Genomic DNA, 55,800 nt, shown 5'->3' with positions numbered 1-55,800 from the left:
TTTTGCTACCTGATATATTGAAAAGCCCCGCGTTTTTTGAAGTGAACCCTTAAAGTTGGACAGCCAACGCTTAAGGGTTTCACTTTATGGGCAAGAAGAAATACAGTCTGGAATTCAAGCGAGAGGTTGCGCTCCATTATCCCAACAGTGGGGAGGGTGCCAGAAGGATCGGAAAACGTTTCGGCATTGATGCAAAATCTGGTATGGCGGCGGCTTGTACAGTCAGCAGATGGGAGCGTCTTTACCGTCAAGGCGGTATCATAGCCCTTCAAAGTAACCGAAAAGGACAGCCCCGATTGTCAGAGAAGAAAGCAAACCCCGTCAATACCATGACAGCTCTCTTCCTGAATTCAAAATCATCCAGGAAGCGCTTGAGTATCTTCGCGCGGAGAATGCCTATCTAAAAAAGCTGCAAGCCCTGATTCAGGAGCAAAAGAAATCAACGCAGCCAGTAAAGCGCAAATAATATCAGTCCTGCAAAGGCGTATAGGGAAGAGTCACTACGGATCTCCTGAAACGGGATTTTACGGCTGACAAACCGAATCAGAAAGGGGTGACAGAGGTGACTGAATTCAATGCCAGAGGTAAAAAGCGGTATCTTTCACCGATTCTTGATCTGTATAACAGAGCGATCAGGGCTGGCAATACCAGAGACGATTTATCAGGAAAAACTGCGACAGCACGATGTCACTGTATATGGGTGAAGAAGACGGATTATTTTCGGTTGCATTATTTGTAGTAGTTTAGACCTGATCTGACAGAAGCCGGTTTTGTTTGGGTATCTGTCAGATTACATCTGGATCAGATTTTTCTCCTTCCAGACATTCAATCCATCAAGAAAGGTCTGCATGGGCGTTCTGCCACAGCACATTTTTTCCCTGATGGGTTCGTTCATTATTGTAATAATGAAGCCAGTTGTCCAGATCGGATTGCAGTGAATCCAGATCGTAGTACAGTTTTTTCCGGAATGCCACCTGGTAAAACTCCTGTAAAACAGTCTTGTGAAAGCGCTCACAGATACCGTTTGTCTGGGGTGACCTGACTTTCGTTTTCGTGTGATCGATGTCATTGATTGCCAGATAAAGCTGATAATCATGGTTCTCAACGCGGCCACAGAACTCTGTTCCCCTATCCGTAAGGATGCGTAATACCGGTACATCCTGGGATGCGTGAAACGGCAGCACCCTGTCGTTGAGCAAATCTGCTGCGGTAATGGGTGTCTTGCTGGTATACAACTTACAGTGAGCAACACGGCTATAGGTATCAACATACGTTTGTTGATATATCCGGCCTACTCCTTTCAGGGTACCGACATAGAAGGTGTCCTGAGAACCCAGATAACCCGGATGGGCGGTTTCTATCTCGCCATGAACGATGTCATCCTGCTTTTTCTTCTCAAGAGCGGCAACCTGTTCTTCCGTGAGAATAATACCTTCGCTGGCTACCTTGGCTTCCAGTGCTTTCAGGCGTTTTTTGAAGTTCTCCAGGTCATGGCGCAGCCAGACAGATCGAACACCGCTGCCAGATATAAAAATGCCGAGCTTTCTCAGCTCATTACTGGTGCGGACCTGACCGTGGGCCGGGTAGTCGATGGCATATTGAACAACAGCTTTTTCTGTGGCTTCTTCTGTCCGGTTCTTGAGATTGGGAACACGTCTGCTCTGGTTTATCAGGGCATCAATACCCCCTTGTCCTACTTGCTCGTGATAGCGATAAAAGGTATCACGTGATACGCCCATGACTTTGCAGGCTTTCGATACGTTATTGAGCTCGGATGCCAGATTAAGCAGCCCGACTTTGTGTTTGATGATCGGATTGGTAGTATGTAACATGAGAGTTACCTCCTTAAGGTTTTGTTTACGGATTCGACACCCATATCAAAACCGGTAACTCTCTCCTTTGCAAGAGATAACTGTCAGATTAGATTCAAACTACTTCACATTATTCGTCAACTGTAACTCCTCGGAGTCAGCCAGTAAACCCCACCGTCAAGCGAGCTGTTGCCGACTATATCGGATGCACTGTTGATCGTTGCCCGAATACAACCTTTATACCGGTTCAGACAGTTTGATTTGCGTATTACCAGTCCTCCGGAGACCCCACCTGTTTCGGCTCCACCAGCAGTTTTTCCCCGACTTTGGCAGAACGTACCCTGACCGGTCTCCAGTCGCTGCCCAGCGCCATCGTACGGGTGATATCCGGTGCTGCCTCAAGCGTAATAGTGCCTGAAGCTTCTTTAAGCAGGAGAAAACGCAATACCCCGTCCTTTCCTGTTGCCAGTATCTGCAAGGGGGTGCCATTTAACGATATACGCACCGGGTAATCTGAAAAAATATGCATCGGGTCGCCCGATCCGGGTACGCGCGTAAAGAGCATCTCATACTCGGCCACTTTCTCCCCGGCCTGCGCAGGCCGGATAGTCACCCCTGCCGGATCATCCAGCTTCCGCTCCTTTTTACAGAGCGTGACAAACCACGAAGTAACCACATGGCGCCCCATCACCCACTGCTCCTGCCGGGCGCCTGCCAGCAGCTCCTCTGCCGTGACACGCTTTTCCCCGGCATCCTTGCGCGAGAAGCGGATCACCTCCTCAGGCACGATATTTTTCGTCCAGGTAAAAAGGACAATCTCTGTATCACGCGGAGAAACCGGCGGGAGCGAGACATCTTCCTTTTCCCGCTCAATGGCCAGGTCTACCGTGTGGTAACAGCGGTTTTCAATATAAATACGGGTATATGCCTTGCCTGAAGCGTTATCCTGGGCACGGGCTATCGGCAGTAAAAAGACCATGCAGCAACAGACGGCCAGCACACTCCGGCAAAAACAGGAAAAACGCATCATGGTGTATTCACCCGGTAAGGCATCACCTGCTTTACCGGCAGCCATTTTGAAAAATTGCCGATCGGTTTGGGCGTTTCCTTCACATCAATCTCCCGGCGCAGCGCATCAGCCACATCGGCATAGGCCGGGTCTTTGGGCTGACCGTCTTCACCGCGCCGGTATATCCCGGCCAGCATGTAAAGACAATCCACATTGCCCAGCCGCGCCCCTTCACGCAGGGCACGGATCGCGTTTTTCGGATCATACTCATACATGCGGTAAATAATCGCCAGTTCGTGCCCGGCATTGCCGTACCCCTGCCTTAATGCCTTTTCCAGCCAGGCCTTGGCCTGCTCACGCTTCGTTTGTGCTTCCGGCCCCCTTTCATAGCGATTCTGGAAATACAGATTCGTCCCCCATGCCGTCATCGCCGCCATGGAACCTTTCTCGGCACCCTCCTTTACCAGCCGCCAGGCGGTATTCATATCCCTTTTGACTCCCCAGCCGTTCTGGTAGGCTTCAGCCAGGAAAAGATACCCGTCCGGGCATCCCATCGAAGCAGCCCGCTCAAAAAGCGCCACCTGGAACTGCAGACGGGGCGAATACCCTGGCACTTTCATGAAAGTATGCCGGTACATCCGTCCCAGATAAAGTGCTGCTTTTGCATTGCCCCTGGTCAGCGCCTTTTCATACAGGCGCTCCGCCCTGAAAAAATCCGGCTCAACATCCTTTCGGGCATTTTCATAATCAATCGCTTCCTGGAAAAGCCTTTCCCCGACCGCGCCACCCGTCGGGCATTTTGCCGAGAGCACGATCGGCTGGATCGACGCCGCATGGGAATCATTACCCACAAAAGCGCTGCAGAAAAAAAACAGTCCGACCGTAATCGAGAAAAATCGCAAGGGGCCGCCCCAATGGCCTTTTCCCGTCCGTTTCAAATCAATCTGCTGCAAGTGTCTGTCCCCCATCTTCCTGTTCGTGCCGCCAAAAGCCGCATAGCCTTTCTGCCAACACGAAATTTTACACCGGAACCACCCTGTAACGGAACCGTCTCCACAGAGGAACAAACGGGTAAAAACACCGCATTTCTCATAGATGGAAAATACAAACATCCGCCCGACAAAAAGCCGCTGCATCATCCGTAACGATGACGCAGCGGCTTTGAACCGGTTTTTACAGAATAACAGACGTTAGCTGATCCGCCTCAAAAAGCGCGGCTGAAGCGTTACGCACTCCCTTTCCGATGTACTGTCCAGGTAGCGGCAGATCGCCCGCTCAAACGTATCAGCCTTGCCTGTGCCGTGCAGGTAGCGCAGCACCACCGCCTGCCGTCCGCTGGGCGTCGCCACGATCGTGCCCGGCGGGTAAAAATACGCCATGCCGTGCCGCGTCTCGTGCACCTCCTCTACTGAGCGCCTTTTTTCCAGCTCGCCTGCCAGCTTCTCTATCCGGATTTCCACCCGGGGATGTCCATCCGGCACCGCACGCTCTGCCTCGATTTTCCGAATACGCCGGTCATTTTCAAACGCCACACCCCGAAGGGCGTCGACAAGTACCCGCCCCACACTGTCCAGACTCTCGCATTTCACCATATCATCCCAGCACTCCGGATCACGGCGAAAATACTCGCGCCAGTCATTCGGGCGTTTCGGATAAAGCACATACGAAAGCGATACCCGCCCGGCAAGCGGTGTGCTCACCCCGGCCTGGCGTGCCACATTTTTCACCAGCTCGCGGTACATGCGTCCTTCACGGCTTACCGATATTTTCGGCATTTTTGCGCCTTTAGGCACAAAGCGCTTCCAGTAGCTTTCTGCCGCCACCGGCAAAGGCAGGCTCAGGACAATCATGATGCCCTCCTGATCGCAAACAGCCATTTATCCATCGCTTCCAGGCGATAAGGCACCGCTTTCTCCCTCTTTGTCTTCCTGCCGGGCTTTTCTGTTGCCGCAACAGCCCTTTTCCCTTGCATTGCTTTTCGCTGGGCCGATGAGGGCAGACTTGCCATCGGCATCCGCCGTTTTTTTGCACCAACGCCCCAGATTCTCACCAGTGCCGTTCCTTTCATGTCCCAGCCAATGACGCGCACCATGCGGGTTTCCTCCTGGAGTTCCCTCAAGCGCTTTCTTATCGTATCCGGCGAACACAGCAGCCGCTTTGCCATCGCTGCCACCGTCATCGGCGCCTCATGCAGGCAATCCATGATCAGCCGCTTCTGCTCGTCATTACTTAATCTGATACCAGCCATTTTTTCTCCCTCACCAGTCAGTTGCCCTAGGGCGTGTTAACACGCCCTAACCCGTTTTCTATCGCATTTCCCGCTGGATCTGCGGCGAGAGTGCCAGCGAAAAAAAGAGCCTGCCAATACATTCCCCCACCGCAATCCGGCAATACCCGCTGCCCGCATTAAAAAGCGTCAGCATGATCTCCCCCTTCAACGTCCCGTCCACGACCAGTGGCGCACAAACCAGCCCCTGTGCAGCCATCATGCGGGTATTGCAAACGTACCCGATGAGTCCCGGCGGCATATCACTGATCTCGACCCCGGCAGACACCATCCGGTATTGCCCTGGCGGGATAAACCCCTCATGCCGGGCAAAAAGCGCATATCCCGACCCCTCGCGCGTTTTTTCAAGCCTGCCGCTTACCCTGATCACATCCCCTCCCTTTTTCATCAGCCTCTCCTGTTTCTCCCGTTTTCAAAAACACCCGCAGACGTGCCAGATGTTCTCTTGCCTTTTCACCCCCTGACGCCGTCACCCCCGCACCAGCAATGGCCGTCCCTCTTTGCGGCACCGGCGGCAGCGTATCCGCGCATGCCTGCTTTTCCGCCACAATGCGCGTCCAGCGCGTTTTTGCCATCTGCCAGGACGCCTTTTTCAGGTCATAAAACCCGAAGGCATACGCCGACCAGAAAAGTACCGGGTCTGTCCAGACATCCTTTCCTTTTGCCCGGTGCCATGCCTGCAATTGCGCATCGCCAAAAAGCGACTCATAATCCGGTTCGGCACGGCATAACAGCAAAAACTCCGGCAATGTCGGTGGCCAGGGCTTTTTCCGGCAACCCATCAACCCCTGCCTTACCTCCCCCACCTTCAGCCCGGCAAGCGCACCGGCCCATACCGCCTTCACATGGCCCACATCCGTGTTACGCCACATATCCGCAAAACGGGCACCGTAAATCGCTGCCAGCTCGGAAAAAAGCGCCTCCACATTGGCCAATGTCGAAGACGAAACCACTGCCGGTGTCTCTTCCGCTCTCCCGGCCTCAGCCATAAAACCCATCGTCATCCACATCCTTCCTGTCACAAGCCGGGGAAGACTCAAGAACACGCGCACGTCCTTCAATCGTCAGGAAAGCCTCCCTGCCGCCATCCGCACGCCACCCCGTCAACCCTTCCATGACCCGCTTTCTCTCCATATGGGCCCCGCCCTGGCTTGCCTTTCCATGAGCAACGGCCCCATGCGCCGTTATCGACGCGGCATCCTTCGCCCAGCGCTCCACAATCCGCACGACATACGCCGGCCCGATCCGCTCATCCGGTCTTGCCCTTTTTGCTTCCTCACATGCTGCAGCCACGGTTTCCGGCGAAATACCCTGATGCGCCAGCGCCATGATCCGAGGATCACCCGGGCGCGCCTCAACCCCGGCAGCACGCATCGCCAGGGCCAGATCCTGCGCACTGAAAGCGGCAGACATATCGGCATGCCGGCTCTTCTTGTCTCCCTCCCGGTCTTTTTCAGCAACCCCGTCTATCGTTTCAACAGCCGCTTCCACAACAACATCTGCCATATCCCCAGGCACATCGCCCTGAATGTCTACCGCTGTGCGAAAAGCCCTGTTTTCCTCGGTCATAGCCATAAATGCATCTTTATTTGCATTTTTTGCAATATTTGCGCCATTAATGGCTTGCTTTTCATTCGGCATACTGCTACCATCTGCTCTAGACACTCCGTACACTTGATTTTCAGGATGACCCAAAGAACCATGTTTGCATCCGAGCACACCAGAAAACAGCCGATCTTCGCTCTCTCCGGCATCGGCAATCCGCTTTGCCATCCGTCGTTTTTCCTCCCTGGCGTGGGCAATCTGGCGATTCACTTCGGCCTGTTTTTGCGCCTTCCCGATTTCCGTTTCCGCTCGCAGGTTGACCAGCCCCTTTTTTCCTGCCAGCCAGAATTGCGATATAACCAAATCAATCGCCTTGCGCTCTGCGGCACTTTCCGCCCGCAGAAGCCGGTAAAGTGTCCGCCGGTCTTTCGGCAGCGGCTTTTGCGTGGCATAAAAGGTATCGAGCATCAGCCGGTAAGCGCCATGTTCCATCAGGCTCAAGTGCCCGGTATCGCGCTGGTAGTCTCCAATAAAATGCTTGTAGAAATTCACTCTCCCCTCCGCGCACAGATATTGCAACAGGCGGCACCATCGGCAAACTGTGTCGGAAAAGACCGGCTTTTGCGGCATACAGGACAATACCGTCGTGACCAGTTAAATGCCGTCATACGCTTTGTCCTTTCGCGATATTTGTGTAGTGCAACTAAATCCCAATCACACATGTCAGCCTCCCAAAAAGCAGCGGCACAGGCAAAAAAAGGCGAAAAAATCCCCTGCAATTCCCATTGCCACCAGAAAAAGACCCTAAACGGTCTACAATAAGGAAAAAAAATTGCGGAACCACAACAACAGGAGCGGCAAAATCGGGTTCAATAAGACATTAACCCTCGAAAAACCATTGATCAGCCTTTTTCCCCGGCATGAGAAAAGCCATGTCACACTCCCGCAAGCAACCGCGGAATTACTGTACAACAAGCCTGGCCAGATAGAGAGAAACAACCAAAAATGGTCTCAATAAAAAAATATCACTTGCACATCCCTGTAAAACAAAACATTTATGGCATAAACTCCCTTTAAAATACGTAACATAAATAAAAAACAGACCGAATATTGAATATTAGACCATTTTCGGACTTTAATCAAGTCACAAATGGTTTGTTTGATGCTCCATAATAGGATCATGTATTGCTTTATGAAGAGAAAATCTAAAGATATCGTTGCAGAGCGCCTGGACTACCTTATGAAGTCACATCCGAATCTTGGCACCCAGATGAAACTTGCCAAGAAGACCGGAATAGGACAGACCACAATTGGCAGAATACGCCGCGGCGAAGTCAATGCCACCGCAGAAAACCTGCGTGCCATTGCTACAGCATTTGATGTGCCGGTTGGTTTCTTTTTTGATGACGAACCCTATATGAGCAGCCTGGGGGAAGCAAACTGGAGTTCAGACCGTTTGCCCGGCGGTGCCTCTGCCCGTCCACCCGGCAAGGACGGACAGCTTCCACTCATCTCATGGGTCCAGGCCGGCAACTGGAATGAAACTGTCGACAACTTCCATCCGGGAGATGCCGATGAGTGGATTTATTGTCCCTTCAAACACAGCGAAAACGCCTTTGTGCTCAAGGTTGTCGGACAAAGCATGCACAACCCCGGCGGCGACCGCTCATACAATGACGGCGACTATATTGCAGTTGACCCTGAGCGTGAGCCGGTCAATGGCAGCATGGTCGTTGTCCGCATGGATGATGAGCATACCGCCACATTCAAGCAACTGCTGGTAGAACCCAATGGAGAAAAAATGCTCATGGCCTTAAATCCCGCCTGGCCCAACCGGATCATGCGGGTCGGTAACAATGCCACCATCTGTGGCGTGGTCATCGGCAAATGGACAGACGAAACCTGATATACCCTCAGCCGGGCACACCCGGCTGATCCGACAAAAAAGCCGGGAATTTCCCGGCTTTCTCTTTGCACAGTTTCCCTCAACATCAGATCAATGCAGGCTACTCCGGGCCTGGCTGATCGTCTGCCACACCACAGGCGAGGCATTGGCTATATCCAGCCTGACCGAAGGGTACTCATGGGCAAATACCCGGAAAACCTCATCGGCAAAACCACTCCCTATCCGGCTCACATCCGAAAAATCCAGCACCACTTTCTCAAAACTGTCGAGCCGATCCATCAGCCGCCTTGCCTGCTCGCGCGACACCAGCTCTTCTCCGCCAAGACTGGCAAGCTTTACCGGCACCGCCGTCGCGGAAAAAACCGGATGCGCCGGACTTTTCGCATAGCGCCCCATCACATCCGCCAGGCTTGCCGTACTGCCCATCGGGATAACCATCACCACCGTCGTTCCCTTCTGGTTCGTATCCGCTGAAAAAGTCACTGACTCCGGCACATTATTGTAAGACGAAGCCCCATTGCGCACATACTGCAGGCCATTGGCCCGGATCGCAAAAAAATCAAAAAGATGCGATACCAGAAAAACACTCTCCCCTGACTTTCCGGCGATATCCGGCGCAAGCCGCCCTTTGGCAAGCTCAAGCGCCGCCATCCGCCGATCCGGCAAATGCAGCGCTTTTTCCACCTTCGCAAAAATCCCCACCCCGTCATCCATAATACAGATCGTGAGCATCCCGCCCACCGAGCACACCAGCGCCGTTACCATCCCCCCACCGGCATGGACAAACGCATTGTCCAGCATCCGCGTAAAACCATAGTGCGCGATATTTTTTACATTGGGCGTCATGGCAAAAAACGGTCGAAAAAAAGTCTCCCAGACATCCACCACATCCACCCGCTGTATCTGGCAATATGTGCGGACAATCTCGCGCTTTTCTCCCAGCCCATAACGTGGCTGACGCAAAGAACCCGCCTGCGTAAACCAGCCTGTGTCCACCAACTGGTTCATATACTCGCGCAATACCCCTTCCGCTATGCCGAAATGACGGGAAGCCAATACAACCGGGTCCTCTTCAACGCCTGCCGCAATACTGTCGGCAAACCATGTCCTGATTCTTCCACCTTGCGCATCAAACAACACATTGCCTCCGAAATCCTCAAACCCGGCAGCCATCATGGCGGGCAGCCCAATCACCATCTGAGAAGCTTACCCCGGACACAAAAACACGCAAAGCCAAACGGCACATGGCTTTGCGCTAAATCGAAAAAACAGGAACAACCTGTCTAAAATCCCAGCGAAAACTGCTGTGGCGCTTCCCCGCTTTCCTCCGGCAGCGTTAGCGCATACAGGGGACTTTCATCCCAGATACGCCCGTCAAGCAGCCGCCCGTTGGCCTGCCTGCCGCGGCGCACCCCATCCGGTCCCCACTCGCCCCACTTTGAAAAACAAAAGGGCACCCCTGCTGCCACCGCCTGGTCGCGCACACGGGTTACCCATTGCGCTTGCGTTGGCCGCGCACCCGGCCCCGTCTCTCCCCCTACCATCACCCAGCCGATGCCCGAAAGATCCAGCTCGCCCAGGTCTTCCAGAAGCGGCTCCATATTCACCAGCCGCAAAGGCACATCCACCTGGCGCAGGCTGTCCATGCGCGGCAGACCATGCGCACGGTCCTCCACCGTCACGCCCAGCCACAGATTGGGCGGACAGGGCCGCGAGCTGAAATACACCGGCAACCGCCCAGCCCGCTTTGTCAGCACCATGTATAGATGCTGTGGCGTGGCCCGCATCACATCCATCACCTTATCCAGAAAGTCATCCGGCACATCCGCATGGAAAAGATCACTCATCGAATTGGCAAAATAAAACGTCGGCTTCCTGCGCCTTGTCGGTTGCCCCAGCCGTTTTGGATGCAGCGTCACGACAAAGCCATTGGCATACCCGGGCACCCCCTGCTTTTGCAGGCGCTCGGCAATCGGCCGGGCATAACAATTTTTGCAGGCAGGCGAAAGCTTCGTGCAGCCCGTCACCGGGTTCCACGTCATGCTACCCATTTCCTCATCTTCGCTGCTTGCCATATTCCCTTTGAACAAAGCATCCCTGTGCCTTCCGGCACCGTTTTTGCATTGTATCCCAAGCCCCAAAAAGCGGTAGCCTTCCCCCGTTTATCATCCGATCCCCCTTCACAAAAAAATCCTATGATTCAAAAAGATACCGAACTGGAGGCCCCCATGAAATACCTGAGTCCCGCCATAGCAGCCACAAAACACCTGCTCGCCGCAGCACTGGCGCTGGCCGCCCTGCTGCCGGCATGGGCAGCCCCTGTAGCTGGCGTCACGAGTGGCGACACCCTTACCGTCATCGAAGGCAGGCGTTCCGTAAAAATCCGGCTGGCCTATATCGACGCCCCCGAGCCGCGCCAGCCCTATGCCAACCATTCCCGCCGCTCCCTCTCCGAGCTGTGCGCTGGCAAAGATGCCAAATACGATGTTCTTTATACCGACCGCAAAAAACAGGCCATTGCCATCGTCCACTGCAACGGCATCAACGCCAACCGTTACCAGGTTGCCAGGGGCATGGCCTGGGTTTATGATGAGTACAACAAGGACGAAACCCTTCCCGCCCTGCAACAACAAGCCCGAAAAGCCCGTCTTGGCATCTGGCAGGCCGACATCGTCACCCCGCCCTGGGAATTCCGCCGTCTTGGCTTTACCGGGCGCATCGACGGCAAAAAAAGCTTCTCCGAATAGCCGCAAACCCTTTATTGACAACAATCATACGCAATACGCAGGATATATGCGCATTGCGCATACTTTCTATTTTTCTCCTGTGGACAAGCTGTGCATACCCTGTTGGCAGGCTATGTATGACAAAGGGATAACCCTGAATGCCTCTGTGGAAAGGCTGTGGCTAAACTGTGGGGATACTGTGGAAAACGTGGTCGTTTTTTGTGGAAAAACCGGGGAAAAACTGTGGGAAAGTGAGGCTGTCGGCGCGATGGCAGCGCGTTTATTACCCTTCGCTTGTTGGGTTCTCTGCGATGAGATTAGACCTCGCCAGAACGTCATAAGGTGGGTGGTTGACCCACAGCAACGATCTTTTTGTCCTCGCTTCGCTCGTTCTTACCCCACTGGCCCGGCAGCAAAAAGAGCGTAAAATTAGCAGGGTATCTTCTCATGCTATGGCTAATGCACAGGGTATAGATGGCTACTCTTTCTCTGCCGGAATGTGTAGCGTGTGCCCAACGCAGTGCGGCGCACGAGGTACGCACGGCAAGGGTAAGTTCTCTTTTTTTGCCAGCTTGTGTTCGTGCGCTTCGCCATAGGCTCAGCACACGCTACTATTCCTCGCTATGCCGCTTTTTCAAGGCAGCTTCGCAGACGGCTGTCTGAATGCAGCGAGTTCCGGCTGCCGCCCCTGTCACGACGAGTAGTTCCGGGTACCCCGCACAGCGGTGCAAGGGGTTGCGGCGCATTTCTTTGCTTACTTTCTTTGTGCGAGCAAAGAAAGTGAGCTGCCGCCGGTCAGCAACCGGCCTGATGAACTCAATCTCGATGGCTAATCTCATCGTAGAGAAAACAACAAGCAAAGAACAGAAAACCAAAAAACGGGACACTGTCTCCAGCATCCCGTTCCTATCGCTTTTGCGGCAGAAATAGCGCCTGCCGTCGCGCTTGCAGCCAAACCCTATGCCGGCTTGATCGCCACAAACCGCATCCGCCGGTAATCGGCAATCCACTCACCCTTCTCGTTTACCATCGTTTTCTCGGCGATCACTTTCACGGCATCCAGAAACTTGTCACGCTCACTCGGATCCCACGAATCCAGGTAATGCCGCCCGAACATCTTGATCCAGTCGCGCACATCACCCGGCAAAACCGTCGGGCGATCAAGCTGTTCCATCGACTGGATAGTGAACCCTGCCTTTTCGAGGATGGCAGAAAATTCCGAGATAGACGGGAAATACCAGGATTGCACACTTTCCATCTCGATACCGTGCTTGTCCATTACCTCACGGATGGCGGCAATAATATTGGAAATACTCCCCTTGCCGCCCAGCTCGCCCACGAAGCGACCGCCCGGCTTCAACGCCCGCTTTACCCCCTCAGCCACCCGGTTGAGATGGCGCATCCAGTGCAGCGCCGAATTGGAATACACCCCGTCAAACTCTTCGTTAAATGTCAGGTTTTCCGCATTCATCATACGCGCATCCACACCGAGCTGTGTGGCAGCCTTAACCATGGTACTGCTGATATCAATTCCGACAGCAGTACACCCCCTTTCAGTGAGCTTTTCGCAAATAGAGCCAAATCCGCAGCCGACATCCAGTATCCGCTCACCGGGCTGCGGATTCATCAACTCAAGCACCGGCATCCCGAATTCGGTTGCAAAGCGTTTCCGCATCGCCACCACATCAGGGTCCAACAGGGTTTTATACAGCATCGTCATTCCCTCCATCAACAAGAAAGGCCACGAAAAAAGCCATAAAAGACAGCGTCAGGGGCACCAGGAGAAGCCGTTATACAGAAGAATCTACTCACAAAGCAGCCCGGCCCGTGAAAAAGAGCCTGTACAGCACACAAATAAAATTTACTTTACCATTAAAAGCGCAGAAAAAACCAGCAAAAAAACATCGGGGGCGCGACATTTTGCCATTTTCGTATTTCTGTGTATCCTATAGGTTTTGAGTACCCCTCACCAGAGGGAGAACAGACAAAAAACATGCCCGAGCACCCCGAGACAAACCATACCGGACAAAAACCTCACCGATCACTCCTGGACCGCCTTGCTGCGCTCGTTTCACCCGAGCCCGAAAGCCGCTCCGAGCTCCTCAATATCCTGCACGATGCGCACTCGCGCAGGCTCATTGACGCCGAATGCCTGTCCATGATCCAGGGCGTTTTCCAGGTCAACGAACTGGCCGCCCGTGATCTCATGGTACCGCGTTCGCAGATATACACCATCGACATCACGCGCCCCATTGATGAGTGGCTGCCCGAAGTCATTGAAAGCGGACATTCCCGCTTTCCTGCCATCATGGGTGATCCCGACAATGTCGTCGGCATCATCCTCATCAAGGATATGCTGGCCTATTTCATCGAAAAAGAATTCGATCTGCAAAGCATCATCCGCCCGGTCGTCTTCATCCCCGAATCCAAACGCGCCAATGTGCTCCTGAGGGATTTCCGCGCCAACCGCAACCACATGGCTCTTGTCGTGGATGAATACGGCAGCATTGCCGGGCTGATCACCATTGAAGATATCCTTGAGGAAATCGTCGGCGAGATCGAAGACGAATACGATGACGATGATGACGAATCCGAAATCCGCATCATCAAGGGAGGGGACAACCCCGCCTGGCGCGTTTCCGCCCTGATGGAACTCTCGGACTTCAACGAAGCCACCGGCACCAGCCTGGACGAAGAAAGCGCTGACACCCTGGGAGGCTACATTGCCAATGAACTCGGTAGCCTGCCGCATACCGGCGACACCTTCGACATCAACGACCTGCACTTTCTTGTGCTCAAGGCCGATAACAGCCAGCTCCATTACCTGATGGTCGAAAAACGCACGCCGCCCTCTGCCCAAGCAGAGCAAATCAGCGCATAACATTCAATAAAATACATCAAAAACACCAAAAACGCCTTAAAACAACCAAAAACGAGCACTCCAGAAAAGCCATCCATGCGCGACCGAATCGCCCTTTTCCGCCGTCCGACAGCCGCCCTGGTCGCCGGTATCCTGATTATCCTCGCCTATGCCCCCTACGGCTTTTCCATTATCCAGATCATCAGTGTCGCCTTCCTCTTTCACCTCATCATCAATGCCACCAGCACACGGCAGGCATTTTTCATCGGCTGGGCCTATGGCACCGGATGGATGACCGCAGGCGTATACTGGCTTTACATCTCCATGCACCAGTTTGGCGGGCTCAACCAGGCCATGGCCATTACCGCCCTTTTTGCCCTGGGCCTTTTCATGGGCCTTTTGCCCGCCCTGGCCGTCACTCTCGCCATGATCATCCGCCGCCGCTTTGGCGCTTCGGATTTCCTCATGGCCCTGCTCATCCTGCCGTCGGCCCTTTCCCTGGCAGAATGGACCCGCGGCTGGCTCTTCACCGGTTTTCCCTGGGTCGTACTGGGCTATGCCCACACCGACAACGCCCTTTCCGGCTTTGCACCCGTTATCGGCGTCTACGGCATCACCCTCCTGGCCACCGTACTGGCAGGCAGCGCCCTTATCCTCTTCAACCGCAAACAGCCGCGCAGAAACACCGTCTTTCTCATTGCGCTGGCCATCATCGCCGGGGGATACGGACTCAAATTCGTCCACTGGACCACCCCCGTAGACACCCCCATCAAGGTACGCCTGCTGCAGGGAAACATCCCGCAGGAAATGAAATTCTCCCCTGACCAGGTCCGGAAAACCCTTGCGATTTACGAAGAGATGATCACGGCTTCCCCGGCAGATCTCATCGTCACCCCCGAGACAGCCATCCCGCAGTACCTTCATACCCTTTCACCCGAGTGGTACAAAAAAATTGAAAAATACGCCGTGGACAACCACACCACGCTTGCCATCGGCATCCCGCTGGCTGATTCCATGCGGCATTACACCAACAGCCTCGTCGCCGTCTCACCGGACACCGACAAGCCGCACCATATCAACTACCGCTACGACAAGCAGCATCTTGTCCCCTTTGGTGAATTCGTCCCCTTTGGCTTCAGGTGGTTCGTCAACCTCATGCAGATCCCCCTGGGCGACTTTGCCCGCGGCCCCGACGTCCAGCAGCCCTTCCGTGTCAAAAACCAGTGGGTACTGCCTAACATCTGCTACGAAGACATCTTCGGCGAAGAAATCGCCCATCAGATCCGTGCTGCCATCAAAGCGGGCAGCCCCGAACCCGGGATGATGCTCAACCTGTCCAACATCGCCTGGTTTGGCGACAGCCTGGCGCTCCCGCAGCACCTCCAGATATCCCGAATGCGCTCACTCGAAATGCAGCGCCCCATGCTACGCGCCACCAACACCGGTGTCACCGCCATCATCGACGCCAGGGGCAATGTCCAGGGACAGCTTCCTAACTACCGCTTTGCCACCCTTGAGACCGAACTCACCGGCATGAACGGCATGACCCCCTACATCCGCTTTGGCAACCACCCTGCCATCATCGCCTGCCTCATCCTGTTCTTTGGCGGCGCCACCCTCGCCCATCGGGGCCATACCACCCGGCCGGGTTACCGGAAAAACCCGCTGGCGGGGAAAAATGACTGGGAAGAGTTGCTGTAGCGCGCCAGCAACGCGTTTATTACCCTTCGCTTGTGTTGCGGCTCCTTTCGGTACCCAGCGGAAAAAGGTGTCCTTCTTTCCCGGCGTTTTCCGATCTTCTTTGCGTTCTTTTCTCCTCCCCCTCAATACTTTCTCTGGGCAGGCCTGGATTGAAATTGACGGATTTTCTCTGCGGGATATAGCGCTTTCGCAGCCTGTCTCCTTTCATTTTCTGTCAATACAAGAATAATTTGCCTTTTGGAAAAGAAATGTCCGCCAAAGTTCTTACGCCACCATGAGACACCTGCTTCTTTTTTCATCCGGATCAATTCCGCATCAAAGAAAATCCGCCGGAAGGAGCTTCCTCCCCTTTTCCCTGCCGCCTCCGATGTGTTAGGATGGATCTGACACGTTCGCATCCAGCCAGGCTCAGCCCAAACACCATGCAAACCACCGTCTACACCATCGGCCACTCCAATCACCCCATCGACCGCTTCATCTGGCTGTTGAAACAAAACGACATTGCCGTGATCGCCGACGTGCGCTCCATCCCCGCTTCCCGCCACAATCCCCAGTACAACCGTGACACCCTGCGCCGTTCACTTGGCGCTTCCGGCATCACCTACGTCCACCTGGGCGAGCAGTTCGGCGCCATGACAGACGACCCAGCACTCATGGAAAATGGCCGTGTCAGCTTTGCCAAAATAGCGGCCAGCCGCCCTTTCATTACCGGGATTTCCCGCGTGGCTGAAACCGCCAAAAAACACCGCATTGCCCTCATGTGCGCTGAAAAAGACCCCATTTCGTGTCACCGCACCATCCTCGTGGCCCGCCAGCTTGACAAGGCCGGGATTGCCATCGAGCACATCATCGAAAACGGCACCCGGGAAAGCCACACCGACGCCATGACCCGCCTGCTCAAAGCCACCAGAACACCGGAAGAAGACATGTTCCTTTCCCGCGAAGACCTGATCGACCAGGCCGCGCTTAAATGGGAAGAAAAAATGCTGGGAAGATAACCACAGACAGGCCTCCCCTGATATGCCATAGCATGCAAAAAGAAAACGAAAAGCACGCCATTTTATTGCAAAAAAAGGAATAGTCCTTCCGTTTTTTTACTCAGGCATGAAACATTTTCACAGGGAAACATTTATTTTCCGCTCCCTTTCCCTGAAAACAGCGCGAAAAAACAGAAAAAACCTTTCTCCCGATTTTTTTACAAAAAACAGCGAAATTCCCAGAAAATTCCTGAAAAACGATTTTACATTTCAATGTGATGAAAAAAGACAATTTTCCCGTAATAAAAAAGCCCCTGTTTTGAACTGCACCCCAAAAGTTGGACAAAGTCTGACGCTTTGGAGGTACCGTTCACTGTAGCGGGGCTTTTTGTCAGGCGCTTGGCCGGTATGAGAGCAGTTAATGCTACGTCTGGTTTATCCCGTTTTCATAGTGGTAATGCTCCAGCGATGCGCTGGTAAAACCACCCACAAATTTCCCGCTTTCCTGTGATGGCTGCTTCGGCGTAAAAACCCCTTACTTTACTGCCCAGGCATAGGCGGACACATCCATCGGCATCCGGGTGAGGATACCGGAAAGGCCATACTGCCTGATCCGGCTTTCCGCCTTTTCCTGCGAAGTAAAAACACCTGGGACGGTAAAAGCACTCTCACCATGAAACAGCCAGGCCCATTCACCGGGTACCGTATTGGCCTTGTCCATCACTCGCCCCACTGTTTCTTCATCACCCGCTCATCGGCGCCCAGGCGTTTGAACGCATCAATCACATCGCCATCACGCCAGCCCCTGCCCATATTGATCTCATACTGTTTGAGTTTTTTCGTCATGAACGATTTTCGATCACCCTTCGGCATGGTAAAGGGCAGCCGCTCAGCTGTTCGCAAAAGCATGAGCAGCAGTTCTTCACGCGGGTTGGCATCAAAGGCGCCATTACGGTAATTGCCGTTGAGCGCAAAATCGATCGGAGTGGACTGGAAACGATCAAGCGCATACACATCCGCATCCGCCACCAAAAGCGCCCCCACGACAGGCCCTGCTTTCGGGTTTGTCATGAGCGCAAAATGAAGCGGCGTTCGCCTGTCCGTTCCCGACGCCTCGCTGGGATCGGCACCTGCTGCCACCAGCGCCTGTATCACGCCCGGGTCCGGGTTGTAGGAAGCCGCCGTTGCCAGCGGCGGCATATCATCGTTAAGCGGGTCGCCTGCCTTCGGGTCTGCCCCGGCCGCCAACGCCTTTTCCACATCCGCCGTGCTGCCATAGGCACAAATATAGGAAAATCCTTTCAAGGGGATATCATCACTTTTCTTTCTCCGCGTCTGACGCACCTGGCGTTCGATATCCTCAATCACCACACTACCGGTCTGCCCCCATGCCGGCATGGATGCAAACAAAACCAGAAGCCCTGTTGCCAGGACACCACTCCAGCCTCTTTTCATACACGCTCCATTTTCTTCTCTCTCCTTTTTATTATAACCATACCGCGCCCGGTACAGCCGCCCAGGCTCAGTCCTCATTAAATTGTCGTGGGCGATGGGCCAACAGTGGACGAAAGCGTATCGGGCATGCGGCAAGTTCAATGTTGGCTCGGCAACGCAGGCAGGCGGGAAAAAGCAGCTTTTCAGCAGGCAGTTTAATGAAGGCTGAGCCTCGGTACAGGCAAAAAAAAGCCGCCCTTAAGGCGGCTGAAGTTTTCACTTCTAAGAGGGAGAAGGAAAACCGGTAATATCGTAAAAATCTGTGTCGTTTCAGTTGAGGGCAGGTGAAAAGATTGTCTGTGTCTGGAAAAAGTTTTGTCTTTACCGATTGTATCCGGCTGTCATGGCGACGATATATTTTCCACAAGTTAATAATTATTAACTTTAATACTACACCACTTTCCAAAATAATGCACCTTCAACCGGGGTGCTGTGCAGAATGCGGCTTCCCACGCCCTGCCCAAAAACACCGGCCCACCCGTTCCCTGCAGGCACAAACAAAAAACGGGATGCCTTGTGGGCCTCCCGCAATAAGAGAAAGGGCAGGTTTTTCGCACACCTCCCTGATCAGAATTTATATGTCGCCATCCCCATGCCGCCTGCACCTTCACGCCATCCGAAAAGCGCCTCCAGCTTGGCATTCATGCTCCAGCTTTTATTCACATCCCACATGATACCGGCTTCAACCAACCCGCTGTGCCTGGTCAGCTCATTGTCCCCGCCGCGCACACGCTCTCCGTGCAGCCGTGACGCATGTTTGTGTGGACAATGCCTCGCGCATGGCTTTTACAGCCATCTTGCCCAATGAGAAAAAGCAATCGGCTGTTTTATTCTTACGTCAGGCCGTTGCTTATTACCAGCGTCCTGGCATCCGGGTAGAGCGGGTTCTGACTGACAATGGTGCCTGCTATCAATCTTTTGCCTGGCGTGATGCCTGCGCTGAACTTGGTATCAAGCACAGGCGAACCAGACCTTATAGGCCGCAGACCAATGGAAAGGCAGAGCGCTTTATCCGCACTGCCATGAATGAATGGGCGTATGCCAGGGTGTATACTCATTCTCATGAGAGAACGGCTGCCCTGGCTTTGTGGATCAACTGGTATAACAGCATCCGATCTCTCTCAGCTCTCGGAAGAATCTCTCCAGCTAAATGGCTATCCGTAAATGGGAATAACGTATTGGAACTTAACAGCTAGTCGGCATACAGGCCATATACGCTTACACGCCCCTCTTTTCGAAAAAAATGACTCCCCAGATACCCCTTACCCGCCTCGAAATATCTCCCCTCTTTAATTGACCACAAAAAGCGCCTCCCCAGGATGAGCTATCCTCTTCGTTAACCCTTTATCCATACAGGCTCTACCATGATAAAACATCTCCATAACCTCTTTGAGCACAACACCTGGCAGCATTTTCTTGTCTCCGGCTTCATTGCCCTTGCCCTCTTCGTCACCCTCTTCGGCGTACGGACCTTCATTTCCCGGCGGCTGGCAAAAATCGCCGAGCATACCGCCACCAAATGGGATGATGTGCTGGTCGATGTCTTTTCCTCTACCAGGACAGACATGCTGATCCTCCTGTCCGTTCTGGGCGGTATCCAGACACTGGAAATGAGCGCCGTGCTCAGGATGATCACTACCCGGCTTTTACTCGTCACCCTTATCGTCCAGTGCGGTATGTGGGCAAACCGCTTCATTCGCGACGTCATCCTCATGCATATAGAAAGGGACAGCCGCAAGGGGCAGGTCCGCACCAACTACAACATCATCAACTATGCCCTGCGGCTTGTCATGTGGTCGCTTGTTGTGCTGCTTGTCCTGTCCAACATGGGTGTCAATGTCACCACGCTCATCGCCAGCCTCGGTATTGGCGGTGTGGCTGTTGCGCTCGCCGTGCAGAATATCCTGGGCGACCTTTTCGCCTCGCTTTCCATCATGCTTGACAAGCCCTTTGAAGTGGGTGACACCCTCACTGTAGGCGACCTCACCGGCACGGTAAAAAACATTGGCTTAAAGACCACGCGGCTGACCAGCATCACCGGCGAGGAGCTTGTCTTTGCCAACAGCGACCTGCTGAAAAGCCGCATTCACAACTACAAGAAAATGCAGGAGCGGCGCATCGTTTACATCGTCGGAATCGATGCCAATACCCCCATGAAAAAACTCCCGCGCGTAAACGAGATCGTCCGTGAGATATTTGACGGCATCGGCAACGCCCGCCTTGACCGCGTGCATTTCTCCAATATCGGCCAGTACACCTTTGACTACGAGATCGCTTACTACGTGAAAAATGCCGACTACAACCTTTACATGGATGTGCAGCAAGCCTTGAATCTCGGCCTCGTCAAAAAACTCGGTGAAGCCGGTATCGGCCTGCCCTTTCCGACCCAGACCCTCCAGATACGGGGCTTGGGCAAAGAACTACTCAACGCCACGCAGCACCCCGAAGCGCCTGACCCGGACACGCCGGGCAATGACAAATCCCGGTAGGTTCACTGGAAAAAGAGAGGGGAATCATGGCAGTGCGATTTGAAGCCACGTCATCAGCACACTATGCCGGGATATCACTGGATGCCCTGCCCTATGATTAAACCGGCAGCGATTATAATACGCCACGCGCTTTTCTGAACATGAAAAAAAGGATCAGGCTACCGAAAAGCACGCCGCCGAAAATATCCACCGGATGATGCTTGCCAAGCCACAGCCGGGCAAAACCCACCAGTGTGATGACAATAGGCATGGCAATATGGAGCCAGCGCTTGCGGAAGAAAAAAACCAGTGGCAGCGCCAGCGCGACAATCTGAGCGGTATAAGCCGACGGAAATGACCCGAAATGATAGGTAAAACTGAGCGGCGCGGCAGGCAGGGGAATACCCGGCCGGGGAATACCGCACAATCCCTTTACCAGCGAGACCAGCAAAAGGACCCCCACCAGCCCGACAAAAAAGCGGAAAAAGAACACCTGCTTGCAGCGGTCCTTTGCGGCGATGGCCTGGACAAGCACCCCCAGGTACACCACAAAAATCACGTTATCGGCATAATCCGAAACAACATCCAGCGTCGCGGTCAGGAGAGGATACTGGCTGCGCATACCTGCAAAAAGGTGCCGGGGCGCTTCCCCGTAAAAGCCGCTGGCAAAACCGACACACGCCATCAAGAGACAAAGGGGCGCCACCAGCCGCAGCCATGTCGAAAAGCGGTAATCGCGAATGGCCATCCGCCTGAAAAACCGCTTGCGATCCTCACTGTCAGAAAAAAAGAATGCGCTTTCCCTAGAATAACTCATACTTTCCCCGGCATCAGCCTGCTGGCCCCGCACTGAAAAAACAAAGCGGCCATTTTACTATGGATGGCCTTTTATGGCCTCCTGAAAAACGACATCTCATTTTCGGCTTTTCATTTTGCCGCCCCGGGGCTAACATACCTGATACGACAAAGAGGAAACGCGGGATGAAACGCCCCCTTATCGAAACCGAACGCCTCATCATGCGCCAGTGGCATGACAGACAAGCGGCAGGATTTTGACCATCCCAACGTCCCTGCCGACACCCCCCATCGCCGCTACTGCGTCTATGCCATCACACGAAAAGCATGGGAAACCTGCGATTCACACAGCGGATGAACTTTACGGCACATTGTCTGTCCATTCATCCGGACAACGAAGGCGCACGCCATGATCCATCAACGAAGAAGAAAATGTCCGGGCTCTGCCCTCATTGAATTGCTGTAAGCGAAAAGCGGATATTTCGTGTCTGTCAAGGCGCAGGGGCAGAATTGGACGAAAGCGTATTGGACATACGATAAGGATCAATTATGGATCGGCAACGCCGACAGGCGGGAAAAAGCCGCTTTGCAGCAGGCAATTTAAGGGGGGGTAAAGCCTAACTAATTCGGAGGAACACCCATGCAGACAATCAGCCAAGGCTGCCTGACTCATCTCGCGCATGAGAGAAAGATTTACTCTGCGCGCGTCATTGATGATGAAGATGGTTTTCACCTGATGGTAAGGATCGGAACGGAGGAGCGCATCCTGCTCTCTGAACACGAAGCCATCAGGCACTTTCCCACCCTGAAAGACGCCACGGAGTACCTGCACCATCTCGGCATCCCCTACACCATAGCCCCCCGGAAAAGACGGGCATCGCCACCGGGCAATGCCGACCTCACCCATGACGCCTACGTACAGTCCTTTATCAGCGCCGCACGGCACGACAGCCGGGCGCCGGTAGCCAACAGCGATGTCATGGAAGCGGCACGCCAGATCATCAACAGCAGAAAGCGGGTGCAGCATGCGTGAAATCCGGTGGCTTGAACCTGCGCGAGAATCCTTTCTCGACATGGTCGAAAAACTCGCGGAAACCGATATACCAGAAGCCGGCTTCCTCCTGGAAAGCACAGCAGAAAACCTTTCCGGCCTGTTGGGTGAAGCGTATACCTTCCCCTCTTCAGAGGTAGACCCGACGCTTAGGGAAATCGCCGTCAAACCCTATTGCCACCTGCTGTATGACGCGACTGACATGCTGGTTGTCATCGTAGCCGCCCTGCCTTCCCGGCAATGGTGGGAGATGGGGGATTTTTTGCATTAAGGGGTGAGGGAGCCGTGGTGACGCGACGGCATGGCGCGTCACCACGGCCCCCTCTCACTCCTGGTAACACCCCGAAGACGCCACCTGCGTGTTGTCAATGACAATCACCTGCCCCTCCTGCCCCGTCACTTCCCGGATCTTGTCATACACTTTCGCCGCAATGCGGCTTGATGACAGGTGCGTGCTGCAAACAAAGTAGCTGTCCTGGACAAATTTCGGCCTGAAGCGCATCTCGCAAAAAAGCCTGATTTCCGGGTACAGCCACATATCAGCCGTGTCATACAGTGTGTATGACACGTAAAATGTCTTTTTTCCCTTTCTGTCGGCCTCTTGCCTCATCCGGTCCTGCCCTGTTTATGCGCTGCCATCAGGATTATCATACTCCTTCCTGAAAGCTCCCTGCACAAAAAAACAGGTTATTCCCGGCCTTTATCAAGCCATGGAGAAAGGGGTTATGGTGTTTTCGGCCCTTTTCCACCGTCAGCAGCAGCCGGAGCCGTGGCAACCACCCGCACAGCATCTGCAGAACACCCCTGGGTGCCGTCGATGACGACCACCTGACCCTCATACCCGGTTTCATCGGCCATCGTCTTGTACAGTTCTTTCGCTATCTGGCTGGCAGGCAGAAAAGTGGTACAAACGAAATAGGTATCATGCAGATATTTGGCATCAAAGCGCTTTTCGCAAAATTGCCTGATACCACTGTGCTGGGACATATCTTGAGACTCATACAGCGTGTACGAGACGTAAAAGATCCTTTTGTTTTTGATATTTGCCTGTGTTTTCATATCGTTATATTTTTATGTACTGCTTGTGAGGTTAATGATAATCCCTTTTGTAAAGCCCTGCCCGCTTGTGCCAAAAAAGCAGAAATAGCGCGGTTCTGGCGCTGTTTCTCCTCTTTATCCCGCCCACTTTCTGTGCAAGAATCCAGACTTGCCCCACTATTTCCCAACACCATGCTCCGCCGCCTTTTTCGCCTGATGCTGCCGCTCTTCCTTTGCTGCCTTGCCGCGGGTAAAGCCTGTGCGGATGACTTTACCGATGGCGAGGCATATTTCCTCGCCAAACAGTATGGCGAATCCATTGCCCCCTTCACGCGCTCGGCTGACGGCGGCAATGCCCGCGCCCAGACACTGCTGGGCTATATCTATTACACGGGAGAATATGTCCCGAAAGACCATGCCAAAGCCGTGCACTGGCTCACAAAGGCCGCTATGCAGGAAAACACCTTTGCCGAGGGGATGCTCGGCACCTGCTATTTTTACGGGCACGGGGTAAAGCAGGATTACTCCCTTGCCCTTACCTGGCTTCACAAGGCCGCTGCCAAAAATTTTCCCGCTGCCCAGACCTTCCTGGGCAGCATGTACAAAACCGGCAACGGCGTACCGCAGGACAATACCCGCGCCATGTTCTGGTACGGACGCGCCGCCATGAACGACGACCCGCTGGCCTGCTTTGAGCTGGCCCGCCTGTACGAAGAAGGCAAAGGCGTGGCCATCAACCCCCGCCGCGCCCGCGAATGGTATGAAAAAGGCGCAATACTTGGCAATGAAAAAGCCCAAAACAGGCTGGCAGAAATCAGCGCCCAAGCTGCCCACCCCGTAAAACCCGCAAAGGAAAAACCATGAAATACTTCGTTGTGGATGCGTTTGCCGACAGCGTATTACCGGCAACCCGGCAGGCGTCTGCCGTGCTGTATCTCGAAGGGCACATCCACGTGCCGCAGTAGCAATTAACATTCTAAATCATCATCACCCTGCCGGCCATGACATAAGCGAGCAGCATCGAGATATTAAAGACAATCAGGCACAGCCAGATATAACGCCGTATCCTGAGTGAGGAATGATCCGGGTTTCTTTTCTCGAAGAAAATGAAAGACAGGGCCAGCACGATCATCGACCCCACACAGATATACAGTGCATCCTTTATCGCTTCAATGGGAGGCGGCAGGATGAAGATCAGGACAAACTGCATTATCACGAGGCCGATCGTCAGCTTGGTCAAGTTGGGCGTGGTCAGATACCTTTCCCCGATATAGTGCGCTTCTTCCACTTCCTTTACCGCACCGTCTTCCAGGTGTGAAAGCCCCTCCTGGGCAATCTCGTCCACCGAAAACTCCTCATCGGGAAAGGCATCATCCAGGGTATAGATCGTTGTCGTGAATTGCGATTGCTCCAGAGAAGCAGGCGCCTCATCGACCATCTCCTGCACTTCCCCGCTCTCCAGCCAGTTGCGGATATCACCAAAGGCCGCCCGGGATCTGCCCTGCATAAAACCAAAACCGGCAGGACGGTAATGCCGTGTATCCAGCACCAGTTCGTCATGCGCCCCGGAAAAAAAACCCAGCTCCCGGAAAAACGCCATGGGCATATCACCAGTAAAAATCACCGGATCCGGTGTGCCGGGTTCAGAGATCATGATCTCCTCGCCGTTTTTCGCAAGCATTTCCACCACGGCACCCGACCCGGATGCGGGCTTTTTGAAAATCACGCTGGAAAGCGGGATTGACGGTAGCATAGATACCATTTCTTTCGGGCTGATATGTCTCATCGTTTCTTGGGCAGGATGGTTTTTGACGCGCGTACAGCTTTAAGTATACTCTTGAAAGAGTCCTTCCCCTCATTTGCCACCCTGTTTATTTCCCTCTTTTTTCCGCTTTTCTTTTCAGCGGCTGTGCCACCACCCCTGCCCCTGTCTCTGCATGGGAGGTGCCGCAAAACGGCCTGCTCAACGAATACGCCAATCCCGAACTCTCCCGCTTTTATCCTGAGCCTCCAGCGGTATCACCCGAAACAGCAAGACGTATCCGCACGGATGCCGAAGCCGGCGATACCGATGCGCAGGTACAACTGGGTATGCTGTACCTGACGGGCCGCGCTGTTCAAAAAAACCCTGACACGGCCTGCACTGGTTTGAAAAAGCGGCGAAAGCCGGGGATGAAAATGCCCTGATGGCGCTTTTGAGCGCGGGCGAGAGCGAACAGGATCTCATCGCGCTCGGCAAATGGCTGGGCGTCATCGTCCTGCGCTCACGCGACCCCATGGTCGTCTACCGGTCAAGAGGCCTGCTGTTATACGCCGCCAACAGCCGGAGCTGGGATGATTACCAGAAAATCCTGATGGAAGCGGAAAAATGGCATAAGGCCAACCCGCTCCCGAAGAAAAAGCCCAACCCGGCTTTCGAGCAATGAGGGTTGAGCCTGATCAGGCAAAAAAAGGAGTCAAACTGCTGCCGCGATCGTAAAATAATAAAAAACATGATATCCCTTGCCGGATATCCCTGAAAAACCCGATTACCCTGAACCTGTTTTCTCCTATGCGAAAGCCACATGCCCTGACTGCGATCCTCTTTGCGCTTGCCCTTTGCGGCACAGGCGCTTTCGCCCATGCAGAAGATTATGAAGAAGGCCAGGCGCATTACCAGAAGGGTGAATACAAGGACGCCTTCCAGGCGTTCATGCGCGGCGCCAACAAGGGAGATGCCAAATCCCAGTACAACCTGGGCATCGCCTACTCGACCGGCGAAGGGGTGAAAAAAAACGAGAAAACGGCTTTTGAATGGTACCGCAAAGCTGCTGAACAAGGACTCATGTACGCCCAGTACACCTTGGCAACCTGCTATGAAGAGGGCCTGGGTACCAGACCCGACTATACCCAGGCCGGCTCCTGGTATATGAAAGCCGCCATACAGGGCCATCCCATGGCGCAGTACAACGTGGGCATCCTCTTTGAAGAGGGTAAAGGCGACATCCAGGATTTTGCGGCAGCCGCCTCCTGGTATGAAAAAGCCGCCGAACAGGGACTGGCTGTCGCCCAGTACCGCCTTGCCAGCCTGTATTCCCGTGGACTGGGTGTGAAAGCCGACAATACCAAAGCCGTGATGTGGTACACCAAAGCGGCAAAGCAGGGTGACATGCAAGCCCAGGCCACACTGGGCAAAGCCTACATGTCAGGCCATACCGTGCTGCGCGATTATGTCAAAGCCTATGAATGGAGTATCAAGGCAGCCGATCAGGGTGACTTTGAAAGCCAGATGGCCGTCGGCTTTGCCCTGAGAAACGGCCTGGGTGTGCAGAAAAATCCGGGAAGGGCGCTTCAGTGGTATCTCAAGGCCGCAACCCATGACTCACCCGAGGTCTGGTACATCCTGGGCAGCATGTACGAATTCGGCGAATCTGTATCGGCTGACCCGGCTACCGCCTTTTCCTGGTACGAAAAAGCCGCCGAGCGAGGGCATCCCAACGCCCAGTTTTCCCTGGGCATGCTGTATGAAATGGGCCGCGGCGTTGCGCCCAGCCGGGAAAAAGCGCGTTACTGGTTTGCCCGTGCCGCCCAGCAGGGCCTGCGTGAAGCCCAGCAACTGCTCGAACTCACCTCCCGTAACAAGAGCGAGGCTGACAGCCGGACAAACCCGAAAAAACCCTGACGAACGGCAAACCCCTTCCTGTTTTTCCTGGTCGCTTCCTGATCCCATCGCCAAAGCGCACCTGACGCGCTACAATAAAACCCAGGCTCAGCCTGGGCCGTCCGGTTGACAATACAAGGGGTTACGCCATGTCCAGCACATCTCAAGACAAACATTTTGCCGTCAGTGTTGCCGAGCATCCGGCACTGGAACTCATCGGCATGAAAATCCGTACCACCATGCAGACCTGCCAGGAAGACTGTCCGAAGATGTGGCATGACACATTCGCCCCCTGGATACATCGGCTTTATCCGGAAAGCAACTGCCCGTCATGGGGAGCATCCACCGCTTATGATGCCGCCACCGGCAGCTTTGATTACTGGACCCTGCTTAAGGCGCCACAAGGCCAGCCCATCCCGAAAGAACTCAAAAACTTCACCCTCCCGGCTGGCCTTTATGCGCAATGCGTGCTCACATCCGTTGCGGAAATCCATACGGCATACCACTACCTGTATTCGCGCTGGCTGCCGTCCCAGACCACCTATGTCGGCCTGGAAGATGGTGTCTGCTTTGAATATGGCCCGCCGGATTTCTGCCAGACCGGCCGCATGAACATCTGCATCCCTGTTGCCAGGCGCTGACACCCTTTTACCCGGTCCGCATCAGACACAAAAGGCACGGAATACCGTGCCTTTTCAGACTGCTGACAAACCCCATTTTTTTCGAAGTGGGGTTTTTTCATTGGCGCATTATCGGGAGATCAAAACAAAATTAAAATAGCAATCACATTTTCCATTAAGCCCCCTTGGCCGAAATATCCCAATGACAAGGCCGAATCTTCCCGGGAAATGGCGCAAAAAAGCAAGGCTTGCTGCCTCAAGCAGGCGTGCCATCTTCTTCATGTTCTGACACGCTGCCGCTAAAAGCGCCTGCCCCTTCACTTTCGATAAACCACGGTAACGCGCATAACGGTGACCGTGCAACTCTTTCGCATCCGCAAAACTGCGCTCTACCGTTTCCTGTCGCCGACGGTAAATCGCCTTGCCCTTTGCCGTCAGGCGATTGTCATGAACCTGTTCCTTGAAGCCCTGCCAAATATGCCGGGTGATCAGTTTTATCTGGTTGCGGCTCTGGGTACACTGCATAAGAAAGGCGCAGTCCGTACATTGCCCTTGTTGAGAGGCATATTCCCGGTACCCTGAACGGTTGGTCGTACGGTAAGGTAAAAGCTTTCCATTGGGACAGAGATAACAGTCTCCTTGAGGGTCATAGCTGTACTGCCGCTTGTAAAAGTAGCCCGCCTTGTGATTCGGACGACGGTAACCGATAACGCCGTATATGCCTCGCTCTATGAGTCCCTTGGCTATGTGTGGTGTGTCATAACCTGCATCCAAGCCTACGGCCTGTATCTCAAATCCAAAACGTGACTGCATCCTGTCAAGACGCTTCAGGTAAGGAACACTGTCATGGACATTTCCCGGCGTCACATGGGTGTCTGTGATCAGGGCGTACTTGCCGTCAACGGTGCGGTGGTCCAGGTAGTAAAAACCTTTGGGCTTGCCATCACGAACAAGGTAGCCAGCATCAGGGTCTGCCGGGCTGACTTTGATTTCTTTTTGTGAGGGCGGTTCGTCGTCTCTGTCTGAAAGGGGATTTTTGCCATGGGAATAACGGTCGGCTTCTATGGCGCTGTTGAGTTCTGCAAGGTAGGCAACGGGCTTTTGCTCAACAAGGTGACGTTCGTGACGGTTCTTGTTGGCCGAGGCTTTGAGGTGTGTGCTGTCACTGTAAAAAACGCGACCGCCTATTAATCCATGACGGATGCACTGCTCAACAATCTCGTCAAAAATGACTTGTTCTATGTCTGTGCCAGCAAAGCGACGACGGCGGTTCTGGGAAAGGGTGCTGGCGTCTGGAACACGGTCTGTCAGGCGTAAGCCTAAAAACCAGCGGTAGGCTACGTTAACCTGAATCTCACGCTCTATCTGGCGCTCTGATCTTATCCCGAATAGGTACCCAATGAAGAGCATCTTGAATAAAACTACGGGATCAAGGGCGGGCCTGCCATTGTCCGCACTGTAAAGATGGGCGGTGTGCTCTCTGATAAAGTCAAAATGGATGTGGCGGTCTATCAGTCTTAATAGATGGTCTTTGGGAACCAGTTCTTCAAGGGTGACCATCTCCAATTCGTGTTGCTGCGGTGTCGGTGTCTTTAGCATCAGAGCCTGCCTTTTATGCGGATATCTATAAGCAATTCCATGAAAGCAAAATCCCAGGCTTAACGCCAGGGACTTTGCAATACTTTGTCAGCAGTCTGAAAAGGCACGGAATACCGTGCCTTTTCTTATTGCCTTTCACCACCGGCCCCGCCAAAAACAGATATGTCTCAATGGTTTCCCTGATATTTTCCGCGTCTATAAATGATATGTCAGACTGTGTCAACAAAAAAATGTGAAAATGTGGTAAAAAAGTAACACAACAATGATATTTTCTTATAGAATAAATATATGGACAGTGGGTAAATTCCTCTACTGCCTATAAGAAGAAAATAAAAAAAAGAAAGGGAAAAGGATAGTGGTGCACCAGGCTTAAAAAAACGCCTTCCCGACATAAGGAAAGCGTGCAATAAAAAGAAAATGCCGGATGGCAGCGCAATCCTTAGGGACGGTGTCCAAAGAAGACACTGCTGGAAAAAATGTGGTGACCCTCCGGGGAAACCAATGATAAAAGGAAAAGCGCTATGTCTTTAGCCACACTACCTACCAATATCTCACTACGAATTGTGCCGCGCCCGGCAGTCAAACTGGCAGGCATCAGGATTCGCACGGACATGCAGACTGCCAGGGAGGATGTCAAACAACTCTGGCATGACGCCATGCCGGAGATCAGCAAGCTGGCCTCCGGAACAAGGGATGCACCCACTTATGGTGTTTCCTGGGTAATCGATGCCGAAACCTGCAGTTTTGACTATTGTGTCGCGGTCAAATCGGGCAGGGACAGTGTACTGCCCGAGGAGTTTGAAGAAACCATCATTCCTGCCGGCCTGTATGCCGAATGTTCGCTGCCTTCGCGTGAAGCCCTTTATCGACTCTACAATTACCTGTATTATGAATGGTTGCCCGCACAGGACGAAAGTATGGTGGTAGGGGATACGCCCTGCTATGAGGTATACCCTGATAATTACCTCAAGGGAGGTCATATGAAACTGTATATACCCATCGTCGGCGCATAATCCCCTGAGTGCACCCCACACAGACGATCGGGCACCTGGCGCAACGCGCTGTGTCAATTACAGTTTCATATCAGCCGACCGCATGATGCGGTCGGCTCCTTTTGTTCATCCAGACACCTGTGCCAATTGAGCCTGTGGCAATGGCCTAACCCGTAAAAAAAAAGACACCTCACTCATCATGGAACAGCAATACCTTGCCCTTTTAGAAGACATCCTCGATAACGGCATCAAGAAAAATGACCGCACCGGCACCGGCACCCTGTCTGTCTTTGGCCGGATGTACCGGCACGATCTCTCCAGCGGGTTTCCGCTGCTGACCACCAAGCGGCTGCATATCCGTTCCATCATTCACGAACTCCTGTGGTTTTTGCATGGCGGTACCAATGTCCAGTATCTCAACGCCAACGGCGTCACCATCTGGGATGAATGGGCAACCCCCGATGGCGAGTTGGGTCCCATTTATGGTGCCCAATGGCGTCATTGGCTTGGCCATGACGGCGAGGTCTATGATCAGGTTGACGCAGTAATCAGGAGCATCAAAAACAACCCTGACAGCCGCCGCCATATCATCAACGCCTGGAATGTGGCCCTCTTGCCCGATGAAACCAAAAGCCCCCAGCAAAACGCCCGGGAAGGAAAAATGGCACTGGCACCCTGCCATGTCATGTACCAGTTCTGGGTGGCAGATGGCAAGGTCTCGGCCATGATGACCCAGCGCTCCGGCGATATCTTCCTGGGTATTCCGTACAATGCCGCCAGCCTTGGTTTTCTGACCCACATGATTGCACACCAGACCGGACTTAAAGCCGGGGAAATCGTCCACTCCATTGGCGACCTCCATATCTACAGCAACCACCTGGAGCAGGTGCATACGCAGCTGTCCAGGGAACCGCGCCTTTTACCACAGCTCGAATTTGCCAGAAAGCCTGACAGCATCCTGGACTACACCTTCGATGATTTCATCATCAACGGCTACGATCCGCATCCGGCCATCACCGCGCCAATCGCCATATAAACCCGGCCTAAAGGTGCATTAACAAGGCGGCATTGCCGTCTTCCCCACCTTTGCAGAAATAATGCGCCATGCGCACTAATTATGTGTATGACGCATATTTCCTGTTTTCAGAAAAAATTATTTCCGGGGGGGTACGATGCGAAGAAAAGGGCCCCTTCTCCGAACGAACATGGCTTTTTTCGATAAAGCAGCCCGTTCTGACACGGTAAACCGTATCGTCATAACGCCTCTGAACTTCTTTTGTCACCGTCGTTGTGACCTTTTCGCCATGCGGCCCTCTTGTCACAATCCTTTCTTTTTCGGGGTAAGTGCGCATCCGGCTTTCAGTATGGTCGTAATGCTTTTCCACCAGCACGTAACTCGCACCGATCTTTTTCGCAAATTCCAGGATTTCATCTCGGTTAATACCATGCGAATACTCATCGGCAACCGATTCCCCCATCAGGACCATGCCATTGCCCACAAAGGTCTGCCCGTCCGCCTCATAATTTTCCGAAACCACCAGGGAAGGCTCCCTGTGCTCCTTCGCCTCAATTTCCACGCCATGATTCTGGTAATTCTGCTCATACAGCGAAATACAGCTGCAAAGCAAAAAACAAAGTCCCAGACAAGCCTATTTCCGCACCATGCTCCCTCCCCTCCTGTTCTTCATTTTCCTGCCGGGATGATCGCAGCAAACCCGTCCATCCACCAAATGCGGACAGGCGCGGCACAAAAAAAACGCGCCCTGGCAAAGGCGCGTTCGGGAAAGAGCAGATTTTCTGAGCCAACAAGCATTGGACTCAATTTCATTATAGGACTTTCCTGTTTTCAGTTGACACATTGTAATATCCTGTTACACTTTCTTCTTTCCTGTAACAACCGCACCTGTTTTACAAAAACAGGGCTTTGCCGTTTTACCGGCCACCCGAGAAACATCCCTGCATTCTCATCCTCAGAGCGTGTTAACACCGTCCTGAGCTAGCACCTGAAAGACTGAAGGCTCCGGCATTGTCCGTGAAGGCCCATAATCCGTTTTTCGTGTAAAAAACAGGATTCCTCCCGGGAAGCACAATGAAAAAATGCCCGGGAAATAGTTATAATCCATTTTTTCCAACCCATTTCAGGCGGAAGATCAATGATGAACAAGACTTCAGACGCGATACTCAATTTCAGTGACAAAACGCCCGCCGTAGACCTGCCTGTCTACAGTGGCACGATGGGACCGGACGCCATTGACATGCGCTCTCTTTACACTAAGGCAGGCAGGCTTTCCTACGATCCGGGCTTCATGGCAACCGCATCCTGCCAGTCAGCCATCTCGTACATCGATGGCGAAAAGGGCGAATTGCTTTACCGGGGCTATCCTATCGAGCAGCTTGCCGTTTCGTGCGATTACATGGACACCTGCTTTTTGCTGTTGAAAGGTGAGCTGCCAACGCCGGCAGAAAAGGCCGAATTCAACAACAACGTGGCAGACTACGCCATGGTGCATGAGCAGATGCAGTTTTTCTTCCGCGGATTCAGGCGCGACGCCCACCCGATGGCTGTTCTTGTTGCCATTGTCGGTGCGCTTTCCGCCTTTTACCACGACTCGCTTGACATCAACGACCCGATCCATCGTGAACTGGCGGCACAACGCCTGCTGGCCCACATGCCCACACTCGTTGCAATGTCATACAAGTATTCTATCGGTCAGCCCTTCATCTACCCGCGCAAGGACCTGTACTACACAGCCAACTTCATGCGCATGATGTTTGGCACACCAATCGAGGATTACAAAATCAATGACGTGCTGGTCCGCGCCCTGGACCGCATCTTCATCCTGCATGCTGACCATGAGCAGAATGCGTCCACCACAACCGTTCGCCTGGCCGGATCTTCCGGCGCCAACCCGTTTGCCTGTATCTCGGCCGGTATCGCCTGCCTGTGGGGACCGGCACACGGCGGTGCCAACGAAGCAGCGCTCTCCATGATCCGTTCGATCGGCTCCGTTGACAAGGTCGGCGAATTCGTCAAAAGCGTCAAGGACCCGGCCAACCAGGCGCGTCTCATGGGCTTTGGCCACCGCGTCTACAAAAACATCGATCCCAGGGCCACCCTCATGCGCGAAACCTGCCATGAAGTATTAAATGAACTGGGACTCAACAACGACCCGCTCTTCAAGATCGCACTGGAAATCGAGCGCGTCGCGCTTGAGGACGATTACTTTGTTTCCCGGAAACTCTACCCCAACGTGGATTTCTATTCCGGTATCGTCCAGTCGGCGCTGGGCATCCCGTCCAACATCTTCACCGGGATTTTTGCCCTGGCCCGTACTGTCGGCTGGATCGCCCAATGGAAAGAAATGATCTCCGACCCGGAACAGCGTATCGGCCGCCCCCGTCAGCTCTACGTTGGCCAACCGCGCCGCGATGTTCCGCCACGCCAGAAATAATCACGGCTTAATCCGCTAAAAAAAGGAGGCATATCGCCTCCTTTTTTCATCCGGGCAACACCGCTTGCGTTATCACAACTCCCCCTTTTTCCTGTCGAACTCCCCTTCCCGTCGCCTGTCCTATCTTCATAAATGCCTGATCCCGTATAGACAAAACCACCATGAATCAACCCCTTTCCCGACACAGCCTCAAACCCTCGGCCTGGATACCTATCCATACGCGGCCCCTCTTTTTTGAGCCGGATGAAGCGCCCCTGGACGAAATCACGGCACAGGCTGTTCTTGATTCCCTTTTATCGTCCCAAAACAGGGATGGCGGCTTTGGCAGCTTTGAAAAAGGAAAACGGTCCCGCTCCACGGCACTCAAAACCCATGCAGCGACCGAAATCATCCTGCAATCCGGTATTACCGGCAGAAAGCACACGCTGGCGGTTCACCCTGCCATTATCGGGATAACGGATTACCTCAAAAAGTACCCTCCGCTGGCAGCAGACCACCCCCAGACAACCTGGCTGGCCTCATCAAACCGTTCGCTGGCACCCTGGTGGAAAAAGACCCGGCCATACAGCTATCACCCTTTTGCCGCCCTGACCGGATTTTCCCTGGCTTTTTCACCAAGGCACCTTCCCCTTTACGAGCGAAGCCTCTACCAGGCAGGCCATCTTATCCGCTCCTTTATGGAAGCCCCGTTTTTAAGCGATGCCAACGCCATTTCCAGCATGCAGCGGCTGATTGAACACATTAATGCCAACCATATCAGCGTTTTTGACTCTCCGGTGCTCTACAACAGGAAAATCCGCCAGCAGATTGCCCTGCTGGCGACAAAAAACACAGTCGGTCAGTCCCATTGAATCAAAAAATTATCAAAAAAAAACCGGCATATGCCGGCATGATCGTCAGAAAAAAAGAGGCTTCAAGCAGACAATATGTAATTGTGCTACTGTATGAAAATGACTCAAAGTATTTTGAAAGTGTTTAAAGTGTTCTTATCGGTGCAGCCGCAGCAGCAGCATCCTCATCATCCCAGAGGAATTCACCACAGGGAAAACCGCCCTCTGATTCGAGCACCATCTCCAGCGGGCAATCTTTGATCGCTGCACTTTTTTCCGGAGCAGTCCCGTTGCTGTTCTGGTGCGTCATATTCACTCCTGAAAAATGCCCGTCCCGTGGCAAATACAATCGAAAGGAAAACTGTCATTATAAACAAAGATATCCGGAGAGAAAACACGCATGTTTTTTCCTGTCCGTCTCCTGGTAAAGGAGTAAAAGACAAAAAAGAAAGCAAGGAAACAGAAAAAGAAGTACTTGACAAGGTGCCCGGGGGAGTCGAACCCCTCAACTCCCCCCCTGAGTGGACACCTAAAACCGTATAAAGTGTCAGGTTATAAAATTATTCTATCAGAATAAGGCACTGCAACATGATAATTTTTACAGAAAAAAATTAACTGTTACCCATATGCCCATTGCTTAGAAGTATACGATATACGTAGTAGATGATACAAGCTAAAACTACGATCATCGTGACAAATAAGGAAGCGTTACGATGAGCAGAAAAAGAACCCCATACAAAAATATTTTCAGTATTCGGCTCAAGGAAGCCCGCAAACAAAAAGGCCTGTCCCAGAAAAGCCTCGGCACCAAAGCCGGCATTGACGAATTCGTTGCCAGCACCCGCATCAACCGGTACGAAAAAGGCATTCACAGTCCCGACATCATTACCGGCTGGAATATCGCCAGAGTGCTGGGCCTGCCCCTGGCCTGGTTTTTCGCTGATGATGACCGGCTGGCCCGCATGATCACGGCATTTTCCAAACTCTCTGCAAAAAACCAGAAAAAAATTCTTCAGGTGATTGAACATATGGCTGACAGAACAAAACACTGATAATCCTGTTGCCCTGAAAGCCGCAACTTCTGGAAGAAGACGATATGTCCGGTGATGATGATTGTGGCTGACTCAAGCCCTGGAGGGTGTCCGGGAAGGCTGACCCCTCAGCCTTCCCCCCTGAATGGACACCACGAAAAAAAATCCGGGCGGACGGGCTGAACAGACCATCCCGCAACATGCTTCTATAATAACAAAAACACAACCTTTTTCAACAATAAAACTCATTTCATAAATCATTTTGGAGTAATTTTTAGCCGATCATGGAGATAAAAGTGGTGGAAAGTGCCACTAAAATGAGCAAAAAATCGCATTTTTAATGCAAAACGCTTTTTATATCGGTTCTCCGGCCGATTTATGAAATGAACTGTAGCAACACACCATCCGGCATATAACGCGCCCACACACACACAAAATTTTTCGTTTTTGCCTGTATCGCCCTGACTATCTTTTTATGATCTTTTCCAGAATGTCATAAAACACACCGACTGCATGCCGTTCCCTGAAAGGCACATGCCCGCATTGCGGCAGCACATACCGCTTGAACCCGATATTATTGGCATGAAGGGGAATCGTCACCCCATCAACCGGACGCGGGTCATGTTCTCCATGAATCACAAAAAGCGGGCACCGTATCCCCTTGAGCCGCCTGAGCAATTCACCACTTTCACACATCGCCTCCGCTTCGGGCCACACCGCAAGATACATATCGCCGTTTACCGGTATATTGCCCTGCTTATCTTCCTCCGTTTTCTCCAGATCATAGTGATCGGTTTTATCCAGAAGATCACCAAGCTGCTCCATCAGCCAGTTGCGGCTTTCCGGCGGCACCCGTTCCAGCCTGAAGAGAAGTCCGTTGAAAAGCACCCACTCACCCTGCGTCATCCGCTTGCGCCGTTTTTCCATAATCTGGCTGGCATACATGGCATCCAGTGGTGCACAGCCGACCATTACCACCTGCCTGACATCATCCGGATGCGTTGCGGCATAAAGCAGTGAAAGCCACGCACCCCAGGCATGCCCGATCAGCGTCACCGGCTTTTCAGAACTTCGGGCAAGCTGTGACCTCAACTCTTCAATCAGACTGGCAATGTCCAGCCTCGATTGCATTGGCTCAATGACACCTGTGCTTTTTGAAAGCGCCATTGCCACTCTTGCCATCGAACCCTGCGCTCCCGGTCCGCCATGAATGACAGCAACACGATAGGGCGGCTTGCCGTAAGTGCGGATCACAGGAAAATCCCCTCCCTATCAGAACAAAACACAACTGGCTGAAATATTTTCATTAAATAAAATCGTCTTCCAGTTACATTTCAGCCAAACTTCCTGATCAGAGCATATGCAATTCATTTTAGACCACATTTGTCTAAAACAAAAGGCAAAACCAGCAAAAAAGCTGCAAACATGGTCTACACCAAACGATACTCCCGGCTGTTTTCCAGCAAAAGCGCCAAAGAACAGCAAACAGCTACCAGAACCCGTTATCTTTTGCGCAGGCATCAACAAACCTTTCCGCTTCCGCAAAATCCCGTCCATTGTAGCGCAAATAGGCGAAAAACAGACCCGTGCCAGCGTATCAAATGACAGATATGCAATGATCGTCAAAATTTTTCCAGCAGGAAACAGTCCTTCTCTTCACCTGTAAAAACAACTGTTTACATTTTTACATCAGACCGTTTTCGCCTAAAAATTAATCAAAGCGAAGGGCAAACATGGTCTGCCTTTGCCGATACACTATTTGTAACATCACTTATTTGTAACACGACAAGCCATAATACGAAACCTTTAAAGCATGTCTTTAACCGTTTACGATAAAGCCAAATGGCATTTCGGCGCAACACGCGCCCCCGCCGGTATCCTGCCTGAAGCAGGGGCAACACATATCGCCTTCATTCTCCGCTGGTGCATTGAAAACGACCTGTGCAGCAAGCGCCTGCTGGCACAAGCCGGCGAGGAAATCGCACGTATCCGCTCGGGAAAAGACGATTGCCGCGAGTTCCTGATGACACATCTGGATGGTGTTTTCACATCAGAAGAACTCAATGCCAAAGGCAAAGCTTTCCTGAATGCCTATTATGGCAGCGACAGCACCCGCTTTGCGAAAGAACATGGCAATTCTCTTGCTGATTATGGCCAGTTTGTCCGCAAACAGGTTGGAAAGAAAAACCACGACAACACCTATTTTCATATGGACTACAGCGAAACCAATTACCAGAAAATCAAGGCCATTTGCGACCAGCGCCACGCCGGATTTCTGTCCATGAAAGCCGCAGGCAGGAAAACACCGAAAAAAACCTGATCTTTTCTGTCTTGCAATAAAAAAGCCGCCCCTGGCTTCAGAGTAAAAACACAACGCGCGCTTCCCCCTTGCCGCCTTTCGAAAACGAAGCACCTGCCGGTATCGAAAAAACAGGCGTTATTGTTGTATCATTCATAAAATCCAACGGAAGATACAGGGAAAACGCATGCAAGCAAGCCAGATTTCATCCATCCGACTCACACAGATCCTGTCCCTTCTTATCCTGATTGCCGCTTTTGTCCTTTCAGGATCATCGCGCGCAGATGACGCCAGCGCCGCGGCAACAGATCATGTCACGGTAGAGCAGGACGACACCGCGCCCGCTGTCCGGCCGGAAAACCCGGTCAATGCGGAAGATGAAATTACCCTTGCCATCCGTCAGTACCAGCGCGGTGAATATGCCAAAGCCGCCGATGTATTCTTAAAGCCGGAGGCACAGCAGACCCCCGCCGTCAATTACTACCTTGGCAACCTGTATGCACTGGGACGGGGGCTTCCGCAGGACGATAAAAAAGCGCATGACCACTACGTCAGTGCAGCCCGTTCAGGCCATATCCCTGCCATGCACAGCCTTGGCATCGTCTATGCCAGAGGGCTGGGGGTCAAGAAAAGCTATCTTATCGCCGCAGAATGGTACCTTGAGGCAGTTAAACAGGATTATGCCCCTGCCATGCACAACCTCGGCAATCTCTACGCCGTCGGACTGGGTGTCAGGCAGGACTATGAAAAAGCCCGCGAGCTGTATGAGGCCGCAGCCGCTTCAGGCGATACCGGCTCCATGTGCAACCTGGGCAACCTGTACCGCTATGGCTATGGTGTCCCCATGAATTTTTCCACCGCAAAAAAGTGGTATGAAAAAGGCGCCGAGAAAAACGATGAGTGCTGCCTCTTAAACCTGGCCTGGTTTTATTTCCGCGGCTGGGGCACCCCTCAGGACCTGAAAAAAGCATCCGAACTCGACAAGACCGGCGCATTACAGGGCAGCCCGGTAGCCGCTTTTAACCTTGCCCGCATGTACCACTACGGCATGGGTACCGACGAAGATGCAAAAGCAGCCTGGTACTGGTACAACCAGAGCGCTGCCGGCAACTATGCGCCCGCCATGGAACAGATTGCCGACATCTTTGAACAGGGACTCCTGGGCCAGGAAACCAATGCGGAAAAAGCCGTCGAATGGAAAAAAATGGCAAAAGACGCGGCCAGAGAAGCCGCAAAACAGCATGATCCTTTCTCCGCTGCTGCCTACGGACTTGAAGACAATATGCCAGTGCTCCCCTCAGAAGACAATTCATGAGCAGGGAACTTCCCGTATTCAAATACCATCCCGACCCGCTCAAAACCGGTGCCTTCGCCAGGGACGAAGATGGTGTCACCTGCGACTGCTGTGAAAAAGACACCACCATCTGGTATGGCGAACCTTTTTATGCCATCGACGAAATCGAGGCCCTTTGCCCCGCCTGTATTGCCAGCGGTAAAGCAGCGGAAATGTTTGATGGCGAATTCCAGGATGAGTCAAGCTGTGATGACGTCGATGACGAGGCCAAAGTCGATGAACTCTGCCGCCGCACCCCGGGCTACCGAGGATGGCAGCAGGAATACTGGCTTGCCCATTGCGGGGACTTCTGCGCCTTTATCGGCTATGTCGGCTGGAAAGAAATCGAGGAAATGGGACTCGCCGCTGAAATAGAAAAGGATTGCGAGGAAAACGGCCAACAGGATATCGACCATCTGCGCGAGCATATGGAAAATGACGGCCATCTCCAGGGATACCTCTTTCGCTGCCTGACATGCGGGACACATCGTATTCATACGGATACCGACTGACAATTTGCTTTGCCTGCAGCCGTGTCTGCGATCAGATCAGTTGTTGATTGAGCTAATGTCCTTCGCGTGGGTAATTTGCTGCGATCAGATTAGACCTTGATAGAACGTCATAAAGTAGGTGGTTGACCCACGGCAACGATCTTTTTTCCCGGCAGCAAAAAGAACGCAAAAAGTGCCGCGTGGACTTCCCGTCCACCGCCATGCGGGGGATTCCCGTCTTGATCCCTCTCCTTAGTGCCGTCGCGCTTATCTCGCTCTCTTCTTTTTTGAACAGTACCGCTCCTGCTCCAGTCGTTCGAGACTAATCCGGCTTCGCCGTAACGCACTTGCCTGCTAAGAAGTCTACCGCCACAGTAGGGTATTCTCATAAGCCATTGCTGACGCACTGGGTGATGTGGATGTTCTTGTTATGCCCGAATTGTAGCGTGTACCAAACGCAGTGCAGCGCACGATGTTCTCTCGGCAAAGGCGGGTGCGGTCTTTTTGCCGGCATCCGGGTTCGTGCGCTTCGCCACAGGCTCAGCACACGCTACGACACCCGCTATACCCGCCTTTTCAAGGGCAGCTTCGCTGCCATGCTGTCTGCGCAGCAGGGGCATCTTTACACCACATGGTGGTGTCATTTCTCTTCTATAGTCCGCGATTGCACTGTAGCCGGGGCTGGGAGGAGGAACTGGAGCGGGCAGACGGCGTCTGAGCGTAGCGAGTTCCGGCTGCCGCCGGTCAGCCACCGGCCTGATGAACTCAAATTGAGAACCAATCTGATTGCAGCCAAACAACACAAACGAAGGATAAAAAACAAAACCGCGCCCTACCGTCGCAAATACAGCTACCCCTCATCCTCCTCTTCTCCTTTTTCCTCAGCACCACCCGGCTGCTCGCCAGAATCCGGCGATACCTTCTCCTCCTGCTCCCGGGTATAAGGCAATACCTGTTCATACCGCTCATAACTGAAAAAAAGCGCTTTCTCATGGTAGCTGTCAGCGCCGGCAAAAGCCGGCAGCAGGGCCGCAACGAAAAAAGTGCCTCCTCTCAGGAAAGCTCTCGTTTTACAGGCAAAAAATACCCGGCTAAAACCCGATCTTGATACTCTCTCCCTCAACAGCCACTCCTTCCGAGCGGGTAACAGCCAGCTTCTGTTCCTCGGAAAACCCCAGCGTTTCCCCATCAGCCAGCACCACCTCATTATCAATCACGTAGTAGGCCACATCCATCAGGAAATCATACAGCTCTGCCGGTTCGGCCTTCGTTTGGATCACTTCGATCTCGTCCATGCCGAAATACGTCATCCCGTAGGTATATCCGGAAAAATCATCGCCATCCGGGTAAATGCCGAAATAAATCCAGGTCGGGACAGGCAGGATATCCTCACGGATCGAATCGGACACCATGACAAAATAATCCGACGGAAAAACCGTGGGTATCTGGTAAATGCCAATCGTATTGGAAAGCTTCAACAGGGATGACGCCACCATCGAATACATCAGGCTTTGCGTCATCGGGTCACCGGCACGCATCACCGCGACAATGACATGCGCCTTATGCTGCTGCACCAGCTCCACGCCGTCTTCCCAGAACACATTATTTCTGGCATTGTCCACCGCTTCAGGAATCGGGGCGGGAATAAAACTCACCGCCACCATCATGTCTTCCCAGTCAAAGACCAGCGTATTGTCGTCATTCGGACGGGCGTCAAGCTCGATACCCCAGTCCGCTTTCATGTTGCCAAAAAAGGTTTCCCAGTCAATCACCTCATCTTTCAACAGGACAAACCCCAGCCGCATGTCAGGCTTCGTTTCATCGGCCGCCTCAGCCGCCTCCCTGTAATCCGGTATCTCTTTCATCTGTTCCCTTTCCTGTTTATCCTCTTCCCGGTGGAAAAGGCACACGTTACTCCCCGTCCTGATGCTAAAGATTATCCTCAATTCCCTCGATCACCACATCCCAGTAATCCATATTCTGCGTATAGGGCGCCATCTTTGCGGTCAAGTCCCGGTAGTTGATATCTTCCGCATGCATCGCCGCATTCAGCGCCAGCAGAATCTGCGTAAAGCCGGAAAGCGAAGCCGCAATCTCCTGCGGCTCCCAACTGCCTGTGCCATGTTCGGCCGTATAAACCGGAAACCCCCTGGCTTCCTCACGCGTATCCACAAAAACCGGATCACCGTAATCATAGCCAAATACCAGCCACTGGGCCTGCCAGTCACCTTCATCCGGGCCGGACAGGTCCAGCCCCGTCACATCCACTCCATAGCCCAGCTGCATGTCAGCCAGCCGGGTCGAATCGGCAAATTCGATCTCCAGCGCCTCGTGCATTGCCGGAATTTCATTAATGAGCCTTGTCAGGACAGGGGAAATTGACTCCATTGCTTAACCATCCGGAAAATCAGAAAAAAACCGCATAAAACCCCGGGTAATTTTCTATAGATACCACACCCTTTATAGGCGCACAAGCGAAACGCTTTTTCCTTTATGCTGTCATAAGTAAAAATTATGGCAGGCCTTGTAAAAAAGCGGCAAAATAGGCAAATCAGCAAAATAATGAGAAACGAACACGAAAGGAAATCACATGGAACACGCCGTTGAGCTGCCGGAAGATATCCAGGAGCAAATGGAAGCCCTGAGTGAGCAGGGCGAAGAAGCTTTCGACCAGGGCCGCTATGAGGAAGCGCTTGATATTTACAACCAGGCGCTGTCCATCCTGCCGGAACCCCGTGAAAACTGGGAAGCCTATGTATGGCTGAAAGCCGCCATGGGCGACGCCTGCTTCCTGATGGACCGCTTCGATGACGGGCTGGATCACTTTTACGAAGCCTATACCGCAGCAGGCCCGCAAAACATGAACCCCTTCATCGTCTATCGCCTGGGACAGATATACCGACGGCTCGATGATGAAGAAAACGCCGTCGAATTCCTCATGCGGGCCTTCCTGCTCGAAGGGGAAGACGTATTCGAGGATGAGGATGATCTCGTCTACCTTCGCAACCGGGTTGACCTTGACGACTACAGCGAGGATGGCGGTGAAGGGTACGGATACGGCGACGGCGACGGCGACGACTATGGCGGCAGGAGCAGCCGCTTTGATGACGAAGGCTTTTCCCGCGGCTACATCCCGCGCGATGACTATGAGGAATACGGAGACGACTGAAAAATCCTCTTACGGCAGCAAAGCGCAGGTAACCCCTGTACTTCACGGAAAACCTGCCTGTTTTCATCTATACCGATGACCCGGGTGAAAACGGCAATCCCGGCTGGCTGATTGCTGATGGCGTTGCCGAAAAAAACCGGACCGGATACTTCATGTATGTGAAGTGGTGTTGCCGCATCAATGAAAAGGGTATCCGCCACCTCTTTAGCAAACACACTGCCACACGCTGAAACGGCAAAAAAACCCGCCGTAAAAGCGGGTTAAAAAAGGAAGAGCAAGGCTCACACTACAAAAAAACATCAGGGGTACCACGGCAGGTTGTACGTGTTTTTCACGCGCACCGAACGCTTCAGGTAGATCGTCCAGAGCGATGCAATACCCACAGAAAAAACAATACTGACAAATCCCTGCCAGAAACCACCACCCGCATAATGCACACCCAGAATCAGTATCCCTGCCAGGATGGCTCCCAGATTCAGGATCGGCCCGGCCAGCCAGATCGCATAAATGGCAAAACGTACCGACGCTTTCTCATGCTCCCGGTACAGGCGGTATCCCGCCAGCATCGAGGTGACTGTACTGACAATAAAAAGCAGCCAGGTCATGGTCTTGTGTTGCTGCCACGACACCGAACCCGCCACATCAAAGGTCTGCTCAATATTGACAAACCCTTCATAAATCGTGATCAGTCCGGCCAGCGGTGAAAGCAGCATCAGGCTGACCACCAGAAAGGCAAGCCACCCGCCCATGCCCTTCAGTTGCGGGCTTCTTTCCCTGACTGCCTCGTACATATCGCCTATTTATCATCACTGTGTGAGTTATCAGACCCGCGCAAGACAGAAAAACTTCATGAATCGACAATTCATTTGCGACAGGTCAAAAAAGCCGTTTGCCCCCAGGGACTGACCCTAAACATATACCGGCAGCCGGTAAGTGTTTTGCACCCGCCTGGAGCGCTTGAGATACATCGTTCCGGCAATCGCCCCGAGCACGGCAAAAACCAGGTGATATATTGCCGGAGAATACGCATTGCCGGCACGTGGGTTCTTCAGAATCATCACGGCCGCAATCACCATGAAAAGGCTGAGTAACGGCCAGGCAATCCACATGGTATAAACCGCCAGATCCACCGACTCCCTTGAATGCACCCGGTAAAGCCGCCAGCCACCCCCTACCGACAGGGAGATACTCACTATTGAGAGCATCCACATGACTGTCTTGCTCTGCACCCACATCGCATATTCTGTTTTCGCATAGACTTGTTCAAATCCCGAAAGACTGGACAGGAGTGCACCCAGTGACATCAGCGGCCACATCACCACCATGCCCAGAATCAGGACAAGCAGCCAGCCGTTGACCCCTGACTTCATTCCCGCATATCGCATTGATCTTCTTTTGCTCCCCGTAAACCGGCTTCATCGTTTGCACGTCTGTGTCTCCCGCTAGGGTCAGGCCTCATTAATTTTCCGTTTGCGAAAAGCCGTTTTGGCTCAAAGGGCCAGGCGCAGCGGGCAATTTAATGAGGGCTGACCCTAAAGATAGGTCGGCAGGGCGGATAAGCCTTTGCTTTTCCTCATCTGCCGGGCAGAAAAAAAAGAAGAGAAAAAAACCACTGCGCGACATCAAGAAAGCAGGCGCACCCATAAAAAAGCCGCCTTCAAATGAAGTGAACCCCTAAAGTTGGACAGCCAACGCTTAAGGGTTTCACTTTATGGGCAAGAAGAAATACAGTCTGGAATTCAAGCGAGAGGTTGCGCTCCATTATCCCAACAGTGGGGAGGGTGCCAGAAGGACCGGAAAACGTTTCGGCATTGATGCAAAATCTGGTATGGCGGCGGCTTGTACAGTCAGCAGATGGGAGCGTCTTTACCGTCAAGGCGGTATCATAGCCCTTCAAAGTAACCGAAAAGGACGGCCCCGATTGTCAGAGAAGAAAGCAAACCCCGTCAATACCATGACAGCTCTCTTCCTGAATTCAAAACCATCCAGGAAGCGCTTGAGTATCTTCGCGCGGAGAATGCCTATCTAAAAAAGCTGCAAGTCTTGATTCAGGAGCAAAAGAAATCAACGCAGCCAGTAAAGCGCAAATAATATCAGTCCTGCAAAGGCGTATAGGGAAGAGTCACTCCGGATCTCCTGAAACGGGATTTTACGGCTGACAAACCGAATCAGAAAGGGGTGACAGAGGTGAGTCAATTCAATGTCAGAGGTAAAAAGCGGTATCTTTCACCGATTCTTGATCTGTATAACAGAGCGATCAGGGCTGGCAATACCAGAGGCGATTTATCAGGAAAAACTGCGACAGCACCATCTTGAACACAGTATGTCTCGCAAAGGAAACTGCCTGGATAATGCAGTAATGGAAAGTTTCTTTGGCATACTGAAATCTGAAGGTTGCTGCTCTTCGGATTTTACTGATATACAGCAACTGAAATCCGCAATAAATGCGTATATCCATTACTGCAACAATGAACGGATAAAACTGAATTTAAACGGCCTGAGTCCTGGGCAATACCGTACTCAGGCCATTTCAATAACCGCAGGAAATGTCCGATATTAAGCGTTCACTTCATTAAAGACGGCTTTTCTCTATTACCGTTGGCGCATTGTTTTTTTTATGCGGCGCCGCATCAGAAAGCGATGCAAAATCCAGATGCTGTGTGCGCCACTCGTCCAGCCACCGGGCTTTCACTTCCGTTATTTCAGCCAGCTCGTTTTTTATCCGCTCACCCTGACGATAAGCCAGGTATTCAAAGAGGACATAAGTACAAACAACAATCAGAAAGAGTGCCAGCATGACCGGGATAAAATGCCGAATGAAAAAACAGTCAACGTAATTCTGTTCACAAATCTTTGCATCCACTTCCAGATCATGAATATCGGTCCGCCAGAAAGTGAAAAGCGGATACAGCAGGCTTAACAGTAAAACGATAAAGAAGAGGCTGCTGTATCTCCTCAAATTAACGAGCTGATCGGCAGCGCCTGTGAATAACTCGGGCAAAAAAACCGTACAGGCAAACCACAGGACGCAAAAAACAGAAAAAACGGTCCATATCAGAAACTTGTTTTTACGGTTTTGTGCCATGTAAAAAAACTGCCCGGCTTTAACGATATGCGCATGAATGAATAAAACAACTTAACGATGTTTTTTCTGGTTTCTGTTAATTAATTCTTATACTGGTTTTAAACAGAATATGAATATCCTGCTATTACGTTTTAGATATTAATTAATCAGCCATGACACCATGTTGCGATATCTCATTTCCCCTTTTAAAATGTTTCCCCAAGGAAATGCCCGCTTTGCCGCATAATAGAACGGCAGAGCGCTGTGTAAAAGTGAAAACAAATTTTTCATAGGAGAAAAACATAAAGACGAATGACAGACAAAAGGAGATGTCATTCGTCTTTATGTGGAAAAGTGATACATGAAACGGCTGAAAAGAAACGGGAAATTACAATGTCATTCAGCAGAAAATAAATCAATGTTATTGATCTTATAAAACCGGTTTTCAGTATGAAATCAGGATATTTTTTTATTATTAATCCTGCGGAAATTAATTTATTCCAATATAAAAATAAAAACAGATTGATTATTATCAAATTAATGTTTGTTTTTATCGGGTTTTGATTTATTTTTATCACCGCTCAATTTATGCAAAAATTTGCATAAATTTCAAAAAAGCAACAAAAAGGGATTTGCCCACAGAAACTGTGGATTTGTTTGTGGATAACCGGAAGGCGTAAGTGAAAAGTCTCTGATATCTCACCAATTTCAATAAAATGATTACGAAACGGGCAATCGTACGGAAGACTTTTTGGGGTAGCAGGAAAACAGCCTAGGTTCTGCTAACAAATAACATTCAGCCATGATTTGATGGCAGCGAGAAGCACGAAATTGGCGAAATGTGAAGCTTTCTTGTCATACCTTCTTGATACCCTGCGGTTTTCCTTGATTCTGCCAATAAATCGCTCAACGATATTGCGTTGTTTGTAATGCCTTTTGCTCAAAGGCTTATGTACTCTGGCGCTCTTGCGATAGGGGATAACTGCTTTTAGTCCACCCTGATGAATCTGATCTCGCAGAGAGGCGCTATCGTATCCTTTGTCTCCAACAACGGCTTTCGCTTTACAGCTTATGGCGCTTTTGATCAGTTCAGGCGCATAGGTGTGATCACTTGCCTGCCCCGGTGACAGGCGCAGCTTCAGTAAACGCCCCATGTCATCAACAAGAATGTGCAGCTTGGTATCATGCACATGGATGCAAAATCACTCCCACTCAATCGTGGCAGGCGGTTTTCCTGAAATGTCATAGACCACGCGGTTGATGCCGCGCACTTCATTGATAATGCGATTGGAAACACGTCCCAGCAAATCATGTGGCAGATGCGCCCAGTGTGCCGTCATGAAATCCTGCGTCTGTACCGCACGCAATGCAACGACATAGTCATAGGTGCGGCCATCACCCATCACGCCAACAGACTTGACCGGCAGGAAAACGGCAAAGGCCTGGCTGGTCGCATCGTACCAGGTCATGGGAGGCACGGCGTCACCCAGCGGGTTGTCCACCAGGGTATTACGCAACTCCTCAATGAAAATAGCATCAGCCTGTCTCAAGAGATCGGCATACTCGGCCTTGATCTCACCCAGTATGCGCACGCCCAGGCCGGGGCCCGGGAAAGGATGACGGTATACCATCTCATGCGGCAACCCCAAGGCCAGGCCCAGTTCACGCACTTCATCCTTGAAAAGCTCACGCAATGGCTCAAGCAGCTTGAGATTGAGGTCTTCAGGCAGACCGCCCACATTGTGGTGGCTCTTGATGGTGTGCCCTTTTTTATCCTTCCCGGCGCTTTCAATCACATCGGGATAAATCGTACCCTGGGCCAGCCATTTGGCGTTACTGATCTTTGCCGCTTCCGCCTGGAATACTTCAACAAATTCCCGTCCGATGATCTTGCGTTTTTCCTCCGGGTCAGTCACCCCCTTCAGGTGTCCCAGAAACTGGCTGGTTGCATCAACATGAATCACGTTAACACCCAGATTTTTGGCAAACATATCCATGACCATCTTGCCTTCATCCAGACGGAGCAACCCATGATCGACAAACACGCAGGTAAGCTTGTCACCAATGGCGCGATGAATCAGTGCGGCTGCCACACTGGAGTCCACACCACCGGAAAGCCCTAGAATCACGCCTTCATCCCCGACTTGATCGCGAATGAACTGAACGGCTTCCTCAACATAGTCGGGCATATTCCAGTCTGATTTGCATCCGCAGATTTCATGGACAAAACGGCTGAGAATCACTTTTCCCTGCACGGTATGCGTCACTTCCGGATGAAACTGCACCGCGTAAAACTTCCGTTCTTCATCCGCCATCCCGGCAATCGGACAGGCATCGTTGGATGCCATCAGGGAAAAACCGGGCGGCATTTCCGCCACCTTGTCACCATGGCTCATCCAGACCTTGAGCATGCCATGGCCTTCGGCTGTGACAAAGTCATTGATCCCTTTTAAAAGGGCGGTATGGCTGCGTGCCCGGACCTCGGCATAACCAAACTCACGTACCTGGCCACTTTCCACCTTGCCGCCAAGCTGTGCGGCCATGGTCTGCATGCCATAACAGATACCCAGGACCGGTACCCCTCTTTCAAACACCGCCTGCGGTGCACGAGGCGTATCGCCTTCGGTCACGCTACTGGGGCCACCCGAGAGAATAATGCCGCGAAGCGAGCCGTCATTCCCGTATTGGCGAATCGTTTCTTCGCCGATGTCATAAGGAACGACCTCAGAAAAAACACCGACTTCGCGCACCCGGCGAGCGATCAGTTGGGTTACCTGAGAACCAAAATCAAGAATCAGGATTCGTGAATGCATACGTCAAATTCCAATAATGATGTGGCCCTGGCCGGTTGATCTTCCGGTCAGGGCCATTAAACCAGACCGGCCTGATCAGTCAGTACGGTAATTGGGCGCTTCCTTGGTGATCTGGACATCATGCACGTGCGATTCGCGCATGCCGGCAGAACTGATCTCGACAAATTCCGCTTTCTCGTGGAATTCGGAGATATTGGCACAGCCGCAATAGCCCAAAGACGCCCGCAAACCACCCATCAACTGGAAAAGGATGGCTGTAATCGGCCCTTTATAAGGAACACGACCTTCAATCCCTTCCGGAACAAATTTGTCAGACTGCTGCTCATGCTCCTGGAAATAACGGTCAGCCGAACCACCCGACATGGCGCCCAGGCTGCCCATTCCCCGATAGGATTTGTAGCTGCGGCCCTGGTAAAGAATAACTTCACCCGGCGCTTCATCCGTACCGGCAAACATGCCGCCCATCATGACAGTAGAAGCCCCTGCCGCAAGCGCCTTGGCAATATCGCCGGAGAAGCGGATACCACCATCAGCAATACAAGGGATACCGGTTCCCTTGAGTGCCTCCACTACATCAGCAATCGCCGTGATCTGCGGTACACCGACACCGGCAACAATCCGAGTCGTACAGATAGAACCCGGGCCGATACCGACCTTGACACCATCCACACCGGCTTCCACCAGCGCTGTCGCTGCCGCTGCGGTCGCAATATTACCGCCAACAATCTGTACATTCGGGTAGGTATCCCTGATCCAGCGAATACGCTGGAGAACGCCCATCGAATGACCGTGCGCCGTGTCAACCACCAGCACATCCACACCCGCCTTGACCAGGAGCTCGATACGCTCGTCATTGTCAGGACCAACACCAACAGCAGCCGCCACCAGCAACTGACCATAGCTGTCTTTGGATGCCCTTGGATAATCGGTTGATTTATGGATATCAGTTGCGGTCATCAGTCCACGCAACTCAAAATCGTCATTCATGACCAGAACACGCTCAAGACGATTGAGGCTCATGAGGCGCTTGGCCTCCTCCATCGTCGCGCCTTCTTTGACAGAGACAAGCTTTTCACGCGGGGTCATCTTGTCCTTGACCATCACATTCTGGTCTTCTTCAAAACGGGTATCACGATTGGTGATAATGCCGATCACCTTGCCGTTTTCAACGACAGGAAAACCGGAAAATCCATATTGATGAGACAGCGCGATGACATCCCTGATCCGCATGGAGGGAGGAATGGTAATCGGGTCCATAATCACACCTGACTCAAAACGCTTGACCCTTGCCACTTCCCTGGCCTGATCTGCGGGTGTCAGGTTTTTGTGAATAACACCAATACCGCCTTCCCTTGCCATGGCAATGGCAAGACGCGCCTCTGTCACTGTATCCATTGCCGCTGAAACCAAAGGGATATTCAGGGAAATTGAACGTGTCAGACGAGTTGAAAGAGAGGTATCTTTGGGGAGAATGGCTGAATAAGCCGGTACCAGGAGCACATCATCGAATGTGAGTGCCTTCTTAATTAATCGCATAGTCTTTCCTATTGGCACAAAAGCGAATTATACAGACTTTTTTTAAAAGATACAGTGAAGTGGCCGCTCCGTTCCATTATTTTTTTACGGACAAATGCCGGCCAACAGAACGTCTGGACAACATCAGCAAAACCATCTCCTGCCTCAACAATCAACCGCTTTCCCGCTCCCCTCTCTCGCCAATTATGTCTCATTAAAAATAATTTGACACAATAAAAGATTACAACTTGTTGAATTTTCATTTGTTTTGGGATAGTATGCGTCTTTCTATTTTTGACTGTGTCTTTGGAGGTGGTTTATGGCCCGTGTGTGCCAGGTGACAGGCAAGAAGCCTATGTCAGGCAATAATGTCTCTCATGCGAATAATAAGACGAAGCGTCGCTTTTTGCCCAATTTGCAAAACAGGCGTTTTTTTGTGGAATCGGAGAATCGGTGGGTTTCGCTTCGCCTCTCCAGAGCCGGCTTGAGGACGATTGATAAGCTGGGGATTGACGCGGTGCTGGCTGATATGCGCGAGCGCGGTATTAAGGTTTAACAGGAGATAGTTATGGCGAAGTCAGGCAGGGAAAAGATTAAGCTGGAGTCTACGGCTGGTACGGGGCATTTTTATACGACGACGAAGAATAAGCGTACTACCCCGGATAAGCTGGAGATTGTGAAGTTTGACCCGAAGGCAAGAAAGCATGTGCCTTATAAGGAAGCGAAGATTAAGTGATTTTTTGCTATCTGATATATTGAAAAGCCCCGCGTTTTTTGAAGTGAACCCTTAAAGTTGGACAGCCAACGCTTAAGGGTTTCACTTTATGGGCAAGAAGAAATACAGTCTGGAATTCAAGCGAGAGGTTGCGCTCCATTATTTCAACAGTGGAGAGGGTGCCAGAGAAGAAAGCAAACCCCGTCAATACCATGACAGCATCTCTTCCTGAATTCAAAACCATCCAGGAAGCGCTTGAGTATCTTCGCGCGGAGAATGCCTATCTAAAAAAGCTGCAAGCCTTGATTCAGGAACAAAAGAAATCAACGCAGCCAGTAAAGCGCAAATAATATCTGAATTAAGGCATTATTTCACCAGCACAAAGGACGATATGGTTATCGTCGCATCACACTGGCATTGCGTCAGGAAAATTGCCATCTTAATCACAAAACCGTTCGCAGGCTCATGCGCGAACAACGGCTTGCATCCACCCTCAGGCGCAAATAATATCAGTCCTGCAAAGGCGTATAGGGAAGAGTCACTCCGGATCTCCTGAAACGGGATTTTACGGCTGACAAACCGAATCAGAAAGGGGTGACAGAGGTGAGTCAATTCAATGTCAGAGGTAAAAAGCGGTATCTTTCACCGATTCTTGATCTGTATAACAGAGCGATCAGGGCTGGCAATACCAGAGGCGATTTATCAGGAAAAACTGCGACAGCACCATCTTGAACACAGTATGTCTCGCAAAGGAAACTGCCTGGATAATGCAGTAATGGAAAGTTTCTTTGGCATTCTGAAATCTGAAGGCTGCTGCTCTTCGGATTTTACTGATATACAACAACTGAAATCCGCAATAAATGCGTATATCCATTACTGCAACAATGAACGGATAAAACTGAATTTAAATGGCCTGAGTCCTGGGCAATACCGTACTCAGGCCATTTCAATAACCGCAGTCCGATATTAAGCGTTCACTTCATAAGCGCGGTTTTTTTGGTTCTGGAAAGAGTCAATGCAACGGTTCAGGTGACGAATCTCCCTTAACGCGACGGCGAAGAACATGGCTGTGCAGGACACGCTGTATCACCGGCCATCCCACACCATTGTTAAACATATATTGCGCCGCCCGTACATATCCATAGTCTGCCTGTATCCGAATGCCATGTTCGACAATATCCACTTTTTTACTGTTCTGCCGCCTGTCCATATTAAGAGGATGATTCGCTTCTGCCTTTCTTTCGAATGTATTCATATTCTCACCTGCCTCGAAGATCATGATGGCTGAAGAACAAGTGTATGCAAAATAGTGGAAAGCGTAATTGCGAAAGAACAATTTTTTTGAGCTCCGCCGCACGGATATCACATACTGATAAAAACTATTGGGTTATAAAAGAAATATGCAGGAAAACTGCATATATGTAGCAAAAAAGCAACATTTTCACGCATTTTTTTCCTGATTTTATCTGCCTGTCTTCTCTGAAAAGCAGCCGGGATGTACCATTAAGTGGCAGATGTACTTTCCCCTCAGTACTTCCACTGTGCGCGTAGCCCGAATCAATTTTCCGGATTCTTAAAGACTTGCCCTTCAGAGTATGCTGTTTAGCAGGGCAAACAAAGTGCGCCGATCACGTGATAAAACCTGCCCTGCATCCCTGTAGCTGGCACACCAGAATATTGATGATTTCCTCAATATTCTGGAAGCAGACACAATAACCATTTACTCAAGGATGTGGGAAACATGAAAAATAGCGTAGCTCAATCAGGCGGTTTTGGCATTGGAACCAAACTCTCTTTCCTTTCTTTTGTTCTGATTGCCTTGATATTCGGTGCATATTCCATCAGTTTTGCTTACTTCACATCAAAAGAGCTCAAAAAGCAGACAACCAACGAACTGGCTGATAAAAATGCCGCCATGATCAATCTGATCAAGCTCTTTAATGATGATCTGCAACGTGAGGCAGACCGCTCTCTGAAAGCCTTCAGGGGATATTTTCCCGGCCGGTTTTCTCTTGATCCGTCCACAGCTGTCACGGTAGCAGGACGTACGCCCCCCGCCCTGCGTAACGGCAGCATCATACTGAATAATGATTTTTCGATTCCCGACAGATTTACCGGGCTGACAGGCATCAGGGCAACCATATTTGCGCGCAGCGGCAATGATCTGGTTCGTATTTCCACATCACTGAAAAATGAAAAGGGGGAACGCGCCATTGGCACGCTTTTAGACACAAAACACCCTTCCTATCAGCAATTGATGAATGGCAAGCCCTTCAATGGCACAGCAGATCTTTTCGGCCGCAAGTATTTCACCCAGTATGATCCGATCAAGAATGAAGCCGGTGAAGTGATCGGCGCACTGTATATCGGCATTGATTTTACTGAGGATGTCAAAATCGTCAGGGATGAGTTAAATGAACTCAAAATTGGCGATACCGGTTATTTCTACGCCATTGATGCCAAGCCTGGTGATCATTATGGCTTCGCTCTTGTTCATCCCACAAAAGAAGGGGAAAACCTCTTAAATGCAAAGGATGCAGAAGGAAAGGAATACATCCGTGACATGCTGACAAAGCAGAATGGTGTCATGGAGTACGCATCCATCGGTGAAGACGGCAGTGGCAAAACGCAGGACCGCATCGTTGCGTATAACTATTTTCCCCAGTGGCAATGGCTGATTGTCGGCGGAACCTATATGGATGAAATTACCCGTGAAGTCACTACCATGCGCAATCTCTTCCTGGGTATTGCCCTGGCTGCACTTGTCATCCTGGGATTGATTATCTATATGTCGATCCGTTCCATGGTTTCACGCCCGCTTGCCAATGCGGTACAGGTGGCGCGGACCATTGCATCGGGTGATCTGACCAGCCGGATAGAATCAAGATCCGGCGACGAAGTCGGACAGCTCATGCAGGCAATGGGTGAAATGAATCAAAGCCTGTACCAGGCAGTCTCACAGGTCAGAAACAGCGCCAACACCATTTCTACGGGGGCTGCAGAAATCGCGGCAGGCAACCAGGATCTGTCATCGCGTACGGAAGAACAGGCCAGTTCCCTGGAAAAAACAGCGTCCACCATGGAGGAAATCACATCAACCGTCCGGCAAACCGGCAACAATGCCCGAATAGCCAATGATCTGGCATCCAACGCGGCTGATATCGCCAGAAAAGGCAGCGATGCGGCATCCCGTGTCACTGAAACCATGAATGACATTGAATCATCTGCCAGCAAAATCGTCGATATCATCAGTGTTATCGATAGTATTGCATTCCAGACCAATATCCTGGCATTGAATGCTGCTGTCGAGGCTGCACGTGCGGGAGAACAAGGACGCGGCTTTGCTGTCGTGGCATCAGAAGTCAGAAATCTGGCACAGAGAAGTGCAACAGCGGCACAGGAAATAAAAGCGCTGATCAATGACTCAACAGAGAAAGTCAAAAGCGGTTCTGAACTGGTACATCATGCAACAACGACTATTGCCGAGATCGGAAACCGTATTCTCAATGTCAGCAATCTGATGAATGAAATTGCTCTGGCAACCCAGGAGCAGGTTACCGGAATCGAGCAAATCAATACGGCTGTCACTGAAATGGACCATATGGCGCAACAAAATGCCGCGCTGGTGGAAGAAGCCACAGCAGCTGCACAAAGTATGCAGGAACAGGCTGGAAATCTGGTTCAGGTAGTTGACTACTTCCGTATCGATAACATCCCGCATGCCCTGATATCGTATACCGGCAAAACACCGGTAACCTCACATGAAACAGCAGCGCCGCATCCAGCCGCTTTCGCTTCTGATAAAAATGATGAATGGGATAAATTCTGAAAATGCGCTTTCATTTTAAACAGGAATAATGCTTAAGCAGTTTGCTGTTAACAGCCTCCTTTAAAAGGGAGGCTTTTTTTTTGAGCGTGCCTTTCCGTTTTAATGATAAATGTTATAAAAAGATATCAAGCCATCATTCAATGTCATTTTTACAATATGCCGAAATTCTTATAATCCGGCTTTATCTATTTTCCGAATATAAAATTAATCCGGCCATTGAATAAAAAACGAAAAAGACAGTTTCCTTCCCTCTCTGTAAAAGGCGCATTCTCCGGTATTTCGCATTATTTTCAAACCAAAAAATTTTTGCTCTTTTAAAAAATATTTCATCTTTTCAGACACTCCGACAGAAAATGTAAAAATGACAACAATTTCTTTTCCCTGTTATAAAACCATTATTTTTTTATAACTTGCCTTATTAATAATGAATGCCCTTCTCAAAATAATTATTGTTTTATTGCATCAGTTTGATATATATTTAAATTTAATAACTGTATTATTTGTGGGTTTTATGAAAAGACGATGAGGTTTTTAACTGAAATAATACTGTTTCATGCTTGAATCATGATGCCTTGGATCACTACTGAATCCGGCTACATGAATAGTTGAACGCATCTGATAAAACCGATACAACATATTATTCAATTTTTGTAAGGAGCCTGAGCAAATGAAAATTGGAGCCAGACTAACATCGGGGTTTATCCTCGTCCTGATCCTGATGATCGCAATGGCAATAACCG

General features: G+C 51.7%; 62 protein-coding genes and 4 pseudogenes (1 of these 66 only partly in view). 33 read left to right on the top strand and 33 right to left on the bottom strand.

The features are described from left to right. Positions 1–790 precede the first annotated feature (790 nt). From NB640_RS10985 to NB640_RS10950, 8 genes and pseudogenes are all read right to left on the bottom strand, one after another. A pseudogene (locus NB640_RS10985) lies at positions 791–1,832 on the bottom strand (IS481 family transposase). 247 nt (positions 1,833–2,079) lie between these two features. Next, complete coding sequence (locus tag NB640_RS10980) at positions 2,080–2,886, bottom strand: hypothetical protein (protein WP_269308744.1); 807 nt, start codon at positions 2,884–2,886, stop codon at positions 2,080–2,082. Beyond that, on the bottom strand, positions 2,838–3,758 hold the full coding sequence (locus tag NB640_RS10975; RefSeq protein ID WP_269308743.1) for a tetratricopeptide repeat protein: 921 nt from the start codon (positions 3,756–3,758) through the stop codon (positions 2,838–2,840). Before NB640_RS10975 ends, NB640_RS10980 begins: the two co-directional genes overlap by 49 nt. A 252-nt stretch (positions 3,759–4,010) precedes the next feature. Continuing rightward, on the bottom strand, positions 4,011–4,670 hold the full coding sequence (locus NB640_RS10970; protein ID WP_269308742.1) for a RusA family crossover junction endodeoxyribonuclease: 660 nt from the start codon (positions 4,668–4,670) through the stop codon (positions 4,011–4,013). Next, the gene (locus NB640_RS10965; RefSeq protein WP_269308741.1) at positions 4,667–5,068 is read right to left on the bottom strand and encodes a helix-turn-helix domain-containing protein; all 402 of its coding nucleotides are present in this window, start codon (positions 5,066–5,068) and stop codon (positions 4,667–4,669) included. The genes NB640_RS10970 and NB640_RS10965 overlap by 4 nt, the downstream gene beginning before the upstream one ends. Positions 5,069–5,126: 58 nt before the next feature. After that, entirely contained in the window at positions 5,127–5,495 is a 369-nt protein-coding gene (locus tag NB640_RS10960) for a dCTP deaminase/dUTPase family protein (RefSeq protein ID WP_269308740.1), read from the bottom strand. Further along, a complete protein-coding gene (locus NB640_RS10955) occupies positions 5,452–6,111 on the bottom strand; it encodes a hypothetical protein (protein ID WP_269308739.1) in 660 nt (219 codons plus the stop codon). The genes NB640_RS10960 and NB640_RS10955 overlap by 44 nt, the downstream gene beginning before the upstream one ends. Beyond that, complete coding sequence (locus tag NB640_RS10950; RefSeq protein ID WP_269308738.1) at positions 6,089–7,204, bottom strand: YdaU family protein; 1,116 nt, start codon at positions 7,202–7,204, stop codon at positions 6,089–6,091. Before NB640_RS10950 ends, NB640_RS10955 begins: the two co-directional genes overlap by 23 nt. A gap of 640 nt (positions 7,205–7,844) precedes the next feature. Here NB640_RS10950 and NB640_RS10945 point away from each other — a divergent pair. Beyond that, positions 7,845–8,558 carry a helix-turn-helix domain-containing protein gene (locus tag NB640_RS10945; protein ID WP_269308737.1) on the top strand — a complete coding sequence of 238 codons (714 nt, stop codon included), beginning with the start codon at positions 7,845–7,847 and terminating at the stop codon, positions 8,556–8,558. Between the two features lie 90 nt (positions 8,559–8,648). On the opposite strand, the gene NB640_RS10940 is transcribed toward NB640_RS10945, so the two are convergent. Both NB640_RS10940 and NB640_RS10935 read right to left on the bottom strand, forming a co-directional pair. Further along, positions 8,649–9,755 carry an STAS-like domain-containing protein gene (locus NB640_RS10940; protein ID WP_269308736.1) on the bottom strand — a complete coding sequence of 369 codons (1,107 nt, stop codon included), beginning with the start codon at positions 9,753–9,755 and terminating at the stop codon, positions 8,649–8,651. Between the two features lie 86 nt (positions 9,756–9,841). Next, the gene (locus NB640_RS10935) at positions 9,842–10,633 is read right to left on the bottom strand and encodes a DUF5131 family protein (RefSeq protein WP_269308735.1); all 792 of its coding nucleotides are present in this window, start codon (positions 10,631–10,633) and stop codon (positions 9,842–9,844) included. Between the two features lie 153 nt (positions 10,634–10,786). On the opposite strand from NB640_RS10935, the gene NB640_RS10930 reads away from it, so the two are divergent. Then, the gene (locus NB640_RS10930) at positions 10,787–11,305 is read left to right on the top strand and encodes a thermonuclease family protein (protein ID WP_269308734.1); all 519 of its coding nucleotides are present in this window, start codon (positions 10,787–10,789) and stop codon (positions 11,303–11,305) included. 937 nt (positions 11,306–12,242) lie between these two features. Here the strand turns inward: NB640_RS10930 and NB640_RS10925 are convergent. Continuing rightward, a complete protein-coding gene (locus NB640_RS10925; protein WP_269308733.1) occupies positions 12,243–12,998 on the bottom strand; it encodes a class I SAM-dependent methyltransferase in 756 nt (251 codons plus the stop codon). A gap of 279 nt (positions 12,999–13,277) precedes the next feature. Between NB640_RS10925 and NB640_RS10920 the strand changes: the two genes are divergently transcribed. Beyond that, positions 13,278–14,165, top strand: coding sequence for an HlyC/CorC family transporter (locus NB640_RS10920; RefSeq protein ID WP_269308732.1), 888 nt, complete (start codon positions 13,278–13,280; stop codon positions 14,163–14,165). Positions 14,166–14,240: 75 nt separating this feature from the next. Continuing rightward, complete coding sequence (gene lnt / locus NB640_RS10915) at positions 14,241–15,845, top strand: apolipoprotein N-acyltransferase (protein ID WP_269308731.1); 1,605 nt, start codon at positions 14,241–14,243, stop codon at positions 15,843–15,845. Positions 15,846–15,967: 122 nt separating this feature from the next. Here lnt and NB640_RS10910 read toward each other — a convergent pair whose 3' ends face one another. Beyond that, positions 15,968–16,144: a hypothetical protein gene (locus tag NB640_RS10910; protein ID WP_269308730.1), complete on the bottom strand. Its 177-nt coding sequence runs from the start codon at positions 16,142–16,144 to the stop codon at positions 15,968–15,970. A gap of 78 nt (positions 16,145–16,222) precedes the next feature. On the opposite strand from NB640_RS10910, the gene NB640_RS10905 reads away from it, so the two are divergent. Then, complete coding sequence (locus NB640_RS10905) at positions 16,223–16,843, top strand: DUF488 domain-containing protein (RefSeq protein ID WP_269308729.1); 621 nt, start codon at positions 16,223–16,225, stop codon at positions 16,841–16,843. A gap of 403 nt (positions 16,844–17,246) precedes the next feature. Here NB640_RS10905 and NB640_RS13115 read toward each other — a convergent pair. From NB640_RS13115 to NB640_RS10890, 3 genes and pseudogenes are all read right to left on the bottom strand, one after another. Next, a pseudogene (locus tag NB640_RS13115) lies at positions 17,247–17,543 on the bottom strand (DUF7710 domain-containing protein). Continuing rightward, positions 17,543–18,277: an ankyrin repeat domain-containing protein gene (locus tag NB640_RS10895; RefSeq protein ID WP_269308727.1), complete on the bottom strand. Its 735-nt coding sequence runs from the start codon at positions 18,275–18,277 to the stop codon at positions 17,543–17,545. Before NB640_RS10895 ends, NB640_RS13115 begins: the two are co-directional and overlap by 1 nt. Positions 18,278–18,883: 606 nt before the next feature. Next, positions 18,884–19,045, bottom strand: coding sequence for a hypothetical protein (locus NB640_RS10890; protein ID WP_269308726.1), 162 nt, complete (start codon positions 19,043–19,045; stop codon positions 18,884–18,886). Positions 19,046–19,062: 17 nt separating this feature from the next. Here NB640_RS10890 and NB640_RS10885 point away from each other — a divergent pair, with 17 nt between their 5' ends. Continuing rightward, positions 19,063–19,512, top strand: a complete 450-nt coding sequence (locus NB640_RS10885) for an integrase core domain-containing protein (RefSeq protein ID WP_269308725.1) — start codon at positions 19,063–19,065, stop codon at positions 19,510–19,512. Between the two features lie 168 nt (positions 19,513–19,680). Beyond that, positions 19,681–20,805, top strand: coding sequence for a mechanosensitive ion channel family protein (locus NB640_RS10880; RefSeq protein ID WP_269308724.1), 1,125 nt, complete (start codon positions 19,681–19,683; stop codon positions 20,803–20,805). A gap of 112 nt (positions 20,806–20,917) precedes the next feature. Here the strand turns inward: NB640_RS10880 and NB640_RS10875 are convergent, their stop codons facing one another. Then, positions 20,918–21,601 carry a phosphatase PAP2 family protein gene (locus tag NB640_RS10875; RefSeq protein WP_269308723.1) on the bottom strand — a complete coding sequence of 228 codons (684 nt, stop codon included), beginning with the start codon at positions 21,599–21,601 and terminating at the stop codon, positions 20,918–20,920. A gap of 213 nt (positions 21,602–21,814) precedes the next feature. On the opposite strand from NB640_RS10875, the gene NB640_RS10870 reads away from it, so the two are divergent. The 3 genes from NB640_RS10870 to NB640_RS10860 all read left to right on the top strand — a co-directional run bounded on the left by NB640_RS10870 (position 21,815) and on the right by NB640_RS10860 (position 22,901). Then, entirely contained in the window at positions 21,815–21,937 is a 123-nt protein-coding gene (locus NB640_RS10870; protein WP_269308722.1) for a hypothetical protein, read from the top strand. Positions 21,938–22,219: 282 nt separating this feature from the next. Next, positions 22,220–22,612, top strand: a complete 393-nt coding sequence (locus NB640_RS10865) for a hypothetical protein (RefSeq protein ID WP_269308721.1) — start codon at positions 22,220–22,222, stop codon at positions 22,610–22,612. Next, positions 22,605–22,901: a hypothetical protein gene (locus NB640_RS10860; RefSeq protein WP_269308720.1), complete on the top strand. Its 297-nt coding sequence runs from the start codon at positions 22,605–22,607 to the stop codon at positions 22,899–22,901. Before NB640_RS10865 ends, NB640_RS10860 begins: the two co-directional genes overlap by 8 nt. Before the next feature lie 54 nt (positions 22,902–22,955). Here NB640_RS10860 and NB640_RS10855 read toward each other — a convergent pair whose 3' ends face one another. Then, on the bottom strand, positions 22,956–23,198 hold the full coding sequence (locus NB640_RS10855; protein WP_269308719.1) for a hypothetical protein: 243 nt from the start codon (positions 23,196–23,198) through the stop codon (positions 22,956–22,958). 155 nt (positions 23,199–23,353) lie between these two features. Continuing rightward, on the bottom strand, positions 23,354–23,617 hold the full coding sequence (locus NB640_RS10850) for a hypothetical protein (RefSeq protein WP_269308718.1): 264 nt from the start codon (positions 23,615–23,617) through the stop codon (positions 23,354–23,356). A gap of 204 nt (positions 23,618–23,821) precedes the next feature. Between NB640_RS10850 and NB640_RS10845 the strand changes: the two genes are divergently transcribed. After that, a complete protein-coding gene (locus NB640_RS10845) occupies positions 23,822–24,532 on the top strand; it encodes a tetratricopeptide repeat protein (protein WP_269308717.1) in 711 nt (236 codons plus the stop codon). Between the two features lie 112 nt (positions 24,533–24,644). On the opposite strand, the gene NB640_RS10840 is transcribed toward NB640_RS10845, so the two are convergent. Further along, complete coding sequence (locus NB640_RS10840; RefSeq protein WP_269308716.1) at positions 24,645–25,421, bottom strand: hypothetical protein; 777 nt, start codon at positions 25,419–25,421, stop codon at positions 24,645–24,647. A 191-nt stretch (positions 25,422–25,612) separates the two neighbouring features. On the opposite strand from NB640_RS10840, the gene NB640_RS10835 reads away from it, so the two are divergent. The 4 genes from NB640_RS10835 (at position 25,613) to NB640_RS10820 (ending at position 27,949) form a co-directional block, all read left to right on the top strand. Further along, a complete protein-coding gene (locus NB640_RS10835) occupies positions 25,613–25,855 on the top strand; it encodes an SEL1-like repeat protein (RefSeq protein WP_269308715.1) in 243 nt (80 codons plus the stop codon). Next, on the top strand, positions 25,855–26,094 hold the full coding sequence (locus tag NB640_RS10830) for a hypothetical protein (RefSeq protein WP_269308714.1): 240 nt from the start codon (positions 25,855–25,857) through the stop codon (positions 26,092–26,094). Before NB640_RS10835 ends, NB640_RS10830 begins: the two co-directional genes overlap by 1 nt. A gap of 125 nt (positions 26,095–26,219) precedes the next feature. Then, positions 26,220–27,329 carry a tetratricopeptide repeat protein gene (locus NB640_RS10825; RefSeq protein WP_269308713.1) on the top strand — a complete coding sequence of 370 codons (1,110 nt, stop codon included), beginning with the start codon at positions 26,220–26,222 and terminating at the stop codon, positions 27,327–27,329. A 128-nt stretch (positions 27,330–27,457) separates the two neighbouring features. Continuing rightward, positions 27,458–27,949 carry a GyrI-like domain-containing protein gene (locus NB640_RS10820; RefSeq protein WP_269308712.1) on the top strand — a complete coding sequence of 164 codons (492 nt, stop codon included), beginning with the start codon at positions 27,458–27,460 and terminating at the stop codon, positions 27,947–27,949. Positions 27,950–28,057: 108 nt separating this feature from the next. Here the strand turns inward: NB640_RS10820 and NB640_RS10815 are convergent, their stop codons facing one another. Then, complete coding sequence (locus tag NB640_RS10815) at positions 28,058–29,527, bottom strand: IS1182 family transposase (RefSeq protein WP_269308711.1); 1,470 nt, start codon at positions 29,525–29,527, stop codon at positions 28,058–28,060. Between the two features lie 521 nt (positions 29,528–30,048). Here NB640_RS10815 and NB640_RS10810 point away from each other — a divergent pair. Beyond that, positions 30,049–30,540: a GyrI-like domain-containing protein gene (locus NB640_RS10810; RefSeq protein WP_269308710.1), complete on the top strand. Its 492-nt coding sequence runs from the start codon at positions 30,049–30,051 to the stop codon at positions 30,538–30,540. A 178-nt stretch (positions 30,541–30,718) separates the two neighbouring features. Beyond that, positions 30,719–31,555, top strand: coding sequence for a thymidylate synthase (locus NB640_RS10805; protein WP_269308709.1), 837 nt, complete (start codon positions 30,719–30,721; stop codon positions 31,553–31,555). Positions 31,556–31,634: 79 nt separating this feature from the next. Here the strand turns inward: NB640_RS10805 and NB640_RS10800 are convergent, their stop codons facing one another. Then, on the bottom strand, positions 31,635–32,147 hold the full coding sequence (locus NB640_RS10800) for a hypothetical protein (RefSeq protein WP_269308708.1): 513 nt from the start codon (positions 32,145–32,147) through the stop codon (positions 31,635–31,637). Positions 32,148–32,203: 56 nt separating this feature from the next. Beyond that, complete coding sequence (locus tag NB640_RS10795) at positions 32,204–32,347, bottom strand: hypothetical protein (protein WP_269308707.1); 144 nt, start codon at positions 32,345–32,347, stop codon at positions 32,204–32,206. A gap of 325 nt (positions 32,348–32,672) precedes the next feature. On the opposite strand from NB640_RS10795, the gene gltA reads away from it, so the two are divergent. Both gltA and NB640_RS10785 read left to right on the top strand, forming a co-directional pair. Further along, positions 32,673–33,971: a citrate synthase gene (gene gltA / locus NB640_RS10790; RefSeq protein WP_269308706.1), complete on the top strand. Its 1,299-nt coding sequence runs from the start codon at positions 32,673–32,675 to the stop codon at positions 33,969–33,971. 161 nt (positions 33,972–34,132) lie between these two features. Then, positions 34,133–34,822: a hypothetical protein gene (locus tag NB640_RS10785; RefSeq protein WP_269308705.1), complete on the top strand. Its 690-nt coding sequence runs from the start codon at positions 34,133–34,135 to the stop codon at positions 34,820–34,822. 124 nt (positions 34,823–34,946) lie between these two features. On the opposite strand, the gene NB640_RS10780 is transcribed toward NB640_RS10785, so the two are convergent. After that, positions 34,947–35,111, bottom strand: coding sequence for a hypothetical protein (locus tag NB640_RS10780; protein ID WP_269308704.1), 165 nt, complete (start codon positions 35,109–35,111; stop codon positions 34,947–34,949). A 403-nt stretch (positions 35,112–35,514) separates the two neighbouring features. On the opposite strand from NB640_RS10780, the gene NB640_RS10775 reads away from it, so the two are divergent. Further along, positions 35,515–35,853 (top strand): helix-turn-helix domain-containing protein, encoded by a 339-nt coding sequence (locus NB640_RS10775; protein WP_269308703.1) that lies wholly within the window; start codon positions 35,515–35,517, stop codon positions 35,851–35,853. Positions 35,854–36,297: 444 nt separating this feature from the next. Here the strand turns inward: NB640_RS10775 and NB640_RS10770 are convergent, their stop codons facing one another. Then, positions 36,298–37,086: an alpha/beta fold hydrolase gene (locus tag NB640_RS10770; protein WP_269308702.1), complete on the bottom strand. Its 789-nt coding sequence runs from the start codon at positions 37,084–37,086 to the stop codon at positions 36,298–36,300. 106 nt (positions 37,087–37,192) lie between these two features. Between NB640_RS10770 and NB640_RS10765 the strand changes: the two genes are divergently transcribed. From NB640_RS10765 to NB640_RS10745, 5 genes are all read left to right on the top strand, one after another. Beyond that, a complete protein-coding gene (locus NB640_RS10765) occupies positions 37,193–37,498 on the top strand; it encodes a hypothetical protein (RefSeq protein WP_269308701.1) in 306 nt (101 codons plus the stop codon). 147 nt (positions 37,499–37,645) lie between these two features. After that, a complete protein-coding gene (locus tag NB640_RS10760; protein WP_269308700.1) occupies positions 37,646–38,152 on the top strand; it encodes a DUF7832 domain-containing protein in 507 nt (168 codons plus the stop codon). A 166-nt stretch (positions 38,153–38,318) separates the two neighbouring features. Beyond that, positions 38,319–39,446 carry a tetratricopeptide repeat protein gene (locus NB640_RS10755; protein ID WP_269308699.1) on the top strand — a complete coding sequence of 376 codons (1,128 nt, stop codon included), beginning with the start codon at positions 38,319–38,321 and terminating at the stop codon, positions 39,444–39,446. After that, positions 39,443–39,976 (top strand): CbrC family protein, encoded by a 534-nt coding sequence (locus NB640_RS10750; protein WP_269308698.1) that lies wholly within the window; start codon positions 39,443–39,445, stop codon positions 39,974–39,976. Before NB640_RS10755 ends, NB640_RS10750 begins: the two co-directional genes overlap by 4 nt. A 425-nt stretch (positions 39,977–40,401) precedes the next feature. After that, entirely contained in the window at positions 40,402–40,899 is a 498-nt protein-coding gene (locus NB640_RS10745) for a hypothetical protein (RefSeq protein WP_269308697.1), read from the top strand. 147 nt (positions 40,900–41,046) lie between these two features. Here the strand turns inward: NB640_RS10745 and NB640_RS10740 are convergent, their stop codons facing one another. Further along, entirely contained in the window at positions 41,047–41,820 is a 774-nt protein-coding gene (locus NB640_RS10740; RefSeq protein ID WP_269308696.1) for a DUF4261 domain-containing protein, read from the bottom strand. A 64-nt stretch (positions 41,821–41,884) separates the two neighbouring features. Then, positions 41,885–42,343, bottom strand: coding sequence for a hypothetical protein (locus NB640_RS10735; RefSeq protein ID WP_269308695.1), 459 nt, complete (start codon positions 42,341–42,343; stop codon positions 41,885–41,887). 202 nt (positions 42,344–42,545) lie between these two features. Between NB640_RS10735 and NB640_RS10730 the strand changes: the two genes are divergently transcribed. Next, entirely contained in the window at positions 42,546–43,124 is a 579-nt protein-coding gene (locus NB640_RS10730) for a tetratricopeptide repeat protein (protein WP_269308694.1), read from the top strand. A 299-nt stretch (positions 43,125–43,423) separates the two neighbouring features. On the opposite strand, the gene NB640_RS10725 is transcribed toward NB640_RS10730, so the two are convergent. Further along, positions 43,424–43,915, bottom strand: coding sequence for a DUF2569 family protein (locus NB640_RS10725; protein ID WP_269308693.1), 492 nt, complete (start codon positions 43,913–43,915; stop codon positions 43,424–43,426). A gap of 117 nt (positions 43,916–44,032) precedes the next feature. Beyond that, positions 44,033–44,509, bottom strand: coding sequence for a DUF2569 family protein (locus tag NB640_RS10720; RefSeq protein ID WP_269308692.1), 477 nt, complete (start codon positions 44,507–44,509; stop codon positions 44,033–44,035). A 326-nt stretch (positions 44,510–44,835) separates the two neighbouring features. Here NB640_RS10720 and NB640_RS10715 point away from each other — a divergent pair, with 326 nt between their 5' ends. Together NB640_RS10715 and NB640_RS10710 are read left to right on the top strand one after the other, a co-directional pair. Beyond that, positions 44,836–45,153 (top strand): helix-turn-helix domain-containing protein, encoded by a 318-nt coding sequence (locus NB640_RS10715; protein ID WP_269308691.1) that lies wholly within the window; start codon positions 44,836–44,838, stop codon positions 45,151–45,153. Positions 45,154–45,239: 86 nt separating this feature from the next. Then, positions 45,240–45,684 (top strand): annotated as a pseudogene (locus tag NB640_RS10710) (IS3 family transposase); the annotation flags it as partial. A gap of 12 nt (positions 45,685–45,696) precedes the next feature. Here the strand turns inward: NB640_RS10710 and NB640_RS10705 are convergent. From NB640_RS10705 to guaB, 4 genes are all read right to left on the bottom strand, one after another. Further along, positions 45,697–46,209, bottom strand: a complete 513-nt coding sequence (locus NB640_RS10705; protein WP_269308690.1) for a hypothetical protein — start codon at positions 46,207–46,209, stop codon at positions 45,697–45,699. 761 nt (positions 46,210–46,970) lie between these two features. After that, positions 46,971–47,378: an IS5 family transposase gene (locus NB640_RS10700; RefSeq protein WP_269308689.1), complete on the bottom strand. Its 408-nt coding sequence runs from the start codon at positions 47,376–47,378 to the stop codon at positions 46,971–46,973. A 12-nt stretch (positions 47,379–47,390) separates the two neighbouring features. Beyond that, on the bottom strand, positions 47,391–49,001 hold the full coding sequence (gene guaA, locus NB640_RS10695) for a glutamine-hydrolyzing GMP synthase (protein WP_269308688.1): 1,611 nt from the start codon (positions 48,999–49,001) through the stop codon (positions 47,391–47,393). Between the two features lie 75 nt (positions 49,002–49,076). Next, entirely contained in the window at positions 49,077–50,537 is a 1,461-nt protein-coding gene (gene guaB / locus NB640_RS10690) for an IMP dehydrogenase (RefSeq protein ID WP_269308687.1), read from the bottom strand. A gap of 298 nt (positions 50,538–50,835) precedes the next feature. On the opposite strand from guaB, the gene rpmB reads away from it, so the two are divergent. From rpmB to NB640_RS10675, 3 genes and pseudogenes are all read left to right on the top strand, one after another. Next, positions 50,836–51,072, top strand: coding sequence for a 50S ribosomal protein L28 (rpmB, locus tag NB640_RS10685; RefSeq protein WP_269308686.1), 237 nt, complete (start codon positions 50,836–50,838; stop codon positions 51,070–51,072). 12 nt (positions 51,073–51,084) lie between these two features. Then, positions 51,085–51,252, top strand: coding sequence for a 50S ribosomal protein L33 (gene rpmG, locus NB640_RS10680; protein ID WP_269308685.1), 168 nt, complete (start codon positions 51,085–51,087; stop codon positions 51,250–51,252). Between the two features lie 167 nt (positions 51,253–51,419). Beyond that, positions 51,420–52,201: pseudogene (locus NB640_RS10675) on the top strand (IS3 family transposase); the annotation flags it as partial. A 42-nt stretch (positions 52,202–52,243) separates the two neighbouring features. Here the strand turns inward: NB640_RS10675 and NB640_RS10670 are convergent. Beyond that, positions 52,244–52,486 carry a hypothetical protein gene (locus NB640_RS10670; protein WP_269308684.1) on the bottom strand — a complete coding sequence of 81 codons (243 nt, stop codon included), beginning with the start codon at positions 52,484–52,486 and terminating at the stop codon, positions 52,244–52,246. 486 nt (positions 52,487–52,972) lie between these two features. Between NB640_RS10670 and NB640_RS10665 the strand changes: the two genes are divergently transcribed. Then, entirely contained in the window at positions 52,973–55,060 is a 2,088-nt protein-coding gene (locus NB640_RS10665; RefSeq protein ID WP_269308683.1) for a methyl-accepting chemotaxis protein, read from the top strand. A 667-nt stretch (positions 55,061–55,727) separates the two neighbouring features. Then, positions 55,728–55,800 carry the 5' end (the start) of a methyl-accepting chemotaxis protein gene (locus NB640_RS10660; RefSeq protein ID WP_269308682.1) on the top strand. It continues 1,601 nt past the right edge of the window, so the window shows 73 of its 1,674 coding nt (coding positions 1–73); it begins with the start codon at positions 55,728–55,730; the stop codon falls past the right edge of the window.

Source organism: Oxalobacter vibrioformis (assembly GCF_027118995.1).
Classification (GTDB): domain Bacteria; phylum Pseudomonadota; class Gammaproteobacteria; order Burkholderiales; family Burkholderiaceae_D; genus Oxalobacter; species Oxalobacter vibrioformis.
Note: the sequence above shows the minus strand (reverse complement) of the source record. Positions and strands in the feature narration are given on the sequence as shown.

Coding starts and splice junctions, on each gene's coding strand:
- NB640_RS10980 (WP_269308744.1), bottom strand. CDS start 2,886: ATGGCTGCCGGTAAAGCAGGTGATGCCTTACCGGGTGAATACACCATG.
- NB640_RS10970 (WP_269308742.1), bottom strand. CDS start 4,670: ATGATTGTCCTGAGCCTGCCTTTGCCGGTGGCGGCAGAAAGCTACTGG.
- NB640_RS10965 (WP_269308741.1), bottom strand. CDS start 5,068: ATGGCTGGTATCAGATTAAGTAATGACGAGCAGAAGCGGCTGATCATG.
- NB640_RS10960 (WP_269308740.1), bottom strand. CDS start 5,495: ATGAAAAAGGGAGGGGATGTGATCAGGGTAAGCGGCAGGCTTGAAAAA.
- NB640_RS10955 (WP_269308739.1), bottom strand. CDS start 6,111: ATGACGATGGGTTTTATGGCTGAGGCCGGGAGAGCGGAAGAGACACCG.
- NB640_RS10945 (WP_269308737.1), top strand. CDS start 7,845: ATGAAGAGAAAATCTAAAGATATCGTTGCAGAGCGCCTGGACTACCTT.
- NB640_RS10940 (WP_269308736.1), bottom strand. CDS start 9,755: ATGGTGATTGGGCTGCCCGCCATGATGGCTGCCGGGTTTGAGGATTTC.
- NB640_RS10935 (WP_269308735.1), bottom strand. CDS start 10,633: ATGGCAAGCAGCGAAGATGAGGAAATGGGTAGCATGACGTGGAACCCG.
- NB640_RS10930 (WP_269308734.1), top strand. CDS start 10,787: ATGAAATACCTGAGTCCCGCCATAGCAGCCACAAAACACCTGCTCGCC.
- NB640_RS10925 (WP_269308733.1), bottom strand. CDS start 12,998: ATGCTGTATAAAACCCTGTTGGACCCTGATGTGGTGGCGATGCGGAAA.
- NB640_RS10920 (WP_269308732.1), top strand. CDS start 13,278: ATGCCCGAGCACCCCGAGACAAACCATACCGGACAAAAACCTCACCGA.
- lnt (WP_269308731.1), top strand. CDS start 14,241: ATGCGCGACCGAATCGCCCTTTTCCGCCGTCCGACAGCCGCCCTGGTC.
- NB640_RS10910 (WP_269308730.1), bottom strand. CDS start 16,144: ATGAAAAAAGAAGCAGGTGTCTCATGGTGGCGTAAGAACTTTGGCGGA.
- NB640_RS10905 (WP_269308729.1), top strand. CDS start 16,223: ATGGATCTGACACGTTCGCATCCAGCCAGGCTCAGCCCAAACACCATG.
- NB640_RS10895 (WP_269308727.1), bottom strand. CDS start 18,277: ATGAAAAGAGGCTGGAGTGGTGTCCTGGCAACAGGGCTTCTGGTTTTG.
- NB640_RS10880 (WP_269308724.1), top strand. CDS start 19,681: ATGATAAAACATCTCCATAACCTCTTTGAGCACAACACCTGGCAGCAT.
- NB640_RS10875 (WP_269308723.1), bottom strand. CDS start 21,601: ATGAGTTATTCTAGGGAAAGCGCATTCTTTTTTTCTGACAGTGAGGAT.
- NB640_RS10870 (WP_269308722.1), top strand. CDS start 21,815: ATGACAGACAAGCGGCAGGATTTTGACCATCCCAACGTCCCTGCCGAC.
- NB640_RS10865 (WP_269308721.1), top strand. CDS start 22,220: ATGCAGACAATCAGCCAAGGCTGCCTGACTCATCTCGCGCATGAGAGA.
- NB640_RS10860 (WP_269308720.1), top strand. CDS start 22,605: ATGCGTGAAATCCGGTGGCTTGAACCTGCGCGAGAATCCTTTCTCGAC.
- NB640_RS10850 (WP_269308718.1), bottom strand. CDS start 23,617: ATGTCCCAGCACAGTGGTATCAGGCAATTTTGCGAAAAGCGCTTTGAT.
- NB640_RS10840 (WP_269308716.1), bottom strand. CDS start 25,421: ATGCTACCGTCAATCCCGCTTTCCAGCGTGATTTTCAAAAAGCCCGCA.
- NB640_RS10830 (WP_269308714.1), top strand. CDS start 25,855: ATGGCGCTTTTGAGCGCGGGCGAGAGCGAACAGGATCTCATCGCGCTC.
- NB640_RS10825 (WP_269308713.1), top strand. CDS start 26,220: ATGCGAAAGCCACATGCCCTGACTGCGATCCTCTTTGCGCTTGCCCTT.
- NB640_RS10820 (WP_269308712.1), top strand. CDS start 27,458: ATGTCCAGCACATCTCAAGACAAACATTTTGCCGTCAGTGTTGCCGAG.
- NB640_RS10815 (WP_269308711.1), bottom strand. CDS start 29,527: ATGCTAAAGACACCGACACCGCAGCAACACGAATTGGAGATGGTCACC.
- NB640_RS10810 (WP_269308710.1), top strand. CDS start 30,049: ATGTCTTTAGCCACACTACCTACCAATATCTCACTACGAATTGTGCCG.
- NB640_RS10805 (WP_269308709.1), top strand. CDS start 30,719: ATGGAACAGCAATACCTTGCCCTTTTAGAAGACATCCTCGATAACGGC.
- NB640_RS10795 (WP_269308707.1), bottom strand. CDS start 32,347: ATGAAATTGAGTCCAATGCTTGTTGGCTCAGAAAATCTGCTCTTTCCC.
- gltA (WP_269308706.1), top strand. CDS start 32,673: ATGATGAACAAGACTTCAGACGCGATACTCAATTTCAGTGACAAAACG.
- NB640_RS10785 (WP_269308705.1), top strand. CDS start 34,133: ATGAATCAACCCCTTTCCCGACACAGCCTCAAACCCTCGGCCTGGATA.
- NB640_RS10780 (WP_269308704.1), bottom strand. CDS start 35,111: ATGACGCACCAGAACAGCAACGGGACTGCTCCGGAAAAAAGTGCAGCG.
- NB640_RS10775 (WP_269308703.1), top strand. CDS start 35,515: ATGAGCAGAAAAAGAACCCCATACAAAAATATTTTCAGTATTCGGCTC.
- NB640_RS10765 (WP_269308701.1), top strand. CDS start 37,193: ATGCAATTCATTTTAGACCACATTTGTCTAAAACAAAAGGCAAAACCA.
- NB640_RS10760 (WP_269308700.1), top strand. CDS start 37,646: ATGTCTTTAACCGTTTACGATAAAGCCAAATGGCATTTCGGCGCAACA.
- NB640_RS10755 (WP_269308699.1), top strand. CDS start 38,319: ATGCAAGCAAGCCAGATTTCATCCATCCGACTCACACAGATCCTGTCC.
- NB640_RS10750 (WP_269308698.1), top strand. CDS start 39,443: ATGAGCAGGGAACTTCCCGTATTCAAATACCATCCCGACCCGCTCAAA.
- NB640_RS10740 (WP_269308696.1), bottom strand. CDS start 41,820: ATGAAAGAGATACCGGATTACAGGGAGGCGGCTGAGGCGGCCGATGAA.
- NB640_RS10735 (WP_269308695.1), bottom strand. CDS start 42,343: ATGGAGTCAATTTCCCCTGTCCTGACAAGGCTCATTAATGAAATTCCG.
- NB640_RS10730 (WP_269308694.1), top strand. CDS start 42,546: ATGGAACACGCCGTTGAGCTGCCGGAAGATATCCAGGAGCAAATGGAA.
- NB640_RS10725 (WP_269308693.1), bottom strand. CDS start 43,915: ATGTACGAGGCAGTCAGGGAAAGAAGCCCGCAACTGAAGGGCATGGGC.
- NB640_RS10720 (WP_269308692.1), bottom strand. CDS start 44,509: ATGCGATATGCGGGAATGAAGTCAGGGGTCAACGGCTGGCTGCTTGTC.
- NB640_RS10715 (WP_269308691.1), top strand. CDS start 44,836: ATGGGCAAGAAGAAATACAGTCTGGAATTCAAGCGAGAGGTTGCGCTC.
- NB640_RS10705 (WP_269308690.1), bottom strand. CDS start 46,209: ATGGCACAAAACCGTAAAAACAAGTTTCTGATATGGACCGTTTTTTCT.
- guaA (WP_269308688.1), bottom strand. CDS start 49,001: ATGCATTCACGAATCCTGATTCTTGATTTTGGTTCTCAGGTAACCCAA.
- guaB (WP_269308687.1), bottom strand. CDS start 50,537: ATGCGATTAATTAAGAAGGCACTCACATTCGATGATGTGCTCCTGGTA.
- rpmB (WP_269308686.1), top strand. CDS start 50,836: ATGGCCCGTGTGTGCCAGGTGACAGGCAAGAAGCCTATGTCAGGCAAT.
- rpmG (WP_269308685.1), top strand. CDS start 51,085: ATGGCGAAGTCAGGCAGGGAAAAGATTAAGCTGGAGTCTACGGCTGGT.
- NB640_RS10670 (WP_269308684.1), bottom strand. CDS start 52,486: ATGAATACATTCGAAAGAAAGGCAGAAGCGAATCATCCTCTTAATATG.
- NB640_RS10665 (WP_269308683.1), top strand. CDS start 52,973: ATGAAAAATAGCGTAGCTCAATCAGGCGGTTTTGGCATTGGAACCAAA.